This is a genomic window from Streptomyces sp. NPDC034049, assembly GCF_055575575.1.
Genome location: NZ_JBVISJ010000005.1, coordinates 427159 through 484645 on the forward strand (window position 1 = coordinate 427159; position 57487 = coordinate 484645).

Sequence of the window (57487 nt, forward strand, 5' to 3'; positions counted from 1 at the left end):
TCGCCGAACTCCCAGGCGGCGAGACTCACGCCGCCCGCTCCCGTCACGTCGATGCGCCGGACCATTGGCACCCCCCAGACTCCCGCCCGGACCGCTCGCTCCCGCCTCTCGCTCCCGCTTCGAGCCGGCCGGTCCACTCGTCCCAACTGCTGTCGTACCGCTGTCGTGCTGCTGCTCGCGTCGTGCATCCGCTGTCGCTTCCGCCCTGGCTCTCGCCGTTGCTCCAGCTGCCGTTCTCGCCGTGCGCGCCGCTTGGACGGCGAGCACTTGTGTTACAGCGTGCATATCGGTTGACACGTTACGTGTGGGGCTCGCGCATCAGTCATGGCGCGGGTCACGTGACGACACGCCGCACAGGTTATCGAATACACATTCGAAGATGCCGCTCTTGGCGGCAACACCCCTCATTCGAGTGACCCCCCTCAAGGATTGCCCGCCGCCGCCGAGGGGAGATCTTCAACGGGAGGCGGACCGCTCGGGGAAAACGGTCCGAAGGGGATGACCCTGGGAGCTCGGGGCTCCGGGTCAGCACAGGGGAGGACAGGCCCCGGCGCCACACGGCGCCGGGGCCCTCCTCATGTCCACGGCACATCCGCCCCGCCCCCTCCCTCACCACCGGAGATCCGCGTCTCGGGCGGCAAAGAGCCCCTCAGGTCATATGCCTCACGCGCAAGCGTCGCACGCGAACGGCCCGAGCGCTGCGATTCGGCGCACTGAATCTTGGATTCGACGGGTTCCCGGACACGCACCCCAATACCCCACAACTCCCCCTCCCGCATCGGGAGTTGGTGGGCGATACGGACATCCGCCGCCCCGTCTCGAACAGCGGCCGGCAGAGGGCGTCACGAATCGACGGGGCGGATCCGGGAACGGGTGGATCCGTCGAGTGGAGGAGCCGGCACGGAGTACGGGAGCGGACCGACGGGCGGCGTGCGTGTGGCGCCCGGCGCGAGCGCAGGCCGGGCGCCAGCGCAGGCCGGGCGCCAGCGCAGGCCGGGCGTGGGCTTGGGCGTGGGCCGGGTGGCGGGGTTCGGGACGCGTTCCGGCCGGGGGTCAGCGCTTGGCCACGAACACGTGCGAGGCGACGTCCGCCTCCAGCTCCGCCGCCTCGCCGCCGCTGCCCACGAGGACCCCGCCTGCCGCCTCCGTCACACTCACCACGGAACCGGGCTGGACGCCCGCGCGACGCAGCGTGTACATCAGCTGGGCATCGGTCTGGATGGGCTCGCCGATCCGGCGTACGACGACGGTCTTGCCCTCCGTGCCCGGGTCGAGGTCGGCCAGCGACACCATGCCCTCGTCCAGGAAGGGGTCCGCGCCGTCCTTCTCGCCCAGCTCCTCCAGGCCCGGGATCGGGTTGCCGTAGGGCGACTCGGTGGGGTGGCGCAGCAGCTCCAGGACGCGGCGCTCGACCGCCTCGCTCATCACGTGCTCCCAGCGACAGGCCTCCGCGTGGACCTGCTCCCACTCCAGACCGATCACGTCGACGAGCAGGCACTCCGCGAGGCGGTGCTTGCGCATCACCCGCGTCGCCAGCCGACGGCCCTCCTCGGTGAGTTCCAGGTGACGGTCCGCGGCGACGGACACCAGGCCGTCGCGCTCCATGCGCGCGACCGTCTGGCTCACCGTGGGGCCGCTCTGGTCGAGCCGCTCGGCGATCCGGGCGCGCATGGGGACCACACCTTCCTCCTCCAGCTCGAGGATGGTGCGGAGATACATCTCCGTCGTATCGATCAGTCCGGACATACGTGCCCCTCGATGAGATCCAGCCGGAGGCTTTCGACGGCCACACCGGCGTGCTGCGGCTTGCTGCGCTGGCCTGGACTCAATTCTTACGCATCCGACCGACAACCGGGTGGCGGCGGGGGAACGACGGCGGTATGACTCCGATCAGGTGGCCGATTTGTGACCCGGCGCCCTGTTTCCGGAGCCGACCCGCCGACGGGCGGGTAGCCGGGCCGGGCCACAGGCCGTCCGCGCACCGTATTGACACCCCACTGGTCCAGACCATTAACGTGATCGGCGTCACCAGAGGACGCGAAGAAGGCGGAGGGTCGGCACATGGGGCTGGACGGCGGCACGGCGGGTGGGCGGTTCCTCGACGCGGCGATCGGGCTGCTGGAACGCGTACGGGACGAGGAGGGCGCGAGGATCACCGCGGCCGGCGAGATGGTCGCGGACACGGTCGTCTCCGGCGGACGCCTCTTCGCCTTCGGCGCCGGCCACTCCTCGCTCGCCGCCCAGGACCTCGTCTACCGCGCCGGCGGACTCGCGCTGATGAACCTGCTGACCGTCCCCGGCGCCGTGGGCGTCGACGTCATGCCCGCGACCCTCGGCTCGGCGCTGGAACGGGTCGACGGCCTCGCCACCGCCGTGCTCGACAGCAGCCCGCTGCGGGCCGGCGACCTGCTCGTGGTGATCTCCCTCTCCGGCCGCAACCCGCTGCCCGTCGAGATGGCCTCGCACGCCCGGGAACTGGGCGCGAAGGTCATCGGTCTCACCTCCGTCGCGTACGCCACCGAGACCACCTCCCGCCACTCCTCCGGCACCTTCCTCAAGGACCACTGCGACCTCGTCCTCGACTCGAAGATCGCGGTCGGCGACGCCGAACTCACCCTCGACACCATCCCCGCCCCCTTCGCCCCGGCCTCCACCGTCGTCACCTCGGCGATCCTGCAGTCGGTCATGGCCACCGCCGCCGCCTCCCTCGCGGACCGGGGCGTCGAACCGCCCCTGCTGCGCTCCGGCAACGTCGACGGCGGACTCGACTGGAACGACCAGGTCATGCGCGAGTACGGAGATCGGATCTTCTACCTCCGCTGACTGCGACCCCGGATTCGTGGGAACGCTGAGAACAGTGAGGAGGAAATCCGGCGTACAACGATTTCGGCCACATCTTGCGTGAAGCAGATGTGGGCTGGGTCACGTTCGAGTTGAATGATGACGAGTGAGCGAACCGACGCGCCGTACCAGCCGTACATGCGGACGCAACGCAGCCTGCAGGGGGTTCAGGTGAGTGCTTCCCGGCGGAGTGGGGCCACCGACGAACTCGGGCCCGACAAGCCCGAGCGGGACGGCCCGACGAACGAGGACACCAAGGACATCGAGGACACGGTGAACACCGAGGACACCGAAGGCACCGAGGGCTCCATGGAATCCACGGACTCCGGTGGCTCGGACCTCCTCGCCGCCCTCCTCGACGGGATGGACGCCGCCCTCTGCGCCTTCGACGCCGACGGCGTCGTCACCCACTGGAACCGCGAGGCCGAACGCATCCTCGGCTGGAGCGCCGAGGAAGCGGTGGGCCGCCGCGGCTTCGCCGGGTGGGCCGTCCGGTCCGCCGACGCCGAGGACGTCGAGGGGCGGCTGATGGCCGCCATGCACGCCAGCGGCCGGCAGGTGCACGAGTTCGCCCTGGTCACCAAGGACGGCGGCCGCGTCCTCGTCCGCACCCAGTCCGCCGCCGTACGCGGACCCGACGGCAAGCCCGCCGGCCTCTACTGCGCCTTCAGCGAGGTCCACGCTCAGATCGACCTGGAGCGGTCCATCGCGCTCAGCGAGGCCCTCTTCGAGGACGCCTCCTGGGGCGTCGTCCTCGTCGACGCCGACCTGCGCCCCGCCGTCGTCAACGCCCACGCCGCCCGCTCCCTCGGCGTCGGCCGCACGGCGGTCCTCGGGCGCCCCCTCGGCGAACTCCTCGCCCAGGGCGCCGAGGAACTCGAGAGCGCCCTCACCCACGTCCTCGCCGAGGGCGCGCCGCCCGCGCCCGCCGAGATCTGGGTCGGCGTCCGCGCCCCCGACGGCGAGAAACGCCGGTGCTGGCGCAGCGGATTCCTCCGCCTCGCCTCGCCCCTCGCCGAGGAACCGGTGCCGCTCGGCGTCGGCTGGCTCTTCCAGGACATCACCGAGTCCAAACAGACCGAGCAGGAGGCCGCGCAGCTCCGCTTCCGCGTCAACCAGCTCCACCGGGCCGCGCGCGCCGCCGCCGAGTGCGAGGACCCCGGCGAGGCCGCCACCGTCCACCTCGACTTCGCCCTCGCCGGCTTCGCCGACCACGCCCTCATCGACCGGGTGGCCGGAGGGTCCATGGCCGACGGCGAAGGACCCGCCCGGCTCGTACGGGCCGCCGCCACCCCCTCCGGGCGGCCCGGCCCCAGCCATCTCGCCGGCCACGCCGGCATCCCCGTCCGCTACGGCCACGGCCACCCCGCCCTGCAGTGCGTGGAGCGCGCCGGGTCGGTCCGAGCCAGCGCCGGTACGGCCGCGCCGGAGACGGCCCGCGACTGGGCCACCGGGCGCCAGTGGCCCCCGGAGACCGTGCACGCCCTCTGCGCGGTGCTCCGCAGCCGTGGCCGCACCCTCGGCGTCGTCACCTTCCTCCGCACCGCCGGCCGCACGCCCTTCGAACGTTCGGACGCCGTGTACGCGGAGGACGTCGCCATACACATCGCCGCGGCCCTGGACCTGGAGGCGTTGGAGCGGTCGTCGGAGTAGGCACCCGGGCGAGCGCGCGGCCGCGCGGGAAACACCTCGCGGCGGCTCGGCCGTGAGGCGCAGAATCCCAGCATGGCGATCATCCACCGCACCACGCTCACACCCACCAAGCTCGAACTGCTGGCCTCCTGGCTGCCGACCCGCCCCTGGTACGCCGGCGGTCCGGCAGCTCCGGAACTGGCCAAGGCAGGCGGCTTCCGACTCGACGACCCCGAGGGCGAGGTCGGCATCGAGTTCATGGTCGCCACCGACACCTCCGGCGCGGCCCCGGTCCACTACCTGGCCCCCCTCACCTACCGGGGCGCCCCTCTCCCCGGCGCGGAGCAGGCTCTCGTCGGCACCACGGAGCACGGCGTCCTGGGCACCCGCTGGGTCTACGACGGCGCCCACGACCCGGTCCTGGTCGCCCAGCTCCTGGCCCTCTTCCAAGGCAGGGCCGTACCCCAGGCCCAGAGCCTCACCGACACCCCGGACCACGAGATCACCCACTCCTACGAGGGCGACGGCCCCCTGCCCACGACCGCCTCCCCCGCCACCGACACCCAGGACGCCTCCGAACTCCCCCTCACCTCCGGCGCCACGACCCTGCACCTGAACCGAGTCCTCCACCCGGACGCCCTGGACCTGCCGACTCAGACAAAGGGCCAGGTCACAGGCCACTGGACGCTGCCGGACGACACCCGGGTGCGGGGGATCTTCGCCGTCCTGCGGTAATTCCTCGGCAATCCCCTCGGAAAATCACTTGAGCGTCCTCGGGGCACTTCTTAGTGTGTGCGGTACACGAGAGAGGAGGTGGTTCGGCAGATGTATTGCAACCGGACGCGTGAGGTGGCTGCGGGCTAGCGGCCCTGCACCACGCACAGTGCGGTGCCGGACCAGCGCGTGTTGAGCGTGCAGCCGGCCCAATCTCAAGCAGTCACCCGACCCGCAGGCTCGCCGGTACGTCCGGCCGGCTTCTTCGGTCCTCAGGGGCCGGAGGGACCCAGAGCCTGCGGGTCGTCTGCGTTTCGTAGGGCGCAGTATGCTTTCACCATGCTTCCGATACTCGTTCGACGCCGGCACGTGGACTTCGTGCGCGTCACGAGCATGGGCTGTCGGTTCTCCGCCTGAACCCGGACCTGGCCCCAGCCCTCTCTTCTCACTCTCGGACGCATGCCATGACGTACTCAGCGACATCATCGTCGTATCTCCAGCTGCCCATCATCGATCTCTCCGCCGCCGATCGCGGGCCCGAGGCGCGGGCGCTGCTGCACGCGCAGTTGCACAGTGCCGCACATGACGTGGGCTTCTTCCAGCTCGTCGGGCACGGGATCTCCCAGGAGGAGACCGGGCGGCTCGACGCGGCCATGCGGGCCTTCTTCGCGCTGCCCGAGGCCGAGCGGCTCGCTCTCGACAACGTCAACTCGCCGCATTTCCGGGGCTATACGCGGACCGGGGACGAGCGGACGGGCGGCAGTCGGGACTGGCGGGACCAGCTGGACATCGGCGCCGAGCGGGCCGCCCGTCCGCCCGGTCCGGGCGAGCCCGCGTACTGGTGGCTCCAGGGCCCCAACCAGTGGCCCGCCTCCCTGCCGGAGCTGCGGACCACCGCGCTCGGGTGGATCGACCGGCTCAGTTCCGTGGCACAGCGGCTGCTGCGGGAACTGCTGGTCTCCATCGGGGCGCCCGCCGGTTTCTACGATCCGGTCTTCGGGGAGCGGGCCCATCCGCATCTGAAGCTGGTGCGGTATCCGGGCAGTGCGGGGGACGGGGCCGATCAGGGGGTGGGGACGCACAAGGACTACGGGTTCCTGACCCTGTTGTTGCAGGACCAGGTCGGTGGGCTCCAGGTGGAGCGGGCGGACGGGCTGTTCCACGACGTGCCGCCGATCCCGGGGGCGTTCGTGGTGAATCTCGGGGAGCTGCTGGAGGTGGCGACGAACGGCTATCTGCTGGCCACCCGTCACCGGGTCGTGAGCCCGCCCGGGGCGACCGAGCGGTTCTCCGTGCCCTTCTTCTACAACCCGCGGCTCGACGCGCGGGTGGAGCCGCTGGTGTTCCCGTACGCCGCCACGGCGCCCGGGGTGACCGACGATCCGGGGAATCCGCTCTTCGCCGAGTACGGGTTCAACGAGCTGAAGGGGAAGCTGCGGGCGCATCCATTGGTCGCCGAGCGGCATCACGCGGGGCTGCTGAGCCCCGCGTGACGGTACGGGCCGTCCTCTAGTGCGCGGCGATGTCCGCGTAGCCCTCGATCTCCTGGGGGCTGCGCGTGCCGGGGCCGACGTAGCGTGCGGAGGGGCGTACCAGTCGTCCCGTGCGCTTCTGTTCGAGGATGTGCGCCGACCAGCCGGCCGTGCGGGCGCAGGTGAACATGGACGTGAACATATGGGCCGGGACCTCGGCGAAGTCCAGGACGATGGCCGCCCAGAACTCGACGTTGGTGGCGAGGACGCGGTCGGGGCGGCGGGCGTGGAGTTCGGCCAGGGCGGCCTTCTCCAGGGCCTCGGCGACCTCGAAGCGGGGGGCGCCGAGGTCGCGGGCGGTGCGGCGCAGGACGCGGGCGCGGGGGTCCTCGGCGCGGTAGACGCGGTGGCCGAAGCCCATGAGGCGTTCGCCCTTGTCGAGGGCCTGCTTGACGTAGGCGTCGGCGTCGCCGGTGCGTTCGATCTCCTCGATCATGCCGAGGACGCGGGAGGGGGCGCCGCCGTGGAGGGGGCCGGACATGGCTCCGACGGCGCCGGAGAGGGCGGCGGCCACGTCCGCGCCGGTGGAGGCGATGACGCGGGCGGTGAAGGTGGAGGCGTTCATGCCGTGCTCGGCGGCGCTGGTCCAGTAGGCGTCGACGGCGGCCACGTGCTTGGGGTCGGGTTCGCCACGCCAGCGGATCATGAAGCGTTCGACGACGGACTGGGCCTTGTCGATCTCGCGCTGCGGGACCATGGGCAGCCCCTGGCCGCGCGCGGACTGGGCGACGTAGGAGAGGGCCATGACGGCGGCGCGGGCGAGGTCGGCGCGGGCCTGTTCCTCGTCGATGTCGAGGAGGGGTTTGAGGCCCCAGACCGGGGCGAGCATGGCGAGCGCGGACTGGACGTCGACGCGGATGTCACCGGAGTGGACGGGGATGGGGAACGGCTCGGCGGGCGGGAGGCCGGGGCGGAAGGCGCCGTCGACGAGGAGGCCCCAGACGTTGCCGAAGGAGACGTGGCCGACCAGGTCCTCGATGTCGACGCCCCGGTAGCGGAGGGCGCCGCCCTCCTTGTCCGGTTCGGCGATCTCCGTCTCGAACGCGACGACTCCTTCGAGCCCGGGTACGAAGTCGGACATCAGGCGGCTCCTCTTGATGTGGACGACAGGGGGACAGGCGGTTCCAGCACCATACGCCTGAGTGCCACTTTTGGGGAGTGTCCGCGGCACTCAGTGCCACTTCTCCTCCAGCCCGTCGTGCGTACGGCAGGATGACCATGTGAACGATCACGATCCGGCTCTCATGCGCAAGCAGTACCGCGCCGACGGGCTCGACGAGAGCGAGCTGGCCGCCGACCCGATGGAGCAGTTCGGCCGGTGGTTCCTCCAGGCCGCGCGGGAGGGCGCGGTGTTCGAGCCGAACGCGATGGTGGTGTCGACGGCCGACGCGGCGGGGCGTCCCGCCTCCCGTACGGTGCTGTTGAAGGCGTACGACGCGGACGGCTTCGTCTTCTACACGAACTACGACTCCCGCAAGGCCCGTGACCTGGCGGAGAACCCGTACGTCTCGCTGCTCTTCCCCTGGCACGCGCTGGCCCGGCAGGTGATCGTGACGGGTACGGCGGTGCGGACCGGGCGGGACGAGACGGCGGCCTACTTCCGGACCCGGCCGCACGGTTCGCAGCTGGGGGCGTGGGCCAGCGCGCAGTCCTCGGTGATCTCCTCGCGGGCCGAGCTGGACGCCGCGTACGAGGAGTTGCTCGCGCGCTATCCGGAGGGGGAGCAGGTGCCGGTGCCGCCGCACTGGGGTGGTTTCCGGGTGGTGCCGCAGAGTGTGGAGTTCTGGCAGGGGCGGTGGAACCGGCTGCACGACCGGCTGCGGTACGTGGCGGAGCCGGGCGGGTCGTGGCGGGTGGAGCGGCTGAGTCCCTGAGGTCGAGCCCTTGAGGTCGAGTTTTTGGTGTCGAGCCCTTGGTGTCGAGCCCTTGATGTCCCGGGGGCGGCTCAGCCCAGTTTCTCGTCGAGCAGGGCCGCCCACTGGGCGACGACCTTGTCGCGGCGGCCGGTGTCGTCGGTGAGGAGGTTGGCGAGACCGAGGCCGCGGGCCATGTCGAGGAGACCCTGGACGGTTTCGCGGACGCCGGGGACGCTCTCGTCGGCGCGGAGGAGTTCGACGGCGATGCGGTGGGTCTCGCGGCCGACGCGGGCTTCGAGTTCGGTGACGCGGTGGCGGAGCTGGTCCTCGTTGGAGGCGGCGACCCAGAGGTGCAGGGCGGCGCGGAAGAGGGGGCCGGTGAAGAGGTCGACGACGGCGGCGACGACGGCGCGGCGGTCGGCGGTGCCCTCGGGGAAGAGGGCGCGCAGGGCGAGGGAGCGCTCCTCGGCGACGTATTCGACGGCGGCGGTGAACAGGTCCTCGCGGGTGCGGAAGTGGTGTTGGGCGGCGCCCCGGGAGACGCCGGCGCGTTCGGCGACGACGGAGACCGTCGAGCCGGCCCAGCCGTGTTCGGCGAGGCAGGCGACGGCGGCTTCCAGGAGGCGCTGACGGGTGACGCGGCTGCGGTCCTGCTTGGGGCCGCGCTCCACGACCGGCCCTGTTTCCGTCATGCTCACAACACCCATCCCGGGTCCCGTCGTTCGAGGAACGCCGTCATGCCCTCGCGGGCGTCGGCGGAGGCGAACAGCCGGGACGAGAGGCTGGTCAGTTCACCCGCGTCCGCGTCGAAGTTCTTCAGCACCTTAGCCGTGAGCAGGCGTTTCGTCTCCGTCAGGGCCCTCGGTGCGGCCCTGCGCAGTCCGTCGAGGACGGGTTCGAGCAGGTCGTCGACGTCGGCGCCGGCCATGGTGAGCACCCCGATGCGGGCGGCTTCGGCGGGGCCGAACCTCTCGCCGGTGAGGTAGTAGCGGGCGAGGGCGCGGGGGTCGGTGCGGGGGCGGAGGGTGAGGGAGATGACGGCGGGCGCGACGCCGATGCGGACCTCGGTGAGGGCGAACCCGGCGTCCGGGCCGGCGGCGGCGATGTCGCAGGCGCCGAGCAGGCCGAGGCCGCCCGCGCGGACCTGGCCGGTGACGCGGGCGACGACGGGCCGGGGCAGTTCGAGGATCCGGCGGAGCAGATCGACCATGGTTTTCGGGTCGGGCGGGTCGCGCAGGTCGGCGCCCGCGCAGAACGTGTTGCCGGTGTGGGTGAGGACGACGGCGCGTACGTCGTCGTCCTCGCCGCACCGGGTGAGCGCGTCCGAGAGGTCCCGCACCAGCGTCGCGGAGAGCGCGTTGCGGTTGGCCGGGGAGTCGAGCGTGAGGGTGGTGACGCCCCGGTGGTGGGTGGCACGTACGAGGGTGTCGGTGTCGGTCACAGGCGTTCCCTGAGTTCGCGGCGGAGGATCTTCCCGGAGGCAGCGCGGGGCACGTCGGCGATGAAGGTGACGTGGCGGACGCGTTTGTAGGGGGCGACGCGTTCGGCGACGTACATCATCACCTCGCCCTCGGTGAGCTGGTGCGCGGTGGGCCGGCGGACGACGAAGGCATGCGGGACCTCGTTGCCGTCGTCGTCGTGGTGGCCGATGACGGCGGCGTCGGCGATGCCGGGATGGGTGACGAGGAGGGCTTCGAGTTCGGCGGGGGCGACCTGGAAGCCCTTGTACTTGATGAGCTCCTTGACCCGGTCGACGACGTACAGCCAGCCGTCGGCGTCGACGTGCCCGATGTCGCCGGTGGCGAGCCAGCCGTCGGCGTCGATCATGTCGGCGGTGGCCTGGGGGCGGCCCAGGTAGCCCTTCATGACCTGGGGGCCCCGGATGACGATCTCGCCGGGTTCGCCGACGCCGACCTCCTTGCCGGGGTCGTCGAGGGAGACGATCCGCATCTCGGTGCCGGCGATGAGCTTGCCGACGGTGCCGGGCGGTGCGGCGGCGGCCTGGGTGAGGGGGACCAGATGGGAGCAGGGCGAGAGTTCGGTCATGCCGTAGCCCTGCACGACGGGCGGCAGGGACAGCCGGGCGGAGCAGGCGGCGGCGAGGCGTGCGTCGAGGGGTGCGGCGGCCGAGAGGATGTGCTGGACCGTGGAGAGGTCGTAGCGCTCGGCGGCCGGGTGTTTGGCGAGGGCGAGGACGATCGGCGGGGCCACGTAGAGGTGGGTGATGCGGTGTTCGGCGATGGCCTTGAGGTAGCCCTCCAGGTCGAAGCGGGGCAGGACGACGACCGTGGCGCCGAGCCGCAGCGGGGCGTTCATCAGGGCGGTGAGGCCGTAGATGTGGAAGAACGGGAGCACGGCGAGGATGCGGTCGCCGGGGCCGGCCGGCATGACCGGTTCGAGCTGGGCGAGGTTGGTGGCGATGGACCGGTGGGTGAGCATGACGCCCTTGGGGACGCCGGTGGTGCCGGAGGAGTACGGCAGGGCCGCGAGGTCCGTCACCGGGTCGATGTCGACGGCCGGTTCGGGCGCGGCGGAGGCGAGCATGTCGATCAGCGAGCGGTGGCCGGGGGCGCTGTCGCAGACGAAGATCTCCCGTATGCCGCCGACGCGTTCGGCGGCGGCGCGGGCGGTCTCCAGCAGCGGGGAGACGGTGACGATCCAGCTCGCCCCGGAGTCCTGGAGCTGTTTGGCCAGCTCGCCCGGGGTGGCCAGCGGGTGCACGGTGGTGACGGTGGCGCCCGCGCGGGTGGCGGCGTAGAACGCCGTCGGGTAGGCGATCGTGTTGGGGCTGTGCAGGGCGAGGACGTCGCCCTTGCGGACGCCCGCGTCGGCGAACGCGGCCGCGAGCCGCCGGTGGAAGCGGTCCACCTGTTCGTAGGTGAGGGTCGTGCCGTCGACGCCGTCGATCAGCGCGGGCAGGTCGCCGAACTCGGCGGCACGGCCCAGGACGGCGTCGTGGATGGGGAGTTCAAGGGGTGGGACGTCTGCGTACTCGCTGCGGAACATGGTTCCTCCTCGTGCGCTCCGACGCCTGTGGCTGCGCTCCGCTCCGGTTCTGCGGCCGTGCTTCGGCGGCGCGTGGCGGCTCAGTACGACTTCGGCAGGCCCAGGGTCTGGTGGGAGACGTAGTTGAGAATCATCTCCCGGCTCACCGGCGCGATACGAGACACGCGTGCGGCGGTAATCAGCGAGGCGAGGCCGAACTCGGCCGTGAGGCCGTTGCCGCCGAGGGTGTGCACGGCCTGGTCGACGGCCCGCACGCAGGCCTCGCCCGCCGCGTACTTGGCCATGTTGGCCGCCTCGCCCGCCGCCGTGTCGTCGCCGGCGTCGTAGAGGTGGGCCGCCTTCTGCATCATCAGGCGGGCCAGTTCGAGTTCGATGTGGGACTGGGCGAGGGGGTGCGCGATCGCCTGGTGGGCGCCGATGGGCTGCCGCCAGACCGTGCGGTCGCGGGCGTACTCGACGGCCTTGCCGAGGGCGTACCTGGCCATGCCGATGGCGAAGGCGGCCGTCATGATCCGCTCGGGGTTGAGGCCGGCGAACAGCTGGAGGAGACCGGCGTTCTCGTCGCCGACCAAGGCGTCGGCGGGGAGCCGGATGTCGTCGAAGGTCAGCTCGAACTGCTTCTCCGCGGCGCGGAGTTCCATGTCGATCGGGCGGTACGCGAAGCCGGGGGTGTCCCTGGGGACGATGAAGAGGCAGGGCTTGAGGGTGCCGGTGCGGGCGTCCTCGGTGCGGCCGACGATCAGGACGGCGTCCGCCCGGTCGACGCCGGAGATGAAGACCTTGCGGCCCGTGAGCAGCCAGTCGCCGGCCTCGTCGCGGCGGGCGGTGGTGGTGATGCGGTGGCTGTTGGAGCCGGCGTCGGGTTCGGTGATGCCGAAGGCCATGAGGCGGGTGCCGTTCGCCAGGGCGGGCAGCCAGGTCTTTCGCTGGGCCTCGGTGCCGAAGCGGGCGATGACGGTGCCGCAGATGGCGGGCGACACGATCATCATGAGCAGGGGGCAGCCTGCGGCGCCCAACTCCTCCAGGACGATGGAGAGTTCGGCTATGCCGCCGCCTCCGCCGCCGTGCTCCTCCGGGAGGTTGACGCCCAGGTAGCCGAGTTCGGCGGCCTCGGTCCAGAGTTCGTCGGGGTGGCGTTCTTCTCTGTTGATCGTGGTGATGTAGTCGCGGCCGTAGCGTTTTCCGAGGGTGGAGACGGCGGCTCGTAGGGCTTTGTGTTCTTCGGATTCCAGGATCGGGGACATGTTCGGGGGCTCCTAAGGGGGAGGGTGCGTCTGCCGGTTGGAGGGTGCGGGTGGGTCGTGGCTGGTCGCGCAGTTCCCCGCGCCCCTACGTCGACTGCACCACCGCAAGCAACACGCCGGGCTCCACCTGTTGACCAGGTACTACGTGCAGGGCCGTCAGGGTGCCCGTCGTCGGGGCTGTGATCTTGTGTTCCATCTTCATCGCCTCCAGCCAGAGGAGGGGTTGGCCCGCCTGTACGGGCGTGCCCTCTTTCACGTTCTCCGCCACGCGGACGACCGTGCCCGGCATGGGGGCCAGGAGGGAGCCGGGGGTCTGTTGGGTGGTGGGGTCGGGGAAGCGGGGGACGGCGGTGAGGGTGGTGGTGTTGACGTGGGCCCGGTCGCCGTGGCGGGTGACGTCGAACTTCCGCTGGACGCCGTCCACTTCGAGGACCACGCGGTGGGCGTCGGCGTGGACGACCCGGACGCCGTCCGCCTCCAGGCCGTTTCTGGTGTGCCGGTAGCGGACCTCGTGCTCCTCCCCCGCCGCCGCGTACCGCTTGACCTGTGGCTGCGAGGGCACGTTGCGAAAGCCGCCGAAACGGGGGTCGCCCTCGGTGGCCTCGGCCAGGGCGGCGGCCAGCGGGGCGTACGGGTCGGGGGCGGGGGTGGTGAGGGCAGGAAGGTGACGGTCGTAGAAGCCCGTGTCCATGCGGGCGGACGTGAACTCCTCGTGGCGCAGGGAGTTCACCAGCAGGGCCCGGTTCGTGGCGGGGCCGTGGAGGGTCGCCCGTTCCAGGGCGCCCGCCAGCCTGCGGATCGCCTCCGCGCGGGTGGGGGCGTGGGCGATCAGCTTGGCGAGCATGGCGTCGTAGTGGACGCCGATGGTGTCGCCGTCCGTATAACCGGTGTCCAGGCGGACGCCCTCGGGGACGGCCAGCCGGTGCAGGGCGCCCGTCTGCGGGGCCCATGCGCGGGCCGGATCCTCGGCGTACAGGCGGGCCTCGACCGCGTGGCCCCGCGCGCTGGGCGGGTCGGCGGGCAGGGCGTGGCCCTCGGCGACGCGGATCTGTTCGGCGACCAGGTCGAGGCCGAAGACGGCCTCGGTCACCGGGTGTTCGACCTGGAGGCGGGTGTTCATCTCCAGGAAGTGGGCCCGGCCGCCGGAGACGAGGAACTCGACGGTGCCGGCGCCGACGTAGTCGACGGCGCGGGCGGCGCGGACGGCCAGGGTGTGCAGCTCCGCCGTGAGGTCGTCGGGGATGGCGGGGGCCGGGGCCTCCTCGATCACCTTCTGGTGGCGGCGCTGGAGGGAGCAGTCGCGGGTGCCCAGCGGCCAGACGGTGCCGTGGGTGTCGGCGAGGATCTGGACCTCGACGTGGCGGCCGTTCTCCAGGTACGGCTCGACGAAGACCTCGCCGTCGCCGAAGGCGCTCGCGGCCTCGGCGCGGGCGCTCTCCAGGGCACCGTCCAGGTCGTCTAGGCGGCGTACGACGCGCATGCCGCGTCCGCCGCCGCCCGCCGCCGCCTTCACCAGGACCGGCAGGTCGTCCTCGGTGACCTCGCCGAGGGGCGGCAGGCCCATGAGTTCCTTGGCGCGGGTCTTGGACGCCATGGCCTCGATCGCCTCGGGAGGCGGGCCGATCCAGACGAGGCCCGCGTCCCGCACGGCCCGGGCGAAGTCCGGGTTCTCGGAGAGGAAGCCGTAGCCGGGGTGGACGGCGTCGGCGCCGGCGGCGAGGGCCGCCTTCACGATGAGGTCGCCGCGCAGATAGGTGTCCGCGGGGGCCGCGCCCGGCAGCCGTACGGCCGTGTCGGCGACGCGTGTGTGGAGGGCGCCCGCGTCGGCGTCGGAGTGCACGGCGACGGTACGGATGCCCAGGTCGGAGCAGGTGCGGAAGATCCGGCAGGCTATCTCGCCGCGGTTGGCCACGAGCACAGAGGTGATCACTGGTTCCCTCACATCCGGAAGACGCCGAAGCCACCGCGCGCGCCCTCGTAGGGCGCCGTGTGGATCGCGGACAGGCACAGGCCGAGGACGGTTCGGGTGTCGCGGGGGTCGATGACCCCGTCGTCGTACAGCCGTCCGGACAGGAACATCGGGAGCGACTCGGACTCGATCTGCTGCTCCACCATCGCGCGCAGGGCCGCGTCCGCGTCCTCGTCGTACGGCTGTCCCTTGGCCGCCGCCGACTGCCGGGCCACGATCGACAGGACGCCCGCCAGCTGCTGCGGGCCCATCACGGCCGACTTGGCGCTCGGCCAGGCGAAGAGGAAGCGGGGGTCGTAGGCGCGGCCGCACATGCCGTAGTGACCGGCGCCGTACGAGGCGCCGAGGAGGACGGACAGGTGCGGGACCCGGCTGTTACTGACCGCGTTGATCATCATCGCGCCGTGTTTGATGATGCCGCCCTGCTCGTACTCCTTGCCGACCATGTACCCGGTGGTGTTGTGCAGGAAGAGCAGCGGGATGTCGCGCTGGTTGGCGAGCTGGATGAACTGGGCGGCTTTCTGGGACTCCTCGCTGAACAGGACCCCTCGGGCGTTGGCGAGGATGCCGACCGGGTAGCCGTGGAGGGCGGCCCAGCCGGTGGTGAGGCTGGTGCCGTAGAGGGGCTTGAACTCGTCGAAGTCGGAGGCGTCGACGATCCGGGCGATGACCTCGCGGGGGTCGAAGGGCACCCTCAGATCGCCGGGGACGATGCCGAGGAGTTCCTCCGGGTCGTACTTCGGTGGCGCGGCGGGGGCCGGATCGGCGTACGCCTTGCGGTGGTTGAGGCGGGCGACGACGCGGCGGGCCTGGCGCAGGGCGTCCGGTTCGTCGACGGCGAAGTGGTCCGCGAGGCCCGACACGCGCGCGTGCATCTCGGCGCCGCCCAGCGACTCGTCGTCGCTCTCCTCGCCGGTGGCCATCTTGACGAGGGGCGGGCCGCCGAGGAACACCTTCGCGCGTTCCTTGACCATGATCACGTGGTCGGACATGCCGGGGACGTAGGCCCCGCCGGCGGTGGAGTTGCCGAAGACGACCGCGATGGTGGGGATGCCGGCGGCGGAGAGCCGGGTGAGGTCGCGGAAGATCGCGCCGCCGGGGATGAAGATCTCCTTCTGGGAGGGGAGATCGGCTCCGCCGGACTCCACCAGGCTGATGCAGGGCAGCCGGTTGGCGAGGGCGATGTCGTTGGCGCGGAGGGCCTTCTTCAGGCTCCACGGGTTGCTCGCGCCGCCGCGTACGGTCGGGTCGTTGGCGGTGATCAGGCACTCGACGCCCTCGACGACCCCGATGCCGGTGACGAGGGAGGCGCCGACGGTGTACTCGCTGCCCCAGGCGGCGAGCGGCGACAGTTCCAGAAAGGGTGTGTCGGGGTCCAGCAGCAGTTCGATGCGCTCGCGGGCGAGCAGCTTGCCGCGTCCCCGGTGCCGGGCGACGTACTTCTCGCCGCCCCCCGCGAGGGCCTTCGCGTGCTCGGCGTCGAGTTCGGCGAGCCGCGCGAGCATGGCCGTACGGTTCGCGGCGTGGTCGGGGGCGTTCGGGTCGAGGGCGGAGGCGAGGACGGTCACCGGAGCACCTCCGGGGATTCGGGGCGGCGGGGTGTCACAGGAGGACCTCCGCAGGTGTCGCGCGGCGGGCTGTCACAGCAGGACCTCCGGTACGTCCAGGTGGCGGGAGCGGAGCCATTCGCCGAGGGCCTTGGCCTGGGGGTCGAAGCGGGCCTGCGAGGCGACGCCCTCGCCGAGGATGCCGGCGATCTCGAAGTTGAGGGCGCGCAGGTTGGGCAGCGTGTGCCGGGTGACCGGCAGGTCGGCCGTCTCCGGCAGGAGGGCGCGCAGCCGGTCGGTGGTGAGGGTGTGGGCCAGCCAGCGCCACGCGTCGTCCGTACGGGCCCAGAGGCCGATGTTGGCGTTGCCGCCCTTGTCGCCGCTGCGGGCCCCGGCGACGAGGCCGAGGGGGGCGCGGCGGGTGGGGAGGCCGGGTGGCAGGGGCTCGGGGAGGGTCGGCTCGTCGACCGGCCGCAGGGGGAGCGTGTCGTCGCCCGGCGGCACGGGCAGCCGGCGGCCGTCGTGGAGGACGGCGAGGTGCCGCACGGTGTCCCGGCCGACGTGGGCCGCCTCGCACACCCCGTAGGGGGCGCCCTTTCCGGGTGGGGCCAGGACGTGGAAGCCGGGGTAGCTCGCGAGGGCCAGCTCGACGGCGGCTCCGCTGAGGGCCCGGCCGACGGTCGCCTGGTCCGGGTCGCGGACGACGAGACGGAGGAGGGCGCTGGCGGTCTCCTCGGTACGGGCGTCGGGGTGGTCGGTGCGGGCCAGCTCCCAGTCCACCTGCGCCGGACGGGACTTGGCGGCGGCGAGCGCGGTCTCCAGCTGGTCGCGGACGAGGGCGGCCTTGCGTTCGATGTGCAGGCCGGTCAGGACGAAGGTGACCTCGTTGCGGAAGCCGCCGAGCCGGTTGAGGCCGACCTTGAGGGTCGGGGGCGGGGCCTCGCCGCGTACGCCGTGGACCCGGACGCGGTCGGGGCCGTCCTGGGTGAGCGTGATCGTGTCGAGGCGGGCGGTGACGTCGGGGCCCGCGTACCGCGCGCCGCCCGTCTCGTAGAGGAGCTGGGCGGTGACCGTGCCGACGTCGACGAAACCGCCGGTGCCGGGGTGCTTGGTGATCACGGCCGTGCCGTCGGCGTGGAGTTCGGCGAGGGGGAAGCCGGGGTGGCGCAGGGCGGCCGGGGCGGACTCGTGGAAGAAGGCGTAGTTGCCGCCGGTGGCCTGCGCCCCGCACTCCAGCACGTGCCCGGCGACGACGGCGCCCGCGAGAGGGTCGTGGTCCCCGGGCCCCCAGCCGAAGTGCGCGGCGGCGGGCCCGGTCACCAGGGCCGCGTCCGTCACCCGGCCGGTGACCACGATGTCGGCGCCCTCCCGCAGACAGGCCGCGATGCCGAAGCCGCCGAGGTAGGCGTGGGCGGTGAGGCTGCCGGGGTGGTCGGCGGTCAGGTCGTCGCCCTCGACGTGCGCGACCCGGACGGGGATGCCGAGCCGGCCCGCCAACTCCCGTACTGCGGCGGCGAGTCCGGCGGGGTTGAGGCCGCCGGCGTTGGCGACGATCCGTACCCCGCGCTCGTGCGCGAGCCCCAGGCACTCCTCCAGCTGGCGCAGGAAGGTGCGGGCGTACCCGCCGGCCGGGTCCTTCAGGCGGTCCCGGCCGAGGATGAGCATGGTCAGCTCGGCCAGATAGTCGCCGGTGAGGACGTCGAGTTCGCCGCCGGTGAGCATCTCGCGCATGGCGTCGAAGCGGTCGCCGTAGAACCCGGAGGCGTTGCCTATGCGCAGGGGGGCCGCCGTCACGGGGTGGTTCCCTTCGCGGCGCGCCCGGCGCCCGGCGGGCCCGCGAAGGCCTGGGCGATGTCCAGCCAGCGGTCGGCGTCTGCGCCTTCGGCGCGCAGGGCGAGGTCGGCGCGGTGGGCGCGCTGGGTGACCAGGAGGCAGAGGTCGAGGGCGGGGCCGGTGACGCGGTCGGTCGCGTCCTCCGGGCCGTACGTCCACAACTCCCCTGCCGGGCTGGTGAGTTCGACGCGGAACTCCTCGAAGGGCGGGGTCAGGCCGTGCACCCCGAAGGCGAAGTCGCGGGTGCGGATGCCGAGTCGGGTGATGTGCCGGAGGCGGTCGCCGGGGGCGATCCGGGGGACGCCCAGCGCGTCGGCGATGTCCAGGCCGTGGGCCCAGGTCTCCATGAGGCGGGCGGTCGCCATGGAGGCGGTGGACATGGGCGGGCCGTACCAGGGGAAGCGCGCGCCCTCGGGTGCCGCGCGCAGGGCGGCGTCCAGGGCCTCACGACCGGCCCGCCAGTCCGCGAGCAGCTCGGCGGGCGGCTTCGCGGCCCCTTCCTCGGCGCCCCTGTCCACAAAGTCCCCGGGCGCGGTCAGCGCGCTCTCGACCTCACGGGCGAAGGCGGCCTGGTCGGTCACCGCCAGCACGGAGGAGTGGTCCGTCCAGGCGAGGTGCGCGATCTGGTGGGCGACGGTCCAGCCGGGCGCGGGCGTCCCGAGCGCCCACTCCTCCGGGCTCAACTCGGCCACGAGGAGGTCGAGTTCCTCGCTCTCGGCACGCAGGTCGTCGATCACGGGCGTTGGGTCGGCCATGGGGGGAGCATGGCAGCGGGGCCAGAAACAAGCAAGCGTGCTTGCATTTTCAGGGAGCAGTCGGGGTCCCCGAGCCATCAAAGTAAGCTGCAAAAGACGCTATGAGCCTGACTTAGTCCATTGCTTTGCACTACCGAGTCCTTCATACTGAACGACATCCCTTCGTCGCCCCCGTCGACCTCCCTCTCCCCGCTCTTCTGGACGGTCCCCGTGACACTCTCCCGCGCTGAACAGTCCGCGCCCGCCGCGACGGCCGCACCCTCGGCCGCACCCGCCCCCGGCGGCTCCCGTCGTGCGCGCGGCCTCGGCTCGCTGGGGCCCGTGGGGCTGGTGCTGGCCGGTGGGATATCGGTGCAGTTCGGCGGTGCGCTGGCGGTGACGCTGATGCCGCGCGCCGGGGCGCTCGGGGTGGTGACGCTCCGGCTCGCGGTCGCCGCGCTGGTGATGCTGGTGATCTGCCGGCCCCGGCTGCGCGGACACTCGCGCACCGACTGGGGGACGGTGATCGCCTTCGGCGTCACCATGGCCACGATGAACGGCCTCTTCTACCAGGCCGTCGCCCGTATCCCCCTCGGTCTCGCCGTCACCCTGGAGGTGCTCGGCCCGCTGACGCTCTCCGTCCTCGCCTCCCGGCGGGCGCTCAACGTGGTGTGGGCCGGGCTGGCCCTCTGCGGTGTCTTCCTGCTCGGGAAGGGCGGAGGGGTCGGCGGCCTCGACCCGCTGGGCATCGCCTTCGCCCTCGCCGCCGGGTTGGCATGGGCCCTGTACATCGTCTTCAGCGCGCGTACGGGGCGGCGGTTCCCGCAGGCCGACGGGCTGGCGCTGGCCATGGCCGTCGCGGCGGTCGCGTTCCTGCCGCTGGGGATCGTCGAATCGGGGGGCCGACTCGTCGAGCCGACGACGCTCGCTCTGGGCGCCGCCGTGGCCGTGCTCTCCTCCGTCCTCCCGTACACCCTCGAACTCGTCGCGCTGCGCCGCCTGCCCGCCTCCACCTTCGCGATCCTCATGAGCCTGGAGCCCGCGATCGCCGCCACGGCCGGTTTCCTCATCCTCGACCAGGCCCTCACCACCGTCGAGGCACTGGCGATCGCCCTGGTCATCGGGGCGAGCATGGGGGCGGTTCGGACGCAGGTGGGGCGGGGGAAGGCGGACCTTCCGGGATGAGCCGCCCTCCCTGGCCGACGGGCTGACGGGCAGGCGGGGAGGCGGGGAGGCGGGCAGCCGGCGGACCCAGCGCCGATGCGCCGGGGCCCATGCCCAGATCGCGACCGACCCGCAGGCAACGCCGGCGGAACCCTTCCGTACTTCACCCACGAGATCGACACCCGGCGGCGTCGGATCCGCGCTCAGACCTCGATCGCGATCTCGTAGCGCAGGCGTTGGCGCAGCGCCGGCATCACCATGCGGTCGACCTGGAGGGGGCGGTCGTCGCGGTCGAGGGTGACTCTGGTCAGGCGCAGCACCGGTTCTCCGGGGGCGGTGCGCAGGGTCTCGCGCTCGTCGTCGTCCGGGGTGTCGGCCGTGACGTCCTCACGGGCGCGGGCGCCGACATGGCCCAGCCGGGCGAGCAACGTCACCGCTCCGCCGGGGATCTTGGCGGTACCGGCGAGCGGGGTGCCGCGGGCGATGTCCACGGGGTAGTACGTGTCGGTCAGTTCGGTGGGCCGGTCGTCGAGGAGGATCAGCCGGCGGCGTACGACGACCGGCTCGCCCTCGGCCGACCCCAGCAGCGCCGCGACGTCGGCGGGCGCCGCGACCTCACCGGCGTACAGGATCCGCTGCGTGCCCCGGCGCCCCCGCGCCGCGGCCTCCTCGGCCCAGGCGTCGCCCCGCCCGTTCTCCCTCGGCGTCAGATACGGCATCGAGGTACTGACCCAGCTGTTGGCGCGCACGCTGCCTCCCCATCTCCACGACCGACCGTACGTCGGCTGCCGGGTCACCGCATCGAGCGCAGCGGCGGATGCGCGGTCGTGATGCCCGGGGGCTGGAGGAGGGGCGGGGGCTCGGGGCCCGGGTCCTCGGTGAGGACGAGACCGGCGCCGGTGGGGTCGAAGTCGGCGGGCCAGCGGGTCCGGGAGCTGGCGAGGGCTCCGGTGAGGCGGGCCCCGGTGAGGTCGGCGGTGCTCAGGTCACTGCCGCGCAGATCGGCCAGGCGGAGGTCGGCGCGGTGCAGGACGGCGCCGGAGGCGTCGGCCTTGCGGAGGTTCGCCTCGCGCAGGTCGGCCTCGGTGAAGTCGGCGTCCCGCAGATCCGTCGCCACCAGACGGGCGCCGCGCAGGTCGGCGAGGGCGAGACGGGTCCGGCGCAGGATGGCGGTCGTGAGATCGGCGTGCCGCAGGTTGGTGGAGACGAGGGAGGCCTGGGTCAGGTTGGCGTGGTACAGACCCGCCGCCTCCATGCAGGACCGGTCGAGGTTGACCTCGGTCAGCCAGAGCCCGTCGCAGTCGGCCCGCCGCAGGTCGGTGACGCTCAGGTTGAGCCAGGACTGCTCCCGGGGGTGCAGCAGCAGTACGCCGAGTCCGGTCAGCGCCACCTGGGTGTCGGCCGCCCTCACCTCCAGGGGTGCGACGTCGTTGATCGGCGTCTCCGCCGACGGGACCGCCGGAGCCACCGGGGCTGTCGGCGCCACCGGGGCTGCCGGGTCCTCCGGGCCGGTGGGCGGCGGCCACGGCAGATGGGTCCGCAGATAGGCCGCCAGGATGGAGAGGATCGCCTCGCGGTCCCGCGCCGAATGCTCCGCGATCCGCCACAGCGCGTGCAGTCCGCCGATGCGTACGTCGACCTTGTCGCTGCCGAGCTGGTCGACCGCCCGGCTGAACCGGTCGGTGACGTAACCCTCCTGCGTGGCGCGCAGACCGTCCTGGCTCACCCGGAGTTGGCGCCAGGTGGCGTATGCGCCGAAGAGGACGGCCAGGCCGCCGATGGCCTGGAGCAGCGTCGTACGGACGTCGCTCACGGCCTTGAGCCTGTCCCGGGCGTCCACGCTCGCGCCGGCGAGATCGTGGTCGACGATCGCGCCCGGCAGGAGGACGAGCACCGCGCCCACGGCGACGAGGCCCACCACGCCGGTGACGGCGACGACCGCCCTCCGTCCCCTCCCGGCCAGTCGGTCCCGCCGAGATCGCCGACCGTGCCCCCGGAACTCCATGGGCACGGGAGCTTAGGCGGGGGCTGCTGAATGGATCAAGGTCGTTGATCGATGGGCAATGGTGGGCGGACGGTGGGCGGACGGACGGTGGGCGGGCGGACGGTGGGCGGGTGGACGGGCGGCAGGTGGGCGGACGGGCGGGTGGGTGGGCTGGACGCTGCGGTATAACCGGCCTGTGATCTACCACGTCGTATCCCTGGCCGTCTGGAACGCCCGACCCGACCAGCCGTACGCCCCCGCGTCGCTGCCGGAGGACGGTTTCGTGCACTGTTCGCCGGACGAGGCGACCACGCTGGCCGTCGTGAACGCGTTCTACCGGGTCGCGCCCGAGCCGTTGCACGTACTCGTCCTCGACGAGGAACGGCTGAGCGCCCGGGTCGAGTTCGAGGCCGCCGCGCCCGTTCCGCCGCCGGGTGTCCGCGAGGATGTGTTGTTCCCCCATGTGTTCGGGCCCCTCGACCGTGAGGCCGTCGTACGGATCCTGGAGATCCGGTGGGACGAGGACGGCCGCGCGGTGGGACTGGCCGAGCACCGGGGCGCATAAGCCTCGGTGGGGCTTCGCCGATGGGCGCCCGGGTCCGATGGGCGCCCGGGTCCGATGGGCGCCGGGTCCGATGGGCGCCGGGTCACCCGTCCCGGCTGCCGCCCTCCGGCCGCTCCCGTTCCGTCGTCGGTCCCTCCGCCGGTCTCTCCCCCAGGCCTTCCGCCAGCACCTCCGCGAGATGCAGCCCCCGTCTCCCCGCGAGGTGCTCCAGCTGTGTGCGGCAGGAGAAGCCGTCCGCCAGGACGAGCGCGTCGTCGGCCGCGTCCCGTACCGCCGGGAGGAGTTGCTCCTCGGCGCAGGCCACCGAGACGTCGTAGTGGCCCTTCTCGAAGCCGAAGTTGCCGGCGAGGCCGCAGCAGCCGCCGCTGAGGGTGCCGGTGAGCCCGGCGGCCGCGCGGAGGCGGCGGTCGGGGGCGTCGCCCAGGACCGCGTGCTGGTGGCAGTGGGTCTGGCCGACCACCGGGCGGTCGACGGCGGGGGGCCTCCACTGCGGGGCGTGCCGTTCCAGCGCCTCCGCGAACGTGACGACGGAGGCGGCGAGCCGGTGGGCCCGGGGATCGTCGGGGAGGAGTTCGGGAAGGTCGGAGCGGAGTGTCGCCGCGCAGCTCGGTTCGAGGACGACGACGGGGAGCGCGCGCGGGGCGAGGCCGGGGTCCTCGTCCAGGAGCCGCCGCGGCACGGGGTCCAGGAACACGTCGAGCAGGTCGAGCGTGCGGCGCAGGACGGCGCGGGCCCGGTCGAGCTGGCCCGTCGAGATGTACGTCAGTCCGCAGCAGGCCCGGCCCTGCCGCAGCGGGAACAGGGTGCGGGCGAGTCGCGGACCGGTGAGGTCGGCCTCGCCGCCCGCCTCCGCCCTCCGCGCCCAGGGCGGCCTGCGCCGCGTCCGCAGCGTGGGCGGCACGATCACCCGTAGGCCGGCCGCCTCCAGCACCTTCAGCGCCGCCTGCCCCACGGACGGCGAGAGGTACTCCGTGAACGTGTCCGTCCACAGCAGCACCGTCGTTGCCGGCTCGCCACCGTCACCGACCCCGCCACCGTCCAGGCCCTCGTCGCCGTCGGAGCAGCCGTCCTCCTCGATGTCGTCGGCGGGCTCGAAGCCCGCGTCGGCGACCGGCTCGGCGAGTGCGTCCGCCAGTTCCTCCGGACCGAGGGCACGGCGCCTCGGACCCCACGACCGCCGCCCCCGGGCACTCGCACCACCGAAGGGACTGCCGGCGACCGGCTCCTCCCCCGGCGGCTGCGCGGCCCCCGCCGCAACCACCTCGTCCGCCCCCGCCCCCTCCCTGAGCATCCGCCGGTACCACCGCACGAACGGCACCTTCGCCGGCCGGGGCAGCTCCCTCTCCTGCGCGATCCCGCCCAGTCGCCTGGCGAGCGCGGCCAGGGGGCGCACCCCGGCGAGGAAGCCGACGAGGCCGGCCGTGCGCGTCCGGGCCACCAGGCGGAGCCACAGCGGCAGCCACCCCATCGCGTAGTGGGCGGCCGGGCGGCGGCGCCCCGCGTAGTGGTGGTGGAGGAACTCCGCCTTGTACGTGGCCATGTCGACGCCGACCGGGCAGTCGGAGCGGCAGCCCTTGCAGGAGAGGCAGAGGTCGAGGGCGTCGCGCACCTCGGGCGAGCGCCAGCCGTCGGTGATCACCTCACCAGCCAGCATCTCGTGCAGCAGGCGGGCCCGGCCCCGGGTGGAGTGCTCCTCATCCCCGGTGGCGCGGAAGGAGGGGCACATGACGGCTCCGGAGGCCGGACTCACCTCGGTCGTACGGCACTTCGCGACGCCCACACAGCGTCGTACCGCCGCGGAGAAGTCGCCGTCGTCGTCCGGGTAGGCGAACTCGACCGGCACGGGTGTGCGCGGGAGGACCGCGAAGCGGAGGTTGGCGTCCAGGGGGGCCGGGCGGACGAGCATGCCGGGGTTCAGGAGGTCGTCGGGGTCCCAGACGCCCTTGACCTGCTCGAACAGCCGGACCATCTCGGCGCCGTACATCGTCGGCAGGAGTTCGGCGCGGGCCTGGCCGTCGCCGTGTTCGCCGGAGAGGGAGCCGCCGTGGGAGGTGACCAGTCCGGCCAGCTCCTCGGAGAAGCGGCGGAAGCGGGCGATGCCCCCCGGGGTCAGGAGGTCGAAGTCGATACGGACGTGGATGCAGCCGTCGCCGAAGTGGCCGTAGGGCGTGCCGCGCAGGTCGTGGGCGCGCAGCAGGCCCCGGAAGTCCCGTAGGTACGCGCCGAGTCGGGCCGGTGGCACCGCGCAGTCCTCCCAGCCGGGCCAGGCCTCGGTGCCGTCGGGCATGCGGGTGGCCGTACCGCTGGCGTCCTCGCGGATGCGCCAGAGGGCGCGCTGTGCGGCGGGGTCCGTGACCACGAGGGCGTCGGCGGCGTCGGCCGCACGGACCAGGGCGTCGGCGTGGGCCCGTGCCTCGGCGGGGGTGTCGCCGCCCGTCTCCACGAACAGCCAGGCCCCGCCCGCCGGGAGGCCGGTCGCCCCCGGTGGGACGAGGTCCGCCGCCATGCCCTCCACCGTGAGCGGGCCGAGCGGCAGCAGGCCGGGGGCCGCCTCGGCCGCCGCGCTCTCGTCGGCGTACGCCAGGACGGCGAGGGCACGCGCGCGGGGGGCCTCGACGAGCCCTACGACCGCTTCCGTGAGCACACCGAGCGTGCCCTCGGAGCCGCAGAAGGAGCGGGCGACGTCCGCGCCGTTCTCCGGCAGGAGGGCGTCGAGGGCGTACCCGGAAATCCGGCGGGGGAGGTCGGGGAAGCCGGTGCGCAGGCGGGCCAACTCCCGTTCCACCAGCGGGCGGAGGCCGTCCGGGGCGCCGGACCAGCCCTGGGCCAGCCGCCGTGCGTCTCCGCGTGCCCCGATCACCGTCAGCTCGCGCACGCTGTCCGCCGTGGTGCCCCAGGCGACCGAGTGCGAGCCGCACGAGTTGTTGCCGATCATGCCGCCGAGGGTGCAGCGGCTGTGGGTGGAGGGGTCGGGGCCGAAGCGCAGGCCGTGCGGTGCGGCGGCCTCCTGGAGGCGGTCCAGGACCAGGCCGGGCTGGACGACCGCCGTGCGCGCCTCGGGGTCGAGGGAGACCAGCCGGTTCAGATGGCGGGTGAAGTCCAGGACGACGCCGGTGCCCGTGGCCTGCCCGGCGATCGACGTGCCGCCGCCGCGCGCGACGACCGGGACGCCGTGGTCGCGGCAGACGGACAGGACGGCCGCCACGTCGTCCGCGTCCCGGGGCGCGACCACACCCAGCGGCACCCGGCGGTAGTTGGACGCGTCCATCGTCGTCAGCGCGCGTGCGGTCGCGTCGAACGCGGCCTGGCCGCGCACGCCCGCCGCCCGCAGCGCGGCCGGCAGCGCGCGCCGCAACTCCGCCGCGTCCGCCTCACGCGCGGCCGCCCCACCCGCGTCCGCGTCCCCCGCCGCGCCCCGCGCGGGCGCGCCACCACGACCCGTCGTACGGCCTGTCGTACCCCCGAAGTCCGTCATGCGTTCCAGGATGCACCCGACCACTGACAGTGACGGCGCACGACCCCCAGGTGATCGTCCGCTTCGTGGACAGGCGGCGCGCCGCTCACCGGGCACGTTGGCCGGATTCCGCGGAGCTAACTCGAAACCGGCCAACCACCGTCACGAACTCCCATATAGTGACGCCCAATTGAGCACCAGACGTCGCTTCTCGTTCAGGGACCGACCGAGTTACCGCCTCCAGGAACCGACTGCGTTACCGAGTCCAGAACCGACCGAGGACACCAGCCGATGACCGCGCCCAGCCCCCCTCGCCCGCCGGGCGAACGCCCCGCACTGCGCTCAGTCCTTCCACTACCCCTGGTGACCGCCGTGCTCTCCGCGACCGCCGTCGGCGCGGTCGTCGCGTCGGCGCCGCCGGACGTGCGCATCCCCCTCGCGGCCGGCGTGGGCGCGGCCGCGCTGCTGCTGACGCTGACCGTCGCGGTCGCCGTGCACGCGCGCGTGTCGGTGCGGCTGCTGCGCGAGCGGCTGACCGCGGTCTCCCGGGAAACCGGGCTGCTGCTCCAGGAACGGGCCAGGACGGCCGAGGAGCACACCCAGGAACACGGCCGGCTGACCGAGGAGTTCGTCCAGGAACGGGCGCGGATCGCGGCCGAGTTCGCCCGGGAACGGGCCCGGCTGACCACGGAGGCCGAGCGCGAGCGCGAACGGCTGTCCGGCGAACGCGACCGTGCGGCGCGGGAGACCGCCCAGGAGCGGTCCCTCCTCGCCGAACGCGCCGAGCGGGCCGAGACCGACCGCACCGCGCTCCTCGCCGTGACCGCCAACATGGCCGGCCGGATGCAGGCCCTCGCCACCGGCACGCTCGCCGATCTGCGGGCCATGGAGGAACGTCACGCCGACGAGGACGTCCTCGCCGACCTCCTCCACCTCGACCACCGCACCGCCCAGGCGGGCCGGCTCGCCGACTCCGTCGCCGTCCTCGCGGGCGCCCGCTCGGGCCGCCGCTGGGCACGGCCGATCCCCATGGAGTCGATCCTGCGGGGCGCGATGGGCCGGATCGGCGCCTACCGCCGGGTGCGGCTGCACTCCTCCAGCGAGGCCGCCGTCGCCGGCCACGCCGCCGAGGGCGTCATGCACGCGCTCGCCGAACTCCTCGACAACGCGGCCAACTTCTCGCCGCCGACCGCCGAGGTCCATGTGTACGTCGAGGAGGTCCCGGCCGGCGCGATCATCTCCGTCGAGGACTCGGGGCTGGTCATGAGCGACATCCAGCTCCGTCGCGCCGAACGCGCCGTGTCGGGCGAGGCGGCCGACCTCACGAGTCTGTCCGGCACGCGTCTCGGACTCGCCGTCGTCGGCCGCCTCGCCCGCAAGCACGGGCTGAAGATCTCCTTCCGGCCGTCCGCGCGCGGCGGTACGGGCGTCCTGATGCTCATCCCGCAGGACGTCCTGGCCAGCACGATCCCCACGACCACCTCTCCCGCGTCGATGTCCCCCGGGGCGTCCGCGCCCTTCGCGCCACCGCCGTACGCCGGCGTACGCGCCCCGCACGACCTGGACGCCGAGCCGACGCCCACGCACGAGTTCCCGCCGGAGGCTCCCGCCGCGCCGGTCGCCGATCCCGTGGCCGACGCCCTGATCGACTCGCTGTCCGGCTTCCGGCGCACGCCCGCGGCTCCGCCGACGGGCACGCCGGGCGACGCGTCGTCCGCTTCTCCCGCGTACGGCGCCCCCTACACCTCACCCTTCACCTCGTCGTTCAGCTCTGAGTTCGGCGCCGAATGGGGTTCCGCACCGGGCTCCGCATCCGACTCCGGCGGCCCGGTGTCCGACACCGAGTCCGTCGCTCCGGCCACTCCCGGCGAGGCCGCCGACGACACCACCGGCACCACCCCTTCCGACGCCCTCCCCCGGCGCCGGCGCGGCCAGTCCCTCGCGGACGCGGAGGCCCGCACCAGGGCGCACGCCCCCGGCACCGAGGCCCGTCCCGAGCGCGTCTCCCGGCCCGCCGAGGAGGCCAGCACCGGCGCGGTCCGCTTCAGCAGCTTCCGCCGCGCGGTGCGGGGCACGGGCGGGTTGGACCAGGCATTCGTCCAGGGAACGGCCACGGGCGACGACAGCTCCACGGGAGCACCGGTCGCGTCGACGCCACCGGACCCGGCCGCCGCCCTGGACCAGCACGCGAACCCGGCCGCCGCCGTCGACCGGTACGTGGCCCCCACCGGGCCCGCCGCACCGGAGGCCGCACCGCCCGCCGGGACCGTACGGCAGGCCGAGCTGGAGCCCGTACGGGAGCCGCAGTGGGGTGCCGTAGGGGGAGCCGCCTGGGAACCCGGACCGGAAGCCGAGTCCGTCGAGGAGGCCGCCTGGGCACCCGGGTCCCTGCCGGAGGCCGCCTGGGCACCCGGGCCGGTGCCGGAAACCGGCTGGGAGCCCGAGCCCGCGCGGGGGCTCGCGTGGCAGCCGGAGGCGGCGAAGCAGGCCGCGTGGGAGGCGGAGGCCGCCGCGGAGCTGCCGTGGGCCCCTGACCCCGCACGGGAGGCGAAGTGGGAACTCGATCCGGTACGGGAGACGGCCTGGGAACCCGTACGGGAGACGCCCCCGGCCCCGCACGAGGACACCGCGCCCACCCCGGACCTGGCCCCGCTCTCCCCCTACGGGGACCCGGTCGCGGACCCTGCCCGGGCGACGGGCCTGGACACCGACTCGACCGCGTACACGGACCCGGACCCGAACCGGGACGCGTACGGAACGCCTGACCCTTACACGGCCCCAGCCCCGGACCCGGCCCCGTACGCGACGCCTGCCCCCTACGCAGCCCCGGACGCGGCCCCGGCCCCAGCCCCCCGCACGCACCCCCACCCGGAAGGCGACCCCACCCCATGACCGGCACCGGCTCCACCGCCGACGACAGGCTCACCTGGCTCATGGAGGGGTTGCTGGAACGCACTCCGGGCGCCCGGCACGCGCTCGTCCTCTCCCGGGACGGCCTGAAACTGTGCCGTACGCCCGAGCTCTCCGTCGACCAGGCCGACCAGCTGGCCGCGATCGCCGCCGGCATCCAGTCGCTGTCCCACGGGGCGTCCATCCAGTTCGGCGACGGCAGCGGGGGCGTGCGGTCGGCGATGGCGGAGTTCTACGGCGGGGTCCTGTTCATCGTGGAGGCGGGCGAGGGCGCGCATCTGGCCGTGGTGACGGACGAGGAGGCGGACGCCGGGCTCGTCGGACACAACATGAGCGAGCTGGTCGAACAGCTGGGCGAGCACCTGAGCGCCCGGCCCCGCCACCCGACGGGCACGGCCGCCGGTGGCACCACGGGTACGACGACGACCGTGGCCACGGCCACGGCTCTGGCGCCCCGTACGTCATGAGCCGGCCCGGCAGGGACGACCTGCCCGACCGGCTGTACACGCTCACCGGGGGACGGATCCGGTCCGCGCCCGGAGCACCGCTCGACCTGGTGACCCTGGTGGTCGCGGAGAGCCAGCCGGTCCCGGGCATGCAGTCGGAGCACGTGACGATCCTGCGGCTGACGGAACGGCCGACGGCGGTGGTGGAGATCGCCGCCGAACTGCGGCTGCCGGTGAGCATCACCAAGGTGCTGCTCACCGACCTCCTCGCGGCCGGCCGGGTCAGCGCCCGGCATCCGAACCGGGCCACGCTGGTCGATATGGACATTCTGGAGCAGGTGTTAGTTGGACTTCGCAACCTCTGAGAACGGCGACGGCCAGTCCGTACCCGTACCCGTGCCGCTCTTCGGCGCGCGTTGCCAGGGTGAACCCGCCTCCCTGTACCGGGAGTTGCGGCGGGAGCACGGGGAGGTCGCACCCGTGCTGCTGGACGGGGGCGTACCGGCGTGGCTGGTGCTCGGCTACCGCGAGCTGCACCAGGTGACCAGCGATCCCGAGCTGTTCAGCCGGGACTCCGAGCTGTGGAACCAGTGGCCGAACATCCCGGCCGACTGGCCGCTGCTGCCCGTGATCAGCCGGGAGCAGCCGTCGGTCCTCGGCACGGTCGGCGAACGGCACCGGCAGCGCGCCGCGCTGATCGAGGAGGCGTGGGAGGCGGTCGACCCGCTGGAGCTGCGCGGTCATGTCGAGCGGTTCGCCGACGAGTTGATCGACGTGGTCTGCGGGGTGGGCGCGGCGGATCTGGTGGGGCAGTTCGCGGCGCCGCTGCCCGCACGGGTGCTGGCGTTCCTGTTCGGCTTCCGCGAGGAGCACGGGCCGGGGCTGGTGGCGGCGCTGAACGACATCCTCGACGGGCAGGGCCGGGCGGTGGCGGCCGAGGTCCATCTGCGGTCGGCGATGGCGCGGCTGGTGTCGGAGCGTCGGCAGCGGCCCGGGGACGACGTGGTCTCGCGGCTGCTGGCGAACGCGCGTGCGTACGAGGTGACGGTGGAGGAGGTCACGCACGATGTGATGGTGATGCTGGCGGTGGGGCACCAGCCGACGGCCGACTGGATCGGCAACTCGCTGCGGCTGATGCTGACGGACGAGCGGTTCGCGGCGTCGCTGTTCGGTGGGCGCAGCAGTGTGGCCGAGGCCATGAACGAGGTGCTGTGGGAGGACGCGCCCATCCAGAACGCGGCCGGGCGCTGGGCCACCCGGGACACGCGTCTCGGCGGCCGTGTCCTCCGTGCGGGTGACCTGGTGCTGCTGGGTCTCCAGGGGGCTAACTCGGATCCGCGGGTGCGTACGGACGGCTCCGCCCTCACCGGTGGCAACAACGCCCACTTCTCCTTCGGGCACGGGGAGCACCGCTGTCCGTTCCCGGCGCAGGAGACCGCGGAGGTCATCGCGCGGACGGGTATCGAGGTCCTCCTGGACCGCCTCCCCGACCTGGATCTCGCGGTCCCGGCGACGTCCCTGACCCGTCGGCCGTCGCCGTGGCTGCGGGGGTTGGTGGGGTTGCCGGTGCGGTTCTCGCCGGGGCCGGTGCGTGGGGGTTGAGCTCGGCATTTATCGCCCCCGCCGCCCCTACCCGTCCCATCCCAGGGGCTGCGCCCCTTCGACCCCCAGCGTCCGCCCGGTGGGGGCTGGTCGCGCAGTTCCCCGCGCCCCTGATGGCCTGCGGCCATCTCAGGTGCGCGGGGAACTGCGCGAGAAGCCCCCACCGGACCCGCACCCGCCGACGTAACCCGCACCTCCGAGCTACCAGGCACCCCGGCCCCGTCTCACCCGACGGACGACGTTTCGCCCGTGTTTCCCCGAGCCGATAGGCTCGCGCCGTGGCTGATATCCAGATCCCCGCTGACATCAAGCCCGCCGACGGACGTTTCGGCGCGGGCCCCTCCAAGGTGCGGACGGAGGCGCTGGACGCCCTGGCCGCGACCGGTACCTCTCTGCTCGGCACCTCCCACCGCCAGGCTCCGGTGAAGAACCTGGTCGGCCAGGTCCGCGCGGGCATCAGCGAGCTGTTCTCCCTCCCCGAGGGCTACGAGGTCGTCCTCGGCAACGGCGGCTCCACCGCGTTCTGGGACGTCGCGACGCACGGCCTGATCGAGAACAAGAGCCAGCACCTGACCTTCGGCGAGTTCAGCTCGAAGTTCGCCAAGGCCGCGAAGCTCGCCCCCTGGCTCGCCGAGCCGACGGTCGTCTCCTCCGACCCCGGCACCCACCCCGAGCCGCAGGCCGAGGCGGGCGTCGACGTCTACGCCTTCACCCACAACGAGACCTCCACCGGTGTCGCCGCCCCGCTGAAGCGCGTCGCGGGTGCCGACGAGGGCTCCCTCGTCCTGGTCGACGCCACGTCCGGCGCCGGCGGCCTGCCCGTCGACATCACCGAGACCGACGTCTACTACTTCGCCCCGCAGAAGTCCTTCGCCTCCGACGGCGGCCTCTGGATCGGCGTCTTCTCCCCGGCCGCCATCGAGCGCGCCGAGCGGATCCACGCCTCCGGCCGACACGTCCCGGAGTTCTTCAGCCTCCCGACGGCGATCGACAACTCCCGCAAGAACCAGACGTACAACACCCCGGCGCTCGCCACCCTCTTCCTGCTGAACCAGCAGCTGGAGTGGATCAACGGCCAGGGCGGTCTGAGCTGGTCGACGGCCCGGACGAAGGACTCCTCGACCCGGCTGTACACCTGGGCGGAGGAGAGCAAGTACGCGAGCCCGTTCGTCGCCGACCCGGCGAAGCGGTCCCAGGTCATCGGCACGATCGACTTCGCCGACGAGATCGACGCCGCCGCCGTCGCCAAGGTCCTGCGCGCCAACGGCATCGTCGATACCGAGCCCTACCGCAAGCTCGGCCGCAACCAGCTCCGTGTCGCCATGTTCCCGGCGATCGACCCGGCGGACGTCGAGGCCCTCACCAAGTGCGTCGACTACGTGATCGAGAAGCTCTGACCCCGATCACTCCCGTACGACACCGAAGGGCGCCCGGCAGCACGTGCTGCCGGGCGCCCTTCGCGTTCTTCAGCGTGACGGCGATGCTCAGCCGCGGAAGCCGAGGATGCCGTGCAGGGTCTCACCGCCGGTCGCGGCCGGCCCCTGCGTCGAGCTGAGCGTCGACTGCGCGGAGGCCTCCTGCGGGGCCGCCGGCTTCGGGTCGGCCAGCTTCTTGCAGGTGGCGTCGACCTTGCCCTTGCCGTGCGGCACCTTGCCGTTGGTGAGGTAGGTGGCCAGGTACTTGTCGAGGCAGCTGTTGCCGCTCAGCGAGATGCCGTGGTTGCCGCCGCCCTGCTCGACGACCAGGCTGGAGTTCTTGAGCAGCTTGTGGACGGTGACACCGCCCTGGTACGGGGTGGCCGCGTCGTCCGTGGCCTGGAAGAGCAGCGTCGCCGGGAGCTTGCTGTTGGCGACGTTCACCGGCTTCAGGGACTTGGTCGGCCAGAACGCGCACGGCGCGTTGTACCAGGCGTTGTTCCAGGCCATGAACGGCGCCTTCTTGTAGACCGCCCAGTTGTCCTTCTGCCACTTCTTCCAGTCGCGCGGCCAGGCCGCGTCACGGCACTGCACCGAGGTGTAGACGCTGTAGCCGTTGTCACCGGAGGAGTCGATGGCGGCGAAGTTCTCGTACGCCTCGACCAACGGGTCGGCGTTCTTGTCGTTCACGTAGGCCGCGAACGCCTCGGCGAGGTACGGCCAGTAGCCGTTGTAGTAGCCGCCGGGGATGAAGGTGTCCTCCAGCTCGGAGGCGCCCACCTTGCCGCCCGCGGGAGTCTTGGCGAGGGCGGCCCGCATGGCGTACCACTTCGCCTCGATCTTCTTCGCGTCGGTGCCGAGCTTGTACGTGGAGTTGTACTTGGCGACCCACTTCGTGAACGCCTTGTGGCGCTTGTCGAAGGCGTAGTCCTGGTCGAGGTTGTCCTCGTACCAGACGCCTGTCGGGTCGACGATCGAGTCGAGCACCAGGCGCCGCACGCGCTCGGGGTAGAGCTTGGCGTAGACCGCGCCGAGGTAGGTGCCGTACGAGTAGCCGAAGTAGTTGATCTTCTTGGCGCCGAGGGCCTTGCGGATCGAGTCCAGGTCCTTCACGGCGCTGATCGTGTTGATGTACGGCAGGACGTCCTTGTGCTTCGTGCCGCATGCCTTGGCGAAGGACCGGGCGCGCTCGACGTTCGCCTTCTCTATCGCGGCCGTGCTGGGCACGGAGTCCGGGCGCACCGGGTCGAAGTACCCGGGCTTGCAGTTGAGGGCGGGCTTGCTGGCGCCCACACCGCGCGGGTCGAAGCCGATGACGTCGTACTGGGACGCGACCTTCTTCGGCAGCGAGGAGGCGACGAATCCGGCCAGCGTCAGACCGCTGCCACCGGGGCCGCCCGGGTTGACCAGGAGCGGGCCCTGGTACGTCTTCGAGGTGTGCGGCACTCGGGACAGCGCCAGCGTGATCTTCTTCCCGCCGGGCTTCGCGTAGTCGAGCGGCACCTTCACCGACGCGCACTGCAGCGTCGGGTAGTCGTCCGTGGCGCACTTCTTCCAGGCGACCTTCGCCGCGGCGGCCTGGACGGTGTTCGCGGCGGGCGACCCGCTCGCGTTGGCGGGCACGGCGCTGAGCGTCCCGGCCAGGACGACACCGGCACCGCACAGCACGGCTGCGCTTCTTCTCATGGAGTTCTCTCGCAACGGTGAGGGGGGTTCACGGGCCGCGGGTACGCGGCCCGTGCGGCATGGTTCCCGAAGACCACACCCCGCAAGAACTCATTCGACCAAGACTTGACCGAATTGAGTCATTGCTTACTCTCAACTGCTTCACAGAAAGGGGCAGTTACCCCCATCCGGGACACGCCCCTCACAGGACGGGGAGCCTCAGGACGCGCTCCCGGCACACCCCTCTCACGCCGCCGCGCAGCTGACGCTCGGCACACCTCCGCCCCCGGGCGCGCCTCCGAAGCCGAAGCTCGCCGAAGCGCCCGCCGCGAGTGCCCCGTTGTGGGCCGCGTTGGTCGCCGTGACCGTCGCGCCGCTCTGGGTGTGGGAGGCGTTCCACATGTTCGTCACCCGCTGGGAGCCGGGCCAGGTCCAGGTCACCTTCCAGGAACCGATCGCGGCCGCGGAGGTGTTGGTGATCTTCACCTCGGCGTTGAAGCCGCTGCCCCAGTCGCTGCTGACGGTGTAGACGGCGGTGCAGGCGGGCGTGCCGCCGCCCGGGTCGCCGGGGTCCTCCGGGTCGCCGGGGCCGGTGCCCCCGCCCGGCGGGAAGCCCGGGGCCTTGATGCTCGCCAGGTAGCCGTCCTTGACCGTGTCCACCGTCTGCCAGTCGTCCTTCAGGATGCCGCCGGTGTCACCGGAGTTGGGGTTCCAGGACCAGAAGGTCCAGTGGAAGGAGTCCGCGCCGTTGGCCGAGGTCGACCGCAGATAGGTCACCAGGGCCGCCAGCCAGCGCTGGTCGACGGTGGACTGGAGGGTCGTGCCGAACTCGCCGAGCCACACCGGCGCGATGTTCTGCTTGAAGATGTAGCCCCAGTACCTGTCCCAGACGCCCGGCATGTTGGCCGGGAAGGACGGATCGCTGAACCAGCTCTGCTGGGCCACGCTGGTGGCGTAGTCGTGGGCCGAGTACACCACCCGGTTCGGCACGTCCAGCTGGACGGGGTACTGGGCCACGCCCATCAGATTGCCGCCCCACCAGCCCGAGACTCCGTTGAACGACTGGACGCCCTCGACGAGGATCAGCAGCTCGGGGTTGACGGACAGGACCGCGTTCCCGGCGCGCTGGGCGGCCAGCCGCCAGTCCCTGGCCGTGTCGCCGCAGCCCCAGCAGGCGGGATCGTGGGGCTCGTTGTGCAGGTCGATACCGACGACGGTCGGGTTGCCCTTGTAGCGGGTGGCCAGCGCCTTGAGGTTGGTGATCCATGTCGTCTCGGGGACGGCCGAGGTGTACCAGAGGGCCGACTGGCCCGCCGCGTCCGGGCGGTGCCGGTCGAGGATGATCTTCAGGCCGCTCTGACCGGCGTACGCGACGATCTTGTCCAGCACCTGGAGCGAGGTCAGGCCCTGGAGATCGGCGTTCTTGCCGTCGGAGTGGTTGATGCTGTCGGGCATGGTGCCGGGCTTGAGGATGTCGTCGCTGTAGGGCATCCGGATGGTGTTGTAGCCCAGCGACTTCATCTGGTCGATCATGCTCTTGTAGTCGCGCGCCCACAGGCCGTGGGTGACGTGGTTGGCGGTCTCGAAACCGAACCAGTTGATGCCGGCGATCCGGACGGACTGACCGTTCGCGTCCAGGATCTGCCGGCCGCTGGTGCGCCAGTAACCGGCGCCGGCCTCGGCCGGTGCCTCCGCCACCTTCTCGGCCGCACCGGCCGCCGCGTGCGCGCCGCCGGTCAGGGGCAGCGTGAGCACGGCGGCGGCCGCGCACAGGGCGCCCAGGGTTCTCCGTAAGCTGCGGAACATGTCGCTGCTTCCTCCTCGGGAGGCGCGGGGCCGGAACGCGGTGGGAGCGCTCCCACCCCCCGCACCTCCCATGGAAGACAGATCGCATGAACACGTCAAGGCGTCCGGCGTCACCTGATACACCGGACGCCCCTGACCGTGCTCACCGGCTCAGCTTCTGGAACCTCCGCACCGCCAGCGGCAGGAAGACCAGCGTCAGCACCACCGGCCACACCCCGGCCATCAGCAGCGCGTTCTCCTCGATCCAGGAGTCACCGCCGCCGACCGGTGTGCCGAACAGGTCGCGGGTCGCGGCGGCCGTGGAGGAGATCGGGTTCCAGGCGGCGATCCAGCCCAGCCAGTCCGGCATGAGCTGCGGGGCGACGAAGATGCTGGAGATCATGGTCAGCGGGAAGGCGACCGCGAAGAGACCGCCCGCCGCCTCCGGGTTGGGCACCAGCAGCCCCAGCCAGACGCCGATCCAGATGAGCGCGAAGCGCAGCCAGAGCAGCAGACCGAACGCGGCCAGGAAGCCGAGGCCCGCGTCCGGGCGCCAGCCCATCGCGAGAGCCGTCAGCATCATGATGGCCAACTCGGCACAGGCGACGAGGAGATCGGTGACACCGCGCCCCGCGACCACCGCCGACGGCGCCATCGGCATGGAGCGGAACCGGTCGATGACGCCCTTGGTCGAGTCGTAGACCACGAGCGTCGCCGTGTTGATGAACCCGAAGGCCATCGTCATGACGAACATCCCCGGCATCAGGAAGTCCCGGTAGTCCCCGCCGCCGGGCACCTGCATGGCGCTGCCGAAGACATAGCCGTAGAGGAGGACGGAGAGGATCGGGAAGCCCAACTGCCAGGCGATGTTGACCGGTTGGCGCCGGTAGTGGGTGAGGCCGCGACGGACGATGTTCCAGACGTCGGCCAGCACCCAGTACGTACGGCCGCGCCCGCTCGACACGTCCAGATCGACGGCGCTCGTGGAGACGGCGCCCGGGCCGGCGGTTCCCGTACCCGCGGCTCCCGTGTCGGCGGCGTTCGGATCGGCGGTGGTCATGCGGCCCCCTTGTCGTTCTCGTCGGTCTTCTCCGTGCGGTGACCGGTCAGGCGCAGGAACACGTCGTCCAGGCTGGGCCTGCGCAGGCCGATGTCCTCGACCCGTACGCTCTCGTCCTGGAGGGTGCGGGCCACCTCGGTGAGGGCCGCGACGCGGTCGCTCACGCGCGCGTGGACCCGCAACTCCGTCTCGTCCGACTCCGGTTCACCGTCCGAGACCCGGGCGACGACCTTCACCGCGCGCGGGATGTCGGCGCGCTCGGCGACGACGACCTCGATGCGGTCGCCGCCGACCGTGCTCTTCAGCCCGTCCGGGGTGTCGTCCGCGATGGCCCGGCCCTGGTCGATGACGGTGATGCGCGAGGCGAGCCGGTCGGCCTCCTCCAGATACTGCGTGGTGAGCAGCACGGTCGTACCGCTCGCCACCAACGCCCGTACGGATTCCCAGACTTCACCCCGGCTGCGCGGGTCGAGGCCGGTCGTCGGCTCGTCGAGGAAGAGGACGGCCGGGGCGAGGATCATCGAGGCGGCGAGGTCGAGTCGGCGCCGCATGCCACCGCTGTACTTGCCGACGCCCTTGTCGGCGGCGTCGGTGAGGTCGAACCGGTCGAGCAGCTCGACCGCGCGCAGCTTCGCCCGCTTCCCGCCCAGGTGGAACAGCCGGCCGAACATCTCCAGGTTCTGACGGCCGGTCAGCACCTCGTCCACTGCGGCGTACTGACCCGTCAGGCCGATCCGGGCCCGCACCTCGCGCGGGTCGCGCGCCACGTCGAGGCCGGCCACCGTCGCCCGGCCGCCGTCCAGGCGCAGCAGCGTGGAGAGGATGCGCACGGCGGTGGTCTTGCCCGCGCCGTTCGGACCAAGCAGGCCGTGCACCGTGCCCTCGCGGACGGTGAGGTCGAAGCCGTCCAGCGCGCGTTTCTCCCCGTACCGCTTCTCCAGGCCCTCCGCCCGGACCGCGTATCCGTCACTCATCGAGTCCCCCTCAACAGACTTCCACCAAGAACTGGGTACACCGTACCCGATTTCGCGTACGACGTACCCAGTTTTTTCGCGAGGACCTAAACTCGGGCTCATGACAAGGGGCAAGAGCGGTACGGCGGGCGGTGCGACGGGCGGTGCGGCCGCCGGCAGCACCGCGGGCGGTACGGAGACCAGCGGCAGCGGCGACATCCTCCGCACCCAGCAACTGCTCTGGGACACCGGTCCGCGCCCCAGCCGCGGCCCGAAGCCGGGGCTCACGCTGGACCGGATCGTGGAGGCGGCCGTGCGGGTCGCCGACACGGAGGGGCTGCACGCCCTCTCCATGCGCCGGGTCGCCACCGAACTCGGCACCGGGACCATGTCCCTGTACCGCTACCTCCCCGGCAAGGGCGAGCTGCTGGACCTGATGCTCGACCGCGTCCAGCGGCCCTCGGAGAACCCCGCCGACCTCGGCGACGGCAGCTGGCGCTCGGCCCTGGAGGCGATGGGGCGCGCCACCCTGGCCCTCTACCGCCGCCACCCCTGGCTGCTCCAGGTCAACCAGTCCCGCCCGGTCCTCGGGCCGAGCGCGCTGGACGGCATGGAGAAGGTGCTCTCCCGCATCAAGTCCATGGGGCTCACCGACCCCGAACTGGTCTCCGCGATCGTCGCCGTGGACGGCTATGTCGTCGGCGCCGCCCGCACCCAGCTCTACGCGCAGGAGGTGGAACACCGCACCGGCCTCACCGACGCGGAGTTCTGGCAGGCCCAGGCGCCCGTCCTCGAAGAGCTGATGCTCTCCGGCCGCTACCCCGTGCTCGCGGGCCTCTCCGAGGACACCTTCTCCTCGGACTTCGACCACTTCGAGTTCGGGCTGCAACGCCTCCTGGACGGGCTGGAGGTGTTCGTCACGCGGCGACGCGAGGAGGCGGCGGCGCAGGCTCGCGACTAGCGACTAGCGGGCACGGGCAGCCGCACGGGCAAGCAGGCAGCAGGCAGCAGGCAGCAGGCAGCAGGCGGATACGACGTCACGGCCGCCGACGGTCGTCGCTCAGGACGACGGGCGGCGGAGCAGACGGCGGAAGCCCCATACGACGACGACCGCGCCGGCCACGGCGAGCGCGCCGACCTTGAGGGTCGAGCCGTTGCCCTCGCCGTCGGCGGTGGTCGTGCCGGAACCGCCCCCGTCGGAGGACGACGAGCCGGAGCCGCCGCTCCTGGAGCCGCCGCCCGGCACCTCCCGCGCGACGACCGAACTGCCGGACCCCTCACTGCCGTACATGATCTTCGAGCCGTCGGTGCGGAAGGTCACCGACTCCCCCTGTCGTTGCAGGGGCACACTCAGCCGCTCGACCTTCTTGATCTTGCCGCCGTTCCAGTCGTAGAGGATGCCGCCGAAGTACGCGCGCAGGGCGAGCTGCTTGCCGTCCGGCGAGAACGCGCCGTCCGTGACCTCCAGATCGGGGACGGACGCGACCTTCTTGAACACGTTGGTGCCGGAGGACGACAGCTCCGCCGGGCCCTCGTACAGCGATCCACCCGCCTCGTTCTTGTCGGCGATGTAGACCCGCCCGGTCTTCGGATGCACCATCAGCGCCTCCGCGTCCCGCGCCCCGTCCTCGTACTTCACGACGTACTGCGTGGCCTTGAGCGTCTGGTCCTTCAGCTCCTTCGGCTCCGGCAGCTCGTAGATCCACACGTACGCCCAGGTGCCGCCGAGGTTGTCGCCGATGTCGCCGACGTAGAGCTTGTTGCCGGGGCCCATCGAGATCGCCTCGACGTCCCTCGGGGTGCCGACGCCCGTCATCGTGACCGTGGCGACCGTCTTGCCCGTCCTGCTGTCGACGGCGTAGAGGAACGCCCCGTCGTCGCTGTCGTTGTGGGTCCAGTAGACCCCCGGGTGCTGCCGGGACGCGGCGAGACCGCTCGACTCGGTGATCCGCGAGTCCTGCATCGTGAACCCGTCGTCGTCGGCGACCGCGGGCGCGGCCGGGAGGACGGCGAGCAGGAGCGCGGCGAGACCCGCGAGGCCGGCGAAGCCGGTGCGGGCCACGCGGAACGGGCGGAACCGGCGGAACCGGCGGAGGGGGTGCGGGCGGTTGAGGGGGCGACGGCGCATGGGGCCAAGACTGCCATCTCGCTCCGCTGGGTGGGGTGGGGGAGCGTCGTGGGGGGACGGGTGCGTTGCCGGGTGCGGGCCCGGTGGGGCTTCTCGCGCAGTTCCCCGCGCCCCTGGAGGAGCCGGGGCTGCGCCCCTTGCTCCTCCGAGAGGCCACGTGGCGGGGTTCACAGGGTTGTTCTTCGCCAGAGGTCGTACCCGTCGGTAGCCATCGTTCATGATGAGCGGATGCTCAGGTTCATGCCCGTAGGCGACTCCATGACGATCGGCAGCGCGGGCGAACACACGTGGCGTTACCGGTTCTGGCAGCACCTGCGCACGACGTACGACGGCCCCTTCGGGATCGTCGGGCCGCGCGAGACGCTCTACGACAAGGCGACGGACGCCCCGACGTCGTACGAGTACGCCGGCACCGACCCGCGTTTCCCCCGTGCCCACCTCGCGGGCTGGGGCGAGGGCTGGCTCCACATGGCCCCGCTGATCGCCGACGCGGTCCGCACCCACCGGGCCGATGTCCTCCTCGTCTCTCTCGGCCTCATCGACCTGGGCTTCTACACCAACGCCGAGCAGACCGCCGAGAACACCCGCCGCTTCGTCGAGGCCGCCCGCGAGGCCGCCCCGCACCTCCGCATGGTCCTGCTGCCGGTCACCCCGAACGTCCGCGCCGAGTCCGACGCCCCGTTCGCCGCCGAGGTCGCCCGCTTCAACGAACTCCTCGCCAAGACGGCCGCCGACCTCGACGAACCCCGCTCACCCCTCCTGCTGGCGTCCCCGCCCCCGTCGTACGACATCCACCGGGACACCTACGACGGCACCCACCCCAACGCCTCCGGCGAACACAAGATCGCGGCGACCTTCGCGAACGCGATGCACGAGGCATGGGACCTGGGGGGACCGTACGAACTGCCGTACTCCTGAGCCGTCGTACTCCTGAGCCGTCGCGGCGCGGAGTCGCGCGGCCTGTGCCCTGGTCACCGTGCGTATCGTTGTACTGCGCGGCCGTCCTCGATCGAGGGGCGGCCGGGGAGGAGCGCCACGATGACCGTCCTTGCAGACAGGATCGCGATGGCCGAGAGCGACAACACGCGCCAGCTCGACGAGATGTTCGAGCGGCTCGAGAAGATGCCCGTCCCCGAGGGATACATCTGATCGCCGACCCGTACGCGGGCAAGTGCCGGCTGTTCACCCAGCCCAAGGACGGCGACTACGTCAGCGACCTGTCCGTCACCTACGGCGGCGACGTCGACATGACCACCACCCACCTCGGCCTGGTCCTTCCGACCGCCGAGTTCCCCCGAGGCTGACGGCGTCGACCGCGGCCTCTCCGGATCCGGCACCCCCCGCTTGATCGGTCGCCCCGCGCTCGCTTGGATGTCCCGGTCGGACGTGGCGGTGGTGGATGCGGGGCGGGGCGGATGACGCGGGGCGAGGGGCTGGGGCGGGAGTTCCGGTGGCTGTGGGCGGCGTACACGGTCAGCGCGTTCGGGACCCGGCTGTCGTTCGACGCGCTCCCCCTGATCGCGGTGCTGGTCCTGCACGTCGGCCCCACCGAGGTCTCGGCGCTGGCGGCCACCGGGCTGGCGGTGGGCGCGGCCGTGGCCGTACCGCTCGGCCCCTGGGTGGAGTTCCGCCGCAAGCGCCCGGTGATGATCACGATGGACCTGGTCCGCTGCGCGACCCTGCTGTCCGTGCCCGTCGCCTACGCCCTCGACCTGCTCACCTTCCCCCAGCTCCTCCTGGTCTCCATGGTCGTCGCGGTGGCCGACATCACCTTCACGGCGGCGAGCGGCGCGTATCTGAAGTTCCTGGTCCCCCAGGAGCACCTCGTGGACGCCAACGGCCGCTTCGAGGCCACCACCTGGACCACGACCATGCTCGGCCCGCCCCTCGGCGGCGCCGCGATGGGCCTCTTCGGCCCGGTCGTCACCGTGCTGGTCGACGCCGGCAGCTACGTCCTCTCGGCCCTCGGCATCCGAGCGATCGGCGACAAGGAGCCACACCCGACCCGCCCGACGCAACCGGAACCCCTCACGAAGCCGACCACGACGCCGACCACGACGCCGGCCACGGGCATCACGCCCCGCCTCCGGGCAGGGGATCTCCTCGACGGCTGGCGGTACATCCTCCGCGACCGGTCCCTGCGTCCCCTCTTCCTCAACTCCGTCCTGGTCAACGCCCTGATCATGGCCCCGGCGCCGCTGCTGGTGATCCTCATGGTGGGGCAACTCGGCTTCGCGCCCTGGCAGTACGGCCTCGCCTTCGCCGTCCCGTGCGTCGGGGGCCTGATCGGCTCGCGCCTCTCCCGCCGTCTGGTCGCCCGGCACGGCCAGGACAAGGTGATCCGGGTCGCCGGCACGCTGCGGGTGTGCTGGCCGCTGGGGCTGGCGTTCATCGGCGCGGGCCCGGCCGGCCTCGCGCTCGTCATGGTCGTCGAGTTCGGGCTGATCACCTGCATCGCCGTCTTCAACCCCGTACTTGCCGCCGCACGCCTCACCCGGACCCCGGCGGACCGCGTCGCCCGCACCCTCACCGCCTGGTCCGTCACCGGCAAGCTCACCATCGCCGCCCTGACGGCCCTGTGGGGCCTCCTCGCGGCCGCCACCACCCCCCGCACCGCGATCGCCGCGGCGGGCCTGCTCCTCCTGACGACCCCCTTCCTCCTCCGCACCCCCCGCGCGGACGCCCCCGCCTCACGGAGCGTCGCCACCGAGAGCCCTCGTGCCCCGGATCGCCGCTGACGCCGTGGAGCCCGTCGGGCGACAGGCGTGCGCGTCGGGATCTCTCCCGCTTGCCTAGAGCGCACTCCACCGTTTTGGCTGGACAGTCATGAAGTACACACAGCTCGGACGCACAGGCCTCAAGGTCAGCCGACTGGTCCTCGGCACGATGAACTTCGGTCCGCAGACGGACGAAGCCGACAGCCACGCGATCATGGACGCGGCGCTGGACGCGGGCGTCAACTTCTTCGACACGGCGAACGTGTACGGCTGGGGCGAGAACAAGGGCCGCACCGAGAGCATCATCGGGAACTGGTTCGCGCGGGGCGGCGACCGCCGCGACAAGGTCGTCCTCGCGACCAAGGTGTACGGCAACATGGCGGCCTCGGCCGACTCCTGGCCCAACCACGACAAGCTCTCCGCGCTGAACATCCGGCGGGCGGTCGACGCCAGTCTGAAGCGGCTGCGGACCGACTACATCGACGTCTACCAGTTCCACCACATCGACCGCGCCACCCCCTTCGAGGAGATCTGGCAGGCCGTCGACGTACTCGTGCGGCAGGGCAAGATCCTGTACGCCGGCTCGTCCAACTTCCCCGGCTACAAGATCGCCCAGGCCAACGAGATCGCCGCCCGCCGCGGCGGCACCATCGGCCTCGTCAGCGAGCAGTGCCTCTACAACCTCGCCGAGCGCCGCGCCGAGATGGAGGTCATCCCGGCCGCGCAGGAGTACGGCCTCGGGGTCATCCCCTGGTCACCGCTGCACGGCGGGCTGCTCGGCGGCGTCATCAGGAAGGAGGCCGAGGGCGGTCGCCGCTCCTCCGGCCGGGCCGCCGACGCCCTCGCCGACAGCGCCGTACGCGCCCAGGTCCAGGCGTACGAGGACCTGCTCGACAAGCACGGCGTCGAACCGGGCGAGGCCGCCCTCGCCTGGCTCCTCACCCGCCCCGGGGTCACCGGCCCGATCGTCGGCCCCCGTACGGCCCAGCAGCTCGACTCCGCGATCCGCGCGTCCGAGCTGACCCTGAGCGAGGAGCTCCTGACCGCCCTGGACGAGATCTTCCCGGGTCCGGGCCCGTCCCCGGAGGCCTTCGCCTGGTGACCGCCGGCCGCCCCTGAGCACGCGGGGCACGGGGAACCGCGCGACCAGCTCCACCGCGCCGCACGCCGGCCCGGTCGGCGGTTCCCCGACGGCTCCCGGACGACTCACGGACGCGCGCGCCGGGACGCGACGGTCACCTGCCGAGCGCCGCCGCGACAGCCACCACCGCGAACATCAGCACGAGCACACCGGCCATGATCCGGTTACGGGTCTTCGGGTCCACACCCCGAGCCTAACCGGCGGCCCGAACGGTCATCCGGCCGCCCCGAGCCCCCACCGCGCCACCGCCTCGTACCGCGGCTGCTCGCCCGCGACCCCGGAGGCCGGCAGACGGCTGCGCACCAACGCCAGCTCGGACACCGTCCACGAACTCCCGGCGAAGGCGTCGAGCACGGCGACGTGCGGCCGTACGTCGATGTCCTCCCGGCTGCGGGCCACCGTCAGATGGGGCGTGTACCGGCGGTGCTCCCCCATCGGCACCCCGGCCTTCCGCCCCGCCGCCTCCGCCCGGTCGGCCAGCATCCGCAGCGCGCGGACGTCCCCCTCGGCCCCCGCCCACAGGGCCCGCCCGCGCCCGAACCGCCCGCCGCCGCGCACCGCCAGCCGGAACGGCTCGCTCCGGCCCGCGGCACGCTCCAGCCGCCGCGACAGCTCCGGTACGACGTCCTCCTCGACCTCCCCGTAGAAGGCGAGCGTGAAGTGCCAGCCGGGCGGCTGGGTCCACCGCAACCGGTCCGCGTCGGTCAGCCGCTTCAACTCCCCGACCACCAGGCCGAGTTCCTCGACAACCTCAGGGGGCGGCAACACCGCGGCGAAGAGCCGCACGGTACTCGTCGTACTCATGGCCACCACCCTCGCAGTCCTAGGGCCTGTCGTTTGGATCACGCCTGGGCCGCGGGGCTCGGCACGCCCATCTGCCGCAATCAGGCGCTGTCGGCCGAAGTCGGCATGATCCAAACGACAGGTCCTAGGCCGCCCGCGTCACGGCGACATCCGTGTGGTCCGCGGCGGCTCGGGGCCGGGGGACGAAGCCGACCCGGGGATGCCCGTGGTGCCACCGCACCGAGAGCCGCATCCCACCGGCCCTGAGCAGGACCAGCCCCACGACGACCGTGGCGACCGTGGCGACGACACCGCCGGCGACGAAGCCGAGCCGGGGGCCGTACGCGTCGGTGACCCAGCCGGCGATCGGCGCGCCCAGCGGCGTACCGCCCAGGAAGACCATCATGTAGAGGGCCATGACCCGGCCGCGCATCGCGGGGTCGGTGTTCATCTGGATCGCCGTGTTGGCGGTGACGTTCACCGTCAGGCCGAACATCCCTATCGGCACCATCAGCAGGGCGAAGATCCAGTACGCGGGGGCCAGCGCCGCCACGATCTCCAGCAGGCCGAAGGCGAGCGCGCCGCCGATCAGGACGTGCAGCCGGGCGGTGCCGCGGCGGGCCGCGAGCAGGGCGCCGGCGACGGAGCCGACCGCCATCAGCGTGTTGAAGAGGCTGTACGAGCCGGCGTCCGCGTGGAAGACGTCGTCCGCGTAGGCCGAGAGCCAGACGGGGAAGTTGAAGCCGAAGGTGCCGATGAAGCCGACGAGCACGATGGGCCACAGCAGCTCGGGGCGTCGGGCCACATAGCGCAGGCCCTCGCGGAGCTGGCCCTTGGCGCGGGGGGCGGTGCGGACGGGGTGCAGGTCGCGGGTCCGCATCAGCAGCAGGCCGACGATGGGGGCGACGAAGGAGAGGCCGTTGTAGAGGAAGGCCCAGCCCGTGCCGACGGTGGTGATCAGCACACCGGCGACGGCGGGTCCGACGAGACGGGCCGACTGGAAGTTCGCCGAGTTGAGGCTGACCGCGTTCTGTAGTTGATCCGGCCCGACCATCTCGGAGACGAACGACTGCCGGGCCGGGTTGTCGACGACGGTGGCCATGCCCACGGCGAAGGCGGCCACGTACACGTGCCACACCTGTACCTGGTCGGAGATCGTCAGCGCGGCGAGCGCCAGGCCCGTCACCGCCATCGACGTCTGCGTCACGAACAGCAGGCGCCGCTTGGGGAACCGGTCGACGAGCACACCGCCGTAGAGCCCGAACAGCAGCATCGGCAGGAACTGGAGCGCCATGGTCACACCGACGGCCGTGGACGACCCGGTCAGGCTCAGCACCAGCCAGTCCTGGGCGATCCGCTGCATCCAGGTGCCGATGTTCGACACGACCTGCCCGACGAAGAACAGCCGGTAGTTCCGCACCCGCAACGACCGGAACATGGAAACCCGGGCCCCACCGTCCCCCACGGCCGTCGAGCCGCCGGGTTCGGCCACCTGCGCCGAAGCGCCACTGGGGGTGGGGATCCGCTCCGGAGAACCACCGGAGGCGGGGTCGTGTGCCGGAGCACCGCCGGACGCGGGGGCCTGCGCCCCAGAACCACGAGGCCCGGGGAGCGCCGCCGAGCCGCCGCCGGGCTCGGGAGCGTCCGCGGCAGGAGCGCCGGGCGCGACGGGTGCCGGTGCGGAGGAACCGCCCGGCTCGCGAGCGTCCGCCGCGGAGCCGCCGGGCTCCCGCACATGCGCCTGACCGTCGGTATCCGACCGGGCCGTCGCCCTCTCGGCCGCTCGGCCGGCGCCGACCGGCAGGTCAGCCGACCCCTCGGTCTCCCGGCCGGCGATGTCCGGCGGAGCCGTCTCGCTCTGGTGCTGGAGGCCGGCGGTATCCGGTGGGGCCTTCGGGGCTGTGGGGGTGGGCGGGGGCTCGTGGGTGGGCGGGGGTGCGGGGGCGGAAGGTGTTCCGGGGCCCGTACTCAAAGGGGTTCGCCTCCTTGCGCGAAACGCGTGTACGTCCTGGGGTTGCGTGAGCCTCACCGCTCCTGTTCTGTCTGCTGGTTTTCGGGTCGGCCCATGCCCGCCCCCTGGCGGCGCACAGGCTGGATGCCGGGGCGCACCGGCGGCCGTACCGGCGTGCCGCCACGGCGGCGGCGCACCCGGCGGCCGGGCCCCGGGTCAGAGGTGCGCGAGCTTCTCCAGCACCGGCGCGGCGGTCCGCAGCGCGGCCCACTCCTCCTCGTCGAGGCCCTCCACCAGCGACGTGAGGAACGCGTTGCGCTTGCGCCGGCTCTCCTCCAACATCGCCTCGGCCCGCTCGGTCTGGGTGACCACCTTCTGCCGCCGGTCCTCGGGATGCGGCTCCAGCTTCACCAGCCCCTTGCTCTCCAGCAGGGCGACGATCCGGGTCATCGACGGCGGCTGCACATGCTCCTTGCGGGCCAGCTCACCGGGGGTGGCCGTACCGCAGCGGGCGAGCGTGCCGAGCACCGACATCTCGGTCGGGCTCAGCGACTCGTCGACCCGCTGGTGCTTGAGCCGACGGGACAGGCGCATCACGGCGGAACGGAGGGCGTTCACAGCGGCCTCGTCGTCGCCATGGTTCAGGTCAGGCATGTTCTTTAGCCTAACTCATTACTCTCGCTAAAGACCACCGGTGGTCCACAGCCGTGCCCGTGAGCCCCGCCACTCATGCCGATCCAGCCCCTCGGATCACTCATTTGAGTGACTAGTACGCAGAACATGACACGACAGGCCAGAGCGCACCTGACCCTCGTACACATGGGGACCACTGTGCTCAGCCTGCGGATAGACGGGGAGCTGCTCGACCGGCTCCGGACCCACGCGGCGAAAAGGGGAATGAGCGTCCAGGACTACGTGATCGGGACGCTCATTCGGGACGACTTCGACGAGCGGTTCCAGACCGCCGTCGAAGAGACGGAGAAGTTCTACGGGGTCACGTGAGCCCCAGCGCCGGCATCAGGTAGTAGAAGAGGAAGACCGCCGACACCACGTACATCGCGACCGGAACCTCGCGACCCCGCCCCGCGGCCAGGCGCAGCACGACGAAGGTGATGAAGCCCATGCCGATGCCGTTGGTGATCGAGTAGGTGAACGGCATCATCACCATCGTCACGAAGGCCGGGACCGCGATCGTGTAGTCGGCCCAGTCGATCTCGCGGACGGAGTTCGCGAGGATCAGGAACCCGACCGCGAGCAGCGCCGGAGTGGCCGCCTGGGAGGGGACCATCGTGGCGACCGGGGTGAGGAACAGCGCGACCGCGAACAGCGCGCCGGTCACCACGTTCGCGAACCCGGTGCGCGCCCCCTCGCCCACGCCCGCCGTGGACTCCACGAAGCAGGTCGTGGCGGACGAGGAGCTGGCACCACCGGCCGCGACGGCGATGCCGTCGACGAAGAGCACCTTGTTGATGCCCGGCAGCTGACCGTCCGCGTCGGTCAGCCTGGCCTCGTCGCCGACGCCCATGATCGTGCCCATCGCGTCGAAGAAGCACGACAGCAGCACCGTGAAGACGAAGAGGACGCCCGTCAGCAGCCCGACCTTGCCGAAGCCGCCGAAGAGACTGACCTCGCCGAGCAGCCCGAAGTCGGGGGTCGCGACCGGGTTGCCGGGCCACTTCGGGGTGGTCAGGCCCCAGGACCCGGCCGGCAGCTTGGCGACGGCCTCGACGACCACCGCGAGCAGCGTCATCGCGACGATCGAGATGAGGATCGCGCCCGGCACCTTGCGCACGATCAGCGCGAGCGTGAGCAGCGCGCCGAGGACGAAGACGAGCACGGGCCAGCCGTCGAGGTGCCCGTCCGCGCCCAGCTGGAGCGGCACGGTCGTGTGCGCGGCGTCCGGGATCCGGGTGACGAAGCCGGCGTCGACCAGCCCGATCAGCATGATGAACAGGCCGATACCGATGGAGATGCCCTTGCGCAGGCCCAGCGGCACGGCGTTCATGACGCGCTCCCGCAGTCCCGTCGCCACCAGCAGCATCACGACGAAACCGGCCAGCACCACCATGCCCATCGCGTCCGGCCACGACATGCGCGGCGCGAGCTGGAGGGCGACGACCGTGTTCACGCCGAGCCCCGCCGCCAGCGCGATCGGCACATTGCCGATGACACCCATGAGGAGGGTGGTGAAGGCGGCGGTGACCGCGGTGGCGGTGACCAGCTGGCCGTAGTCCAGCTGATGCCCGTACATGTCCTTCGCGCTGCTCAGGATGATCGGGTTGAGCACGATGATGTACGCCATCGCGAAGAAGGTGGCGAACCCGCCCCGGACCTCGCGCGACAGCGTGCTGCCGCGCTCCGTGATCCTGAAGTGGCGGTCGAGGGTGCCAGGGGTGCCCTGCGGGGACATGCGAGACCTCATCCCCAACAGACCACCCGGCCGTTGTTGGAGTTTTCTACGAACAGAAGCAGCCAATCAGAAACCGTTTCAGTATGAACATACCTTGCGTCGAACGCCATCTCCGCGCGTAGACCCGCGCGCCTCGTAAGCTGTGCCCATGGCGAAGTGGACCCCCAAGCACGAGGCGCCGGAGCCCCTGGAGGGGCCCGTGGTCGCGACCATCACCGGCGGCACGATCCTGTGGTTCGTTCTCTTCGTCGTCCAGCTCCCGTTCTACGGCTGGTTCGAGGACCACGGGCGCACCTGGTGGATCTGGACCTGCCTCGCGGGCGGCGGGCTCGGCCTCTACGGCATCTGGTTCGTGCGCAAGCGGGACGCGGCCATCAAGCGGGACGCGGCCGCCAAGGGGGACGCGGCCACCGAGGAGGGCACCGAGGCCGCCGGCGCGGCACCCGCCGAATAGCCGCCCTCCACCCGCCGAACAGGCGCCCCCCACCCGGTCGTCCGGCCGGCCGGACGCTCCCGTACGACCACGGCACCACACCACCCCCTCCCCGTCCTCCCCAGGTCGGATCTTTCGCGCACTCGGTGGGTGAACCCCCAAATCCGCACGTAACGTCGAATGCATGACGCACATCGACGCGGGCACCGACCTCGATCCTGTGCACCCCACCACCGCCCCGGCCCCTGTGGACACGAGGCGGGCGCGCGGTCTGACGGCCGCCGAGGTGGCGAAGCGGGTGGCCCGCGGCGAGGTGAACGACGTACCCGCACGGAGCAGCCGCTCCACGGTGGACATAGTCCGGGCGAACGTCTTCACCCGGTTCAACGCGATCATCGGCGTCCTCTGGGTGATCATGCTCTTCGTCGCACCCGTCCAGGACAGCCTCTTCGGCTTCGTCATCCTGGCCAACACGGGCATCGGCATCGTCCAGGAGTGGCGGGCGAAGAAGACCCTCGACTCCCTCGCGGTGATCGGCGAGGCGAGGCCGACGGTCCGGCGGGACGGCGTCGCCGCGTCGGTCGGCACCTCCGAGATCGTCCTCGGGGACCTGATCGAGATCGGGCCGGGCGACAAGATCGTCGTCGACGGGGAGTGCGCGGAGACCGACGGCCTGGAGATCGACGAGTCGCTGCTCACCGGTGAGGCCGACCCAGTCGTCAAACAACCCGGCGACCAGGTGATGTCGGGCAGCTTCGTGGTCGCGGGCGGCGGCGCGTTCACCGCGACCAAGGTCGGCCGGGAGGCCTACGCGGCCCAGCTGGCGGAGGAGGCGAGCCGCTTCACCCTGGTCCACTCCGAACTGCGCTCCGGCATCTCCACCATCCTCAAGTACGTCACCTGGATGATGGTCCCGACCGCGATCGGTCTGATCATCAGCCAGCTGATCGTGAAGGAGAACGACGTCAAGGACTCCGTCGCCCGCACGGTCGGCGGCATCGTCCCGATGGTCCCCGAGGGCCTCGTCCTGCTCACCTCCGTCGCCTTCGCCATCGGCGTGATCCGTCTCGGCCGCAAGCAGTGCCTGGTGCAGGAACTGCCGGCCATCGAGGGCCTCGCCCGCGTCGACACCGTCTGCCTGGACAAGACGGGCACGCTCACCGAGGGCGGCATGGACGTCACCGAGCTGCGCCCCCTGGGCGGCGCGGACGAGGCGTACGTACGCCGGGTGCTGGGCGCCCTCGGCGGGTCGGACCCCCGGCCGAACGCCTCGCTCCAGGCGATCATCGACGCCTGCCCGGACGGCGACGACTGGCGCTGCACCCAGGCGCTGCCTTTTTCCTCGGCCCGCAAGTACAGCGGCGCGGCCTTCGGCGAGGGCGACGGCGCGTCCAGCACCTGGCTGCTGGGCGCCCCCGACGTCCTGCTCCCCGACGACGACCCGGCACTCACCGAGACCGAACGGCTGAACGAGGACGGGCTACGGGTCCTGCTGCTGGCCCGGGTGACCAGGGAGCTGGACGACCCCGACGTCGCGACCGGCGCGCACCCCACCGCCCTCGTCGTCCTCGAACAGCGACTGCGCCCGGACGCCGCCGACACCCTGCGCTACTTCGCGGAGCAGGACGTCCGGGCGAAGGTCATCTCCGGCGACAACGCGGTGTCGGTCGGCGCGGTCGCCGGAAAGCTCGGCCTGGCCGGTGAGGTGGTCGACGCCCGCCGGCTGCCCGCCGAGCACCCGGAGATGGCGACGGCCCTCGACTCGGGCACCGTCTTCGGCCGGGTGACCCCCCAGCAGAAGCGGGACATGGTCGGCGCGCTCCAGTCGCACGGCCACACGGTCGCGATGACCGGCGACGGGGTGAACGACGTCCTGGCGCTCAAGGACGCCGACATCGGGGTGGCGATGGGCTCGGGATCGGAGGCGACGAAAGCGGTGGCCCAGCTCGTCCTCCTGAACAACAGCTTCGCGACGCTGCCGTCGGTGGTCGCGGAGGGCCGCCGGGTGATCGGCAACATCACCCGCGTGGCGACACTCTTCCTCGTGAAGACGGTCTACTCGGTGCTGCTCGCCGCCCTGGTCGTCTGCTGGCAGGTGGAGTACCCCTTCCTCCCCCGCCATCTGACGCTGCTCTCCACCCTGACGATCGGCGTCCCGGCCTTCTTCCTCGCCCTCGCCCCCAACAAGGAACGGGCGAAACCCCACTTCGTCCGCCGGGTGATGCGCTACGCCATCCCGGGCGGCGTCCTGGCCGCCCTGGCGACCTTCGCCACCTATCTGCTCGCCCGGCACCACTACACGGGCGAGGGCGCGCTGGCGGCCGAGACCAGCGCCGCCACCCTCACGCTCTTCCTGATCTCCATGTGGGTGCTGGCCATCGTCGCCCGCCCCTACACCTGGTGGCGCCTCGGCCTGGTCGCCGCGATGAGCGCCTCCTTCCTGCTGGTCCTCGTCGTCCCCTGGCTCCAGGACTTCTTCGCGCTGCGCCTGGTCGGTACGACGATGCCGTGGACGGCGGTCGCCGTCGCGGCCGGGGCCGCCGCGGTCCTGGAGTTCCTGTGGAGGTGGGTGGACAGGCGCTTCCCCGCGTAGGGGAAACCGGACCCGCGCGGCCGGCGTCCTCGCCTCTGACCGATGTCGTCGCGAAGGGGAGAAGCGTCCTGTGAACCCGGATCAGCCGGTGGAGTTCCACGCCCCGTGCGGGCATCTGATCGCGGCCCCGGCCGATCGCGTCGGGCAGGACGTCCGCTGCCCCCACTGTCACCGGGTGGCCCGGGTGGCCCGGGTGCCCTCGCCCGACGTCCCCTACGCCGCGCCGGTGCCTGCCCGTCCCGGCCGGCACCGCCGAGCCGCCCGCGCTGACCGCCCTCTACGTGACCACGCTGATCGGGGGTCTCCTCGCCGCCGGGCTCGTCTACCTGGTCATGTTCGACGAGTTCTCCGAGTCCGAGCTGGTCTCGATCACCCCGCTGTGGTTCTTCCCGGTCGTCTTCGGCCTGTACGGCTTCGCCTCGCAGCGGCTGCTGCGCCACATCGCCACCGGCCGCGCGGGCACCCTCGGCGAAGCGGCCCGGATCTCCATCGACGTGGCCGGCCACTGGGCGGCGCTGGTGCTCTTCCCGTTCCTGGTGCTGAGGTGGCGCAGTTCCCTGCTGGTGTCGCTGGCGGCCGCGCTCTTCTGGGCCGTCCTGCTGTGGCTGTTCTTCGCCCTGCTCTTCCCGGCGCTCTGACCGTGCGGCGAGGGGTGCCGCGGCCGACGACCGACCACGACACCCCTCGCCGGACGCGAGCCCCGCGGGCCGGCTACTTCACGTCGACGTAGTCGCCCGTGGCGTTGACCGGGGCCGTCGTGGTGACGCCGGCGTAGCTGAAGCGCCAGTAACCGTCGTACGTGGCGGTGCCGGTGGCCTTCACGTTGCCGTAGGCGTCCGAGTAGACCGTCTTGACCGTGGTGTACGTGCTGGTGCCCGCCTTGCGGAACTGGAGCTTCACCGGCTGCTTGGCGAAGGCCTTGTAGGTGTGGCTCTGCCAGTCGGCGCGGGTGAGCTTGCCGGTCGCGGTGACGGTCCGGCCCTTGGTGACGGGCTCCGGCCCGGCGTTGACGGTCAGCTTCGCGAGGCGCTGGACGAGGGTGGAGGCCGACCCGCTCTGCTCCTTGTAGCCGACCTTGCTGTAGTCGATCTGGCTGCTCGTGGGGTCCTGGCCGTTGAAGGCGATGGCGTCGGCGCCCGTCTTCCAGGTCCCGGCCTGGGAGTTGAGCAGATCGCCCTCGCCCGGCCGGATGTCGATGGTGCCGGTGCAGCTCTCGGTGGTCGTGGTGGTGACCTTGCAGGTGGCGAAGTCGTCGCCGAAGAGCTGCGGGGTGCTGTCGTCGCCGAAGGTGCCGCGGTAGAGGAAGGGCTCGACGAAGAAGTCCCCGGCGGTGACCTTGACGTCCGACCCGTGCGTCAGCGTGAAGGAGACCGGGGTGCTGACCGTGCCGCCGACCCCGACCTTGACGGACTTGGCGATCTTGAAGTTCGAGAAGCTGACGTTCAGCGTGTACGGCGTACCGCTCGTCGCCGCCGCGTCGGCCGCCTGTGCGGCGGGCATCCCGAGGGTGGAACAGGCCAGGGCGCCGAGAACGGCGGCCACAGTGGCTCTTGTGCGCATGTGTTCCCCAAGTGGAGAAGAGTTGACCGTGGGGCCAGTCGGCCCGCCTGATCTGAACACGCGTTCCCACCACATACGGGACTCTTCGTCCACTTCTTACGAAAGTCCGACTCCGGCCTTACGAAAAGGGCGCCGGTCCGGGAGTTCCCGGACCGGCGCCCACACCTTTCACCGCAGCCTGTGGCTACTTCACGTCCACGGCGTCGGCCGCCGACGTCACGGCCGCCGTGGTCGAGGTGCCCGCGAAGACATAGCGGTACGTGCCGTCGACGGTCGCCTTGACGGTGGTCTTCAGGGCGCCCGTGGAGGACGACTTGACCGTCTTGACGTCCTTGTAGACGGACGTGCCCTTCTTCTTGAACTGCAGCTTCACGGCCTGACCGCCGTACGCCGGGAACTTGTTGGTCTCCCAGTTGGCGCGGGTCAGCTTGCTGGTGACCGTGAGGGTCTTGCCCTTCTTGACGGGCTCGGGGGCCGCGTTGGCGCCGGTGAGGCGTGCCTCGCGCTGCAGCTTGACGGTGCCGAGGCCGCCCTGCCAGGTCTCGCCCATGTCCGCGGCGTTCTCGTCGAACTGGATGGCGAGGCCGCCGGCCTTCCAGGTCTTGGCGTACGTGTTGACGAGTTCACCGTCGGCCGGCCTGATGTCGATGAGCGCCGTGCAGTTGGCGGTGGTCGCGGAAGTGGCCGTGCAGGATGCCGCCTCGTCGCCGAAGAGCACCGGGTTGTTCAGGGTGTCTTCCACCGAGGCGGGCACCGACTTGAGGTAGAGGAAAGGCCCGTTGGCGAAGTCCCCGTCGGCGATGTCCACGTCCGCGGCGTGCGTGAGCTTGTAGGTGACCGACACCGTGCGCTTCTTGCTCGCGCCGACGACGATCGGCTTGCCGCCGTTCACCTTCATGCCGGAGAAGGAGACGTCGGGGCCCGCCGCCGCGTCGGCGGTGGTGGCCGCGCCGAAGGCGGACGGCCCGGTGCCGGCGGTGACCGCTGCCCACTGCGGCGAGGTGGCGATGCCGTTCGACGAGTCGTCCGCGGCGTACACGGTCGGGGCGGCGAAGGCGGAGAGCGCGAGAACGCCGGAGACGGCGACCGCGGTGGTTCGGACACGCATGTGTTCCCCCGGTGGAAGGTGGGGCCCGACGATGATCGTCGTAGGGGCCCCGGCGATGGCGGGTCTGTCGACCCGCGTGATCTGTGCGTCAGGGAACGCGCCGGTGGGTCCGGCGCGTCCCCTGTCTCCCGCCGCGACCACTGCCGGGCGGGAGGGGTGAGCCAGGGGCTCGTCGCTTACTTCACGTCGATGGCGTCGCCGGCCGACGTCACGGCCGCCGTACCGGAGCTGCCCGCGAAGACGTAGCGGTACGAGCCGTCGGCGGTCGCCTTGACGGTGGTCTTCAGGGCGCCCGTGGAGGACGACTTGACCGTCTTGACGTCCTTGTACGCGGACGTGCCCGCCTTCTTGAACTGCAGCTTCGCGGCCTGCCCGCCGTACGCCGGGAACTTCTCCGTGTCCCAGTTCGCGCGGGTCAGGCTGCTGGTGACCGTGATGGTCGCGCCCTTCTTGACCGGCTCCGGAGAGGCGTTCGCGCCGGCGAGCTTGGTCTGGCGCTGGATCTTGAAGGTCTTGGCCGGGTCCTTCTCGACGTAGTCGAAGTCCTTGGCCGCGGCGAGCGCCCAGACCTTCCAGGTGCCGGCCACGGAGTTGATCAGGTTCCCCTGCGTCTCGACGGTGAAGCTCGCCTTGCAGGAGGCCGTGGTCGCGTTGACCTTCTTGCAGGTGGCGAGGCTCTCGCCGTTGCCGTTGGCGACGGCACCGCTGTCCGCCGTGTCCAGGCTCGCGCCGTGGTACAGGACCACGGTGACGTCCTTCAGGCTGATGCCCGAGTTGTCCGAGGCGTTGAAGGAGACCGAGAAGGTCTTCTTGCCGGAGCCGACGACGACCGGCTTACCGCCGTTGACCACGACGTTGGAGATCTTCGTGTCCCCAGCGGTCGGAGCGGCCTGCGCGGCCGGGGCGACGAAGGCGGTCAGAGCCAGGGCGCCGGTGACGGCACCCACGATGGCACGCTTGTGCAATGTGTTCCCCACGTAGAAGGGGACCCGCGGGCGAAGACAAGGCAGAAGTGCCGGCGCGCGGGGCCCGAGTGTCTGGAGAGCCGGATGGCTCACCAGACCAGACTCGGGGCCCCTGGGAATGGTTGTACGAGTTGTGGACAACCTTTGCGAATGTTGCGCAGATCACATCGCGGAGGTTTGGTCAGTCGAACCAGCGGTCCCGGGCCAACTCCTCGGTCCTGGACGGGTCTTCGAGCAGCGCGGCCACCTCGAAGCGTCGCGGCCACTGGCCCGCCGCCCAGGCCAGGCCGGCCGCGACGCCCTCCAGCGTGGCGGCGTGCAGCACGCCGTCCCGGGTGCGGCGCCAGTCCAACTCCACGCCGTCGACGACGAGTTCCTCGTGCTCGACATAGGACGCGGGGGTGGCCGGTCCGAGCAGGACCCGCACGGAGTCGGGCACCTCGTGTTCCGTGCCCTCCGAGTCGACCTCCCCGGTCACCGACTCGCTGAGCCGCCGCACCTGGAACAGCTCGGCCAACTCGGCGGCCCGCGACGGCCGTACGGGAAGCAGCGGCACACCGGAGGTGAAGGGCAGCAGGTCGGGCGAGTCGACGACCACGGCGCCGGCCGCGTCCACGACGGTCACCTCACCGTCCACCACCGCACGCAACTCATCCGGCAGGGTGACCTGTTCGGGGTCGAGGTCGGCCAACGCGCCGTACAGGCCGTGCAGTTGCGCGGCGGTCACCGGCAGGTCCGGGTCGGCCAGCCGGTCCAGCAGTTCGGCGGCGCCGCCCGGCTCGTCCAGCAGCGCGGTCACCGAGGTGCGCACCCCCAGCGCCCGCAGGACCTGCTCGTCGTCGAAGCCGGTGGCGTCGGCCTCGTCGTACAGACCGCGCAGCAGCGGGTCGCCGCCGGCCGCGAGCAGGCCCGCCGGGCGGCGGCCGTCGAGGACGGGGTTACCGCGCAGCCACCAGGCGGTGTAGGGGCGGACGGTCTCGTGCGTACCGTCCGGGAGCAGGATGCGCACCGGCTGCACCAGCGCGTCGCGCAGCGGCGGGCGGGCCAGCAGTGCGAGCGCCTCCGGCCAGCGGTCCTCGTCGACGAGGTCCAGGTCCCGCACGGCCACGATCTCCGTCGCGACCGGCGGCACCGGACTGTCCGGGAACCGGTCGAGGATGTCCTCGGCCCACACGTCCACCGCGTCCAGCAGCCCGGCGTCGTCGGGCTCGGCGAAGTCCCCGTCGCGCGGCTCCAGTTCGTCGGGGTCGAGGACGACGTCGGTGGCGCGCACGAGGGCGAAGTTGGCGAGGACACCGCAGGCGGCCAGGGGCTGTTCGCCCCAGCGGTCGGCCAGCTCGGCGTCGACGAAGGCGAGTTCGTCCTCGCGCATGACCCGGGCGAACGGGCTGCCGGGGAGGACCAGCTCACCGGCGGGGGCCAGCTCGCCGTCCTCGTCGGTCAGGGCGAGGGCGCCGAGCCAGGGTTCGTCGCCGGGTTCGAGGCCCGCGTCGCGGACCAGGGCGAGGACGAGGTCGGCCAGCTCGTCGGCGTCCGGCCGGCCGTCCTCCTCGTCCCAGACACCGCCGTCGTCGTCCAGGGAGGCCGCCACGGCGGCCCGTACCTGCGGGGTGGTGAGCACGGCACGCGGGGTCGCGGGCAGCGCGCCCAGCTTCTCCAGGAGCGGATGCGCGGCGTCCGGGTGCGCCACCTTCAGCCCGAGGCGGGCGAGGGTGTCGGGACGCGCCGCCTGCGGGCCGTCGGGGGACGGCAGGAGGATCTGCCGGGGCCCGATGGTGGTCCGTCCG

The 57487-nt window shown here is 72.1% G+C and carries 47 protein-coding genes (2 of these 47 running past the window's edge); 20 read left to right on the forward strand and 27 right to left on the reverse strand.

What is annotated here, in order from left to right:
- Together ACZ52C_RS18070 and ACZ52C_RS18075 are read right to left on the reverse strand one after the other, a co-directional pair.
- On the reverse strand, positions 1-65 hold the 5' portion of the coding sequence (locus ACZ52C_RS18070) for an alpha/beta fold hydrolase (protein WP_469075770.1). 808 nt of this gene lie to the left of the window's left edge; only the first 65 of its 873 coding nucleotides appear in the window; its start codon is at positions 63-65; its stop codon lies off the left edge, out of view.
- A gap of 988 nt (positions 66-1053) precedes the next feature.
- Complete coding sequence (locus ACZ52C_RS18075) at positions 1054-1746, reverse strand: metal-dependent transcriptional regulator (protein WP_033525889.1); 693 nt, start codon at positions 1744-1746, stop codon at positions 1054-1056.
- Positions 1747-2061: 315 nt separating this feature from the next.
- Between ACZ52C_RS18075 and ACZ52C_RS18080 the strand changes: the two genes are divergently transcribed.
- The 4 genes from ACZ52C_RS18080 to ACZ52C_RS18095 all read left to right on the forward strand — a co-directional run bounded on the left by ACZ52C_RS18080 (position 2062) and on the right by ACZ52C_RS18095 (position 6680).
- The gene (locus tag ACZ52C_RS18080) at positions 2062-2823 is read left to right on the forward strand and encodes an SIS domain-containing protein (protein ID WP_469075637.1); all 762 of its coding nucleotides are present in this window, start codon (positions 2062-2064) and stop codon (positions 2821-2823) included.
- Positions 2824-3012: 189 nt separating this feature from the next.
- Positions 3013-4494, forward strand: coding sequence for a PAS domain-containing protein (locus ACZ52C_RS18085; RefSeq protein WP_469075638.1), 1482 nt, complete (start codon positions 3013-3015; stop codon positions 4492-4494).
- Between the two features lie 72 nt (positions 4495-4566).
- Positions 4567-5208: a maltokinase N-terminal cap-like domain-containing protein gene (locus ACZ52C_RS18090; protein ID WP_469075639.1), complete on the forward strand. Its 642-nt coding sequence runs from the start codon at positions 4567-4569 to the stop codon at positions 5206-5208.
- Between the two features lie 443 nt (positions 5209-5651).
- Complete coding sequence (locus ACZ52C_RS18095; protein ID WP_469075640.1) at positions 5652-6680, forward strand: isopenicillin N synthase family dioxygenase; 1029 nt, start codon at positions 5652-5654, stop codon at positions 6678-6680.
- Between the two features lie 16 nt (positions 6681-6696).
- On the opposite strand, the gene ACZ52C_RS18100 is transcribed toward ACZ52C_RS18095, so the two are convergent.
- On the reverse strand, positions 6697-7800 hold the full coding sequence (locus ACZ52C_RS18100; protein WP_045556076.1) for a citrate synthase 2: 1104 nt from the start codon (positions 7798-7800) through the stop codon (positions 6697-6699).
- Positions 7801-7963: 163 nt separating this feature from the next.
- On the opposite strand from ACZ52C_RS18100, the gene pdxH reads away from it, so the two are divergent.
- Positions 7964-8593 carry a pyridoxamine 5'-phosphate oxidase gene (gene pdxH, locus ACZ52C_RS18105; protein ID WP_469075771.1) on the forward strand — a complete coding sequence of 210 codons (630 nt, stop codon included), beginning with the start codon at positions 7964-7966 and terminating at the stop codon, positions 8591-8593.
- Positions 8594-8664: 71 nt separating this feature from the next.
- Here the strand turns inward: pdxH and ACZ52C_RS18110 are convergent, their stop codons facing one another.
- From ACZ52C_RS18110 to ACZ52C_RS18145, 8 genes are all read right to left on the reverse strand, one after another.
- On the reverse strand, positions 8665-9282 hold the full coding sequence (locus tag ACZ52C_RS18110) for a TetR/AcrR family transcriptional regulator (protein ID WP_469075641.1): 618 nt from the start codon (positions 9280-9282) through the stop codon (positions 8665-8667).
- Positions 9270-10016, reverse strand: coding sequence for an enoyl-CoA hydratase family protein (locus ACZ52C_RS18115; RefSeq protein ID WP_469075642.1), 747 nt, complete (start codon positions 10014-10016; stop codon positions 9270-9272). The genes ACZ52C_RS18110 and ACZ52C_RS18115 overlap by 13 nt, the downstream gene beginning before the upstream one ends.
- On the reverse strand, positions 10013-11581 hold the full coding sequence (locus ACZ52C_RS18120; protein ID WP_469075643.1) for a 4-coumarate--CoA ligase family protein: 1569 nt from the start codon (positions 11579-11581) through the stop codon (positions 10013-10015). The genes ACZ52C_RS18115 and ACZ52C_RS18120 overlap by 4 nt, the downstream gene beginning before the upstream one ends.
- A gap of 80 nt (positions 11582-11661) precedes the next feature.
- Positions 11662-12825 (reverse strand): acyl-CoA dehydrogenase family protein, encoded by a 1164-nt coding sequence (locus tag ACZ52C_RS18125; protein WP_469075644.1) that lies wholly within the window; start codon positions 12823-12825, stop codon positions 11662-11664.
- 85 nt (positions 12826-12910) lie between these two features.
- On the reverse strand, positions 12911-14755 hold the full coding sequence (locus ACZ52C_RS18130) for an acetyl/propionyl/methylcrotonyl-CoA carboxylase subunit alpha (protein WP_469075645.1): 1845 nt from the start codon (positions 14753-14755) through the stop codon (positions 12911-12913).
- Between the two features lie 8 nt (positions 14756-14763).
- Positions 14764-16362: an acyl-CoA carboxylase subunit beta gene (locus ACZ52C_RS18135; RefSeq protein ID WP_469075646.1), complete on the reverse strand. Its 1599-nt coding sequence runs from the start codon at positions 16360-16362 to the stop codon at positions 14764-14766.
- 72 nt (positions 16363-16434) lie between these two features.
- Positions 16435-18072: an acyclic terpene utilization AtuA family protein gene (locus ACZ52C_RS18140; RefSeq protein WP_469075772.1), complete on the reverse strand. Its 1638-nt coding sequence runs from the start codon at positions 18070-18072 to the stop codon at positions 16435-16437.
- Between the two features lie 59 nt (positions 18073-18131).
- Complete coding sequence (locus ACZ52C_RS18145) at positions 18132-18929, reverse strand: TIGR03084 family metal-binding protein (RefSeq protein ID WP_469075647.1); 798 nt, start codon at positions 18927-18929, stop codon at positions 18132-18134.
- Positions 18930-19139: 210 nt separating this feature from the next.
- Here ACZ52C_RS18145 and ACZ52C_RS18150 point away from each other — a divergent pair, with 210 nt between their 5' ends.
- The gene (locus ACZ52C_RS18150; protein WP_469075648.1) at positions 19140-20093 is read left to right on the forward strand and encodes an EamA family transporter; all 954 of its coding nucleotides are present in this window, start codon (positions 19140-19142) and stop codon (positions 20091-20093) included.
- Positions 20094-20275: 182 nt separating this feature from the next.
- On the opposite strand, the gene ACZ52C_RS18155 is transcribed toward ACZ52C_RS18150, so the two are convergent.
- Positions 20276-20821, reverse strand: a complete 546-nt coding sequence (locus ACZ52C_RS18155) for a GntR family transcriptional regulator (protein ID WP_469075649.1) — start codon at positions 20819-20821, stop codon at positions 20276-20278.
- 44 nt (positions 20822-20865) lie between these two features.
- Positions 20866-22077 (reverse strand): pentapeptide repeat-containing protein, encoded by a 1212-nt coding sequence (locus tag ACZ52C_RS18160; RefSeq protein WP_469075650.1) that lies wholly within the window; start codon positions 22075-22077, stop codon positions 20866-20868.
- Between the two features lie 175 nt (positions 22078-22252).
- Between ACZ52C_RS18160 and ACZ52C_RS18165 the strand changes: the two genes are divergently transcribed.
- Entirely contained in the window at positions 22253-22621 is a 369-nt protein-coding gene (locus tag ACZ52C_RS18165) for a DUF952 domain-containing protein (RefSeq protein ID WP_469075651.1), read from the forward strand.
- Positions 22622-22703: 82 nt separating this feature from the next.
- On the opposite strand, the gene ACZ52C_RS18170 is transcribed toward ACZ52C_RS18165, so the two are convergent.
- Positions 22704-26096 (reverse strand): FAD-binding and (Fe-S)-binding domain-containing protein, encoded by a 3393-nt coding sequence (locus tag ACZ52C_RS18170; RefSeq protein WP_469075652.1) that lies wholly within the window; start codon positions 26094-26096, stop codon positions 22704-22706.
- A gap of 270 nt (positions 26097-26366) precedes the next feature.
- Here ACZ52C_RS18170 and ACZ52C_RS18175 point away from each other — a divergent pair, with 270 nt between their 5' ends.
- From ACZ52C_RS18175 to serC, 5 genes are all read left to right on the forward strand, one after another.
- Positions 26367-28967 carry an ATP-binding protein gene (locus ACZ52C_RS18175; RefSeq protein ID WP_469075653.1) on the forward strand — a complete coding sequence of 867 codons (2601 nt, stop codon included), beginning with the start codon at positions 26367-26369 and terminating at the stop codon, positions 28965-28967.
- Positions 28964-29452: a roadblock/LC7 domain-containing protein gene (locus ACZ52C_RS18180; RefSeq protein WP_365676522.1), complete on the forward strand. Its 489-nt coding sequence runs from the start codon at positions 28964-28966 to the stop codon at positions 29450-29452. Before ACZ52C_RS18175 ends, ACZ52C_RS18180 begins: the two co-directional genes overlap by 4 nt.
- On the forward strand, positions 29449-29796 hold the full coding sequence (locus ACZ52C_RS18185; RefSeq protein WP_045556063.1) for a DUF742 domain-containing protein: 348 nt from the start codon (positions 29449-29451) through the stop codon (positions 29794-29796). Before ACZ52C_RS18180 ends, ACZ52C_RS18185 begins: the two co-directional genes overlap by 4 nt.
- Positions 29777-31033 carry a cytochrome P450 gene (locus ACZ52C_RS18190; RefSeq protein WP_469075654.1) on the forward strand — a complete coding sequence of 419 codons (1257 nt, stop codon included), beginning with the start codon at positions 29777-29779 and terminating at the stop codon, positions 31031-31033. The genes ACZ52C_RS18185 and ACZ52C_RS18190 overlap by 20 nt, the downstream gene beginning before the upstream one ends.
- Positions 31034-31311: 278 nt before the next feature.
- Positions 31312-32430: a phosphoserine transaminase gene (serC, locus tag ACZ52C_RS18195; protein WP_469075655.1), complete on the forward strand. Its 1119-nt coding sequence runs from the start codon at positions 31312-31314 to the stop codon at positions 32428-32430.
- Between the two features lie 87 nt (positions 32431-32517).
- Here serC and ACZ52C_RS18200 read toward each other — a convergent pair whose 3' ends face one another.
- The 4 genes from ACZ52C_RS18200 to ACZ52C_RS18215 all read right to left on the reverse strand — a co-directional run bounded on the left by ACZ52C_RS18200 (position 32518) and on the right by ACZ52C_RS18215 (position 37932).
- Positions 32518-34134: an alpha/beta hydrolase gene (locus ACZ52C_RS18200; protein WP_469075656.1), complete on the reverse strand. Its 1617-nt coding sequence runs from the start codon at positions 34132-34134 to the stop codon at positions 32518-32520.
- Positions 34135-34359: 225 nt separating this feature from the next.
- Positions 34360-35919, reverse strand: a complete 1560-nt coding sequence (locus ACZ52C_RS18205; protein WP_469075657.1) for a cellulase family glycosylhydrolase — start codon at positions 35917-35919, stop codon at positions 34360-34362.
- Positions 35920-36061: 142 nt separating this feature from the next.
- Entirely contained in the window at positions 36062-36958 is an 897-nt protein-coding gene (locus tag ACZ52C_RS18210; RefSeq protein WP_469075658.1) for an ABC transporter permease, read from the reverse strand.
- On the reverse strand, positions 36955-37932 hold the full coding sequence (locus ACZ52C_RS18215) for an ATP-binding cassette domain-containing protein (protein WP_469075659.1): 978 nt from the start codon (positions 37930-37932) through the stop codon (positions 36955-36957). Before ACZ52C_RS18215 ends, ACZ52C_RS18210 begins: the two co-directional genes overlap by 4 nt.
- Positions 37933-38032: 100 nt before the next feature.
- Between ACZ52C_RS18215 and ACZ52C_RS18220 the strand changes: the two genes are divergently transcribed.
- On the forward strand, positions 38033-38872 hold the full coding sequence (locus ACZ52C_RS18220) for a TetR/AcrR family transcriptional regulator (protein ID WP_469075660.1): 840 nt from the start codon (positions 38033-38035) through the stop codon (positions 38870-38872).
- 99 nt (positions 38873-38971) lie between these two features.
- Here ACZ52C_RS18220 and ACZ52C_RS18225 read toward each other — a convergent pair whose 3' ends face one another.
- The gene (locus ACZ52C_RS18225) at positions 38972-40039 is read right to left on the reverse strand and encodes a WD40 repeat domain-containing protein (protein ID WP_469075661.1); all 1068 of its coding nucleotides are present in this window, start codon (positions 40037-40039) and stop codon (positions 38972-38974) included.
- Between the two features lie 228 nt (positions 40040-40267).
- On the opposite strand from ACZ52C_RS18225, the gene ACZ52C_RS18230 reads away from it, so the two are divergent.
- The 3 genes from ACZ52C_RS18230 (at position 40268) to ACZ52C_RS18240 (ending at position 43858) form a co-directional block, all read left to right on the forward strand.
- The gene (locus ACZ52C_RS18230; protein ID WP_469075662.1) at positions 40268-40957 is read left to right on the forward strand and encodes an SGNH/GDSL hydrolase family protein; all 690 of its coding nucleotides are present in this window, start codon (positions 40268-40270) and stop codon (positions 40955-40957) included.
- 497 nt (positions 40958-41454) lie between these two features.
- Positions 41455-42777: an MFS transporter gene (locus tag ACZ52C_RS18235; protein ID WP_469075663.1), complete on the forward strand. Its 1323-nt coding sequence runs from the start codon at positions 41455-41457 to the stop codon at positions 42775-42777.
- An 88-nt stretch (positions 42778-42865) separates the two neighbouring features.
- Positions 42866-43858, forward strand: coding sequence for an aldo/keto reductase (locus ACZ52C_RS18240; RefSeq protein WP_469075664.1), 993 nt, complete (start codon positions 42866-42868; stop codon positions 43856-43858).
- A gap of 252 nt (positions 43859-44110) precedes the next feature.
- Here the strand turns inward: ACZ52C_RS18240 and thpR are convergent, their stop codons facing one another.
- The 3 genes from thpR to ACZ52C_RS18255 form a co-directional block, all read right to left on the reverse strand.
- Positions 44111-44683: an RNA 2',3'-cyclic phosphodiesterase gene (thpR, locus tag ACZ52C_RS18245; protein WP_469075773.1), complete on the reverse strand. Its 573-nt coding sequence runs from the start codon at positions 44681-44683 to the stop codon at positions 44111-44113.
- A 142-nt stretch (positions 44684-44825) separates the two neighbouring features.
- On the reverse strand, positions 44826-46172 hold the full coding sequence (locus tag ACZ52C_RS18250) for an MFS transporter (RefSeq protein ID WP_469075774.1): 1347 nt from the start codon (positions 46170-46172) through the stop codon (positions 44826-44828).
- Between the two features lie 675 nt (positions 46173-46847).
- Positions 46848-47285, reverse strand: coding sequence for a MarR family winged helix-turn-helix transcriptional regulator (locus tag ACZ52C_RS18255; RefSeq protein WP_045556052.1), 438 nt, complete (start codon positions 47283-47285; stop codon positions 46848-46850).
- Positions 47286-47450: 165 nt separating this feature from the next.
- On the opposite strand from ACZ52C_RS18255, the gene ACZ52C_RS18260 reads away from it, so the two are divergent.
- The gene (locus ACZ52C_RS18260; protein WP_060884252.1) at positions 47451-47633 is read left to right on the forward strand and encodes a hypothetical protein; all 183 of its coding nucleotides are present in this window, start codon (positions 47451-47453) and stop codon (positions 47631-47633) included.
- On the opposite strand, the gene ACZ52C_RS18265 is transcribed toward ACZ52C_RS18260, so the two are convergent.
- On the reverse strand, positions 47626-49041 hold the full coding sequence (locus tag ACZ52C_RS18265; protein ID WP_469075665.1) for an NCS2 family permease: 1416 nt from the start codon (positions 49039-49041) through the stop codon (positions 47626-47628). The two genes, ACZ52C_RS18260 and ACZ52C_RS18265, sit on opposite strands and share 8 nt — an antisense overlap.
- Positions 49042-49189: 148 nt before the next feature.
- Here ACZ52C_RS18265 and ACZ52C_RS18270 point away from each other — a divergent pair, with 148 nt between their 5' ends.
- The 3 genes from ACZ52C_RS18270 (at position 49190) to ACZ52C_RS18280 (ending at position 52705) form a co-directional block, all read left to right on the forward strand.
- The gene (locus ACZ52C_RS18270) at positions 49190-49495 is read left to right on the forward strand and encodes a DUF2530 domain-containing protein (RefSeq protein WP_469075666.1); all 306 of its coding nucleotides are present in this window, start codon (positions 49190-49192) and stop codon (positions 49493-49495) included.
- A gap of 163 nt (positions 49496-49658) precedes the next feature.
- Positions 49659-52067, forward strand: coding sequence for an HAD-IC family P-type ATPase (locus tag ACZ52C_RS18275; RefSeq protein ID WP_469075667.1), 2409 nt, complete (start codon positions 49659-49661; stop codon positions 52065-52067).
- A gap of 281 nt (positions 52068-52348) precedes the next feature.
- The gene (locus tag ACZ52C_RS18280; protein ID WP_469075668.1) at positions 52349-52705 is read left to right on the forward strand and encodes a hypothetical protein; all 357 of its coding nucleotides are present in this window, start codon (positions 52349-52351) and stop codon (positions 52703-52705) included.
- Positions 52706-52778: 73 nt separating this feature from the next.
- Here the strand turns inward: ACZ52C_RS18280 and ACZ52C_RS18285 are convergent, their stop codons facing one another.
- The 4 genes from ACZ52C_RS18285 to ACZ52C_RS18300 all read right to left on the reverse strand — a co-directional run.
- Positions 52779-53627, reverse strand: coding sequence for a hypothetical protein (locus tag ACZ52C_RS18285; protein WP_469075669.1), 849 nt, complete (start codon positions 53625-53627; stop codon positions 52779-52781).
- Positions 53628-53811: 184 nt separating this feature from the next.
- Complete coding sequence (locus ACZ52C_RS18290; protein WP_469075670.1) at positions 53812-54735, reverse strand: hypothetical protein; 924 nt, start codon at positions 54733-54735, stop codon at positions 53812-53814.
- Between the two features lie 176 nt (positions 54736-54911).
- Positions 54912-55700 (reverse strand): DUF5707 domain-containing protein, encoded by a 789-nt coding sequence (locus ACZ52C_RS18295; RefSeq protein ID WP_469075671.1) that lies wholly within the window; start codon positions 55698-55700, stop codon positions 54912-54914.
- Between the two features lie 181 nt (positions 55701-55881).
- Positions 55882-57487, reverse strand: the 3' portion of a protein-coding gene (locus tag ACZ52C_RS18300) for a sacsin N-terminal ATP-binding-like domain-containing protein (protein ID WP_469075672.1). It continues 1544 nt past the right edge of the window; only the last 1606 of its 3150 coding nucleotides appear in the window; its start codon lies beyond the right edge, outside the window; its stop codon occupies positions 55882-55884.

Bases quoted from the DNA above. Each gene is read 5' to 3' on its own strand.
- ACZ52C_RS18160 (WP_469075650.1), bottom strand. From the start codon at position 22,077: ATGGAGTTCCGGGGGCACGGTCGGCGATCTCGGCGGGACCGACTGGCC.
- ACZ52C_RS18220 (WP_469075660.1), top strand. From the start codon at position 38,033: ATGACAAGGGGCAAGAGCGGTACGGCGGGCGGTGCGACGGGCGGTGCG.
- ACZ52C_RS18125 (WP_469075644.1), bottom strand. From the start codon at position 12,825: ATGTCCCCGATCCTGGAATCCGAAGAACACAAAGCCCTACGAGCCGCC.
- ACZ52C_RS18210 (WP_469075658.1), bottom strand. From the start codon at position 36,958: ATGACCACCGCCGATCCGAACGCCGCCGACACGGGAGCCGCGGGTACG.
- ACZ52C_RS18120 (WP_469075643.1), bottom strand. From the start codon at position 11,581: ATGTTCCGCAGCGAGTACGCAGACGTCCCACCCCTTGAACTCCCCATC.
- ACZ52C_RS18110 (WP_469075641.1), bottom strand. From the start codon at position 9,282: ATGGGTGTTGTGAGCATGACGGAAACAGGGCCGGTCGTGGAGCGCGGC.
- ACZ52C_RS18075 (WP_033525889.1), bottom strand. From the start codon at position 1,746: ATGTCCGGACTGATCGATACGACGGAGATGTATCTCCGCACCATCCTC.
- ACZ52C_RS18095 (WP_469075640.1), top strand. From the start codon at position 5,652: ATGACGTACTCAGCGACATCATCGTCGTATCTCCAGCTGCCCATCATC.
- ACZ52C_RS18200 (WP_469075656.1), bottom strand. From the start codon at position 34,134: ATGAGAAGAAGCGCAGCCGTGCTGTGCGGTGCCGGTGTCGTCCTGGCC.
- ACZ52C_RS18275 (WP_469075667.1), top strand. From the start codon at position 49,659: ATGACGCACATCGACGCGGGCACCGACCTCGATCCTGTGCACCCCACC.
- ACZ52C_RS18235 (WP_469075663.1), top strand. From the start codon at position 41,455: ATGACGCGGGGCGAGGGGCTGGGGCGGGAGTTCCGGTGGCTGTGGGCG.
- ACZ52C_RS18225 (WP_469075661.1), bottom strand. From the start codon at position 40,039: ATGCGCCGTCGCCCCCTCAACCGCCCGCACCCCCTCCGCCGGTTCCGC.
- ACZ52C_RS18145 (WP_469075647.1), bottom strand. From the start codon at position 18,929: ATGGCCGACCCAACGCCCGTGATCGACGACCTGCGTGCCGAGAGCGAG.
- ACZ52C_RS18285 (WP_469075669.1), bottom strand. From the start codon at position 53,627: ATGCGCACAAGAGCCACTGTGGCCGCCGTTCTCGGCGCCCTGGCCTGT.
- ACZ52C_RS18255 (WP_045556052.1), bottom strand. From the start codon at position 47,285: ATGCCTGACCTGAACCATGGCGACGACGAGGCCGCTGTGAACGCCCTC.
- ACZ52C_RS18090 (WP_469075639.1), top strand. From the start codon at position 4,567: ATGGCGATCATCCACCGCACCACGCTCACACCCACCAAGCTCGAACTG.
- ACZ52C_RS18265 (WP_469075665.1), bottom strand. From the start codon at position 49,041: ATGTCCCCGCAGGGCACCCCTGGCACCCTCGACCGCCACTTCAGGATC.
- ACZ52C_RS18100 (WP_045556076.1), bottom strand. From the start codon at position 7,800: ATGTCCGACTTCGTACCCGGGCTCGAAGGAGTCGTCGCGTTCGAGACG.
- ACZ52C_RS18140 (WP_469075772.1), bottom strand. From the start codon at position 18,072: ATGCGCGAGATGCTCACCGGCGGCGAACTCGACGTCCTCACCGGCGAC.
- ACZ52C_RS18240 (WP_469075664.1), top strand. From the start codon at position 42,866: ATGAAGTACACACAGCTCGGACGCACAGGCCTCAAGGTCAGCCGACTG.
- pdxH (WP_469075771.1), top strand. From the start codon at position 7,964: ATGCGCAAGCAGTACCGCGCCGACGGGCTCGACGAGAGCGAGCTGGCC.
- ACZ52C_RS18185 (WP_045556063.1), top strand. From the start codon at position 29,449: ATGAGCCGGCCCGGCAGGGACGACCTGCCCGACCGGCTGTACACGCTC.
- ACZ52C_RS18215 (WP_469075659.1), bottom strand. From the start codon at position 37,932: ATGAGTGACGGATACGCGGTCCGGGCGGAGGGCCTGGAGAAGCGGTAC.
- ACZ52C_RS18260 (WP_060884252.1), top strand. From the start codon at position 47,451: ATGGGGACCACTGTGCTCAGCCTGCGGATAGACGGGGAGCTGCTCGAC.
- ACZ52C_RS18230 (WP_469075662.1), top strand. From the start codon at position 40,268: ATGCTCAGGTTCATGCCCGTAGGCGACTCCATGACGATCGGCAGCGCG.
- ACZ52C_RS18175 (WP_469075653.1), top strand. From the start codon at position 26,367: ATGACCGCGCCCAGCCCCCCTCGCCCGCCGGGCGAACGCCCCGCACTG.
- ACZ52C_RS18205 (WP_469075657.1), bottom strand. From the start codon at position 35,919: ATGTTCCGCAGCTTACGGAGAACCCTGGGCGCCCTGTGCGCGGCCGCC.
- ACZ52C_RS18270 (WP_469075666.1), top strand. From the start codon at position 49,190: ATGGCGAAGTGGACCCCCAAGCACGAGGCGCCGGAGCCCCTGGAGGGG.
- ACZ52C_RS18290 (WP_469075670.1), bottom strand. From the start codon at position 54,735: ATGCGTGTCCGAACCACCGCGGTCGCCGTCTCCGGCGTTCTCGCGCTC.
- ACZ52C_RS18080 (WP_469075637.1), top strand. From the start codon at position 2,062: ATGGGGCTGGACGGCGGCACGGCGGGTGGGCGGTTCCTCGACGCGGCG.
- ACZ52C_RS18180 (WP_365676522.1), top strand. From the start codon at position 28,964: ATGACCGGCACCGGCTCCACCGCCGACGACAGGCTCACCTGGCTCATG.
- ACZ52C_RS18170 (WP_469075652.1), bottom strand. From the start codon at position 26,096: ATGACGGACTTCGGGGGTACGACAGGCCGTACGACGGGTCGTGGTGGC.